Origin of the sequence: Streptomyces diacarni, assembly GCF_003323715.1 — a bacterium.
Classification (GTDB): Bacteria; Actinomycetota; Actinomycetes; order Streptomycetales; family Streptomycetaceae; genus Streptomyces; species Streptomyces diacarni.
The window spans coordinates 115,344-171,718 of the sequence record NZ_QOIN01000061.1 but is presented as its reverse complement, the minus strand read 5'-3'; the positions used below and the strand labels follow the sequence as shown (position 1 = coordinate 171,718).

Sequence of the window (56,375 nt, the reverse complement as noted above, 5' to 3'; positions counted from 1 at the left end):
TCGCTGGCCCTGACCTCGTTCGTGACCGGCATCACCGAACCGATCGAGTTCACCTTCATGTTCATCGCGCCCGTCCTGTACGTGGTCCACGCGCTGCTGACGGCCGTGTCGATGGCGGTGACCTGGGTGTTCGGGGTGCACCACGGCTTCAGCTTCTCCGCGGGCTTCATCGACTACGCCATCAACTGGAGCCTGGCGAGCAAACCCTGGCTGATCATCCCGATCGGCCTGTGCTTCGCGGCGATCTACTACGCCCTCTTCCGCTTCCTCATCGTGAAGCTGGACATCAAGACGCCGGGGCGCGAGCCGGACGAAGAGGTCGAGGACCTCACCAAGTAGCCGCCCGACGGGCCGTACCGCACACAGCGGTGCGGCCCGTCGCATTCGGCGCGACCCCGCCCGGCCCCCCGGGGCAGCGGGCAGAGGCGGCGGCCCTCACAGTTCGTAGACGGCCCCCGGGCGTGCCATCTCCACGGGCCCGTCGAAGGCGGTCTTCGCGTCCCGCAGGTTGACCTGCGGATCCGTCCACGGCGGCACATGGGTGAGCACCAGCTGCGAGACACCGGCCCCGGTGGCGACCTGCCCCGCCTGCCTGCCGTTGAGGTGGAGACCCGGGATCTGCTCCTTGCCGTCCGTGAAGGAGGCCTCGCACAAGAAGAGGTCCGCGCCTCGCGCGGCACGCTCCAGGTTCGGACACGGCCCCGTGTCCCCGGAGTAGGTCAGGACCTTGCCGCTCGCCACGTGCTCGACCCGGAAGGCGTACGCCTCCACCGGGTGGTCGACCAGTTCGCTGCTGACCCGGAAGGGCCCCGCCTCGAACGTGCCGCCCGCCGTCAGCTCGTGGAAGGCGAAGACCTCGCTCATCGACGAGTCGGACGGGGTGTCGGCGTAGGCGGTGGTGAGCCGCTGCTCGGTGCCGGGCGGGCCGTGCACCGGGATCGGGCCGCAACGGCCGCCCTCGTGGCGGTAGTAGCGGGCGACGAAGTAGCCGCACATGTCGATGCAGTGGTCGGCGTGGAGGTGGCTGAGCGCGATGGCGTCGAGGTCGTAGAGGCCGCAGTGGCGTTGGAGCTCACCGAGTGCGCCGTTGCCCATGTCCAGGAGCAGCCGGAAGCCGTCGTCCTCGACGAGATAGCTCGAACAGGCCGACTCCGTTGACGGAAACGACCCGGAACAGCCGACGACGGTGAGCTTCATGGAGTGGGAACCTCCGTTGACGGCATGCGGGAGAAGTCCCCGTGTCGTGGACGAGGGGAATTCCGAGCGTAAGCCGCGCGGGTCCCGGTGCGTCCTCGGTGAGGCGTCGGTGTGGGCGGAATCACCAGCCCGGGGTAGCGTCGGTCCCCGGCGGCTGACGGTACGAACGCAGCGGAGCGCGGTCCGGCGGCATCCGCCACACGGCGAAGAGCGACGCACACATGGGCGACGAGCGACGGGGCGAAGGGAGGCACGGCGTGGACACCACCTGGTGGCTGGCGCTCGGCGTCGTGATGCTGCTCGCCTTCGTGGCGGCGCTGGTGGACGGGCGTGGACGCCTCGGTCCCCGGCGCCGGGGTGCCGCCCGCGAGGCCCGCGCCGCCCGCCGGGGCCAGGCGCCCCTTCCCCGCCCCGGGGAGATCTGGCGCACCAGCCTGCCGGACGGCACCGAGCCGCTCTTCCTCGTCCTGACCGTCCGCACGGACGGCGCCCGGCTGGCGCGGTTGACCTCCACGCCGTCGCCGCTGCGCGTCTTGCCCGCCGACGCCGCCGAGGGCCCCGCCTACCTGGAGCCCGGCACGGTCGCCGAGGTCGGGCTCGCCCGGCTGCGAGGCCGCCACGGCGAGGTGGACGCGGACGCCTGGGAGCGGGTCAGGCACCTGGCCGAGTGACCCGGCCCGGGGAACGGAACACCAGCACCCCGAGCCGGCGGCACGCGTGTTCGAACCGGCGGTCCTACGCCCAGAGCTGGCCCTGCACGGTGGCGACCGCCTCCTCGTCCGTGGCGGCGGTGTAGAGGCCCGTCGACAGGTACTTCCAGCCGCCGTCGGCGACGATGAAGACCACGTCCGCGCTCTCGCCCGCGCGCAGCGCCTTGCGGCCCACCCCGATCGCGGCGTGCAGCGCCGCCCCCGTCGAGACGCCCGCGAAGATGCCCTCCTGAGCGAGGAGTTGTCTGGTACGGGTGACCGCGTCCTCGGAGCCGACGGAGAAGCGGGTGGTGAGCACCGACTCGTCGTACAGCTCGGGCACGAAGCCCTCGTCCAGGTTGCGCAGCCCGTAGACCAGGTCGTCGTAGCGCGGCTCGGCGGCGACGATCCGGATGCCGGGACGCTGCTCGCGCAGATAGCGGCCCGCGCCCATCAGCGTGCCCGTGGTGCCCAGGCCGGCGACGAAGTGGGTGACCGACGGCAGGTCGGCGAGGATCTCGGGGCCCGTCGTCGCGTAGTGGGCGCCCGCGTTGTCCGGGTTGCCGTACTGGTAGAGCATCACCCAGTCCGGGTGCTCGGCCGCCAGCTCCTTGGCCACCCGCACCGCCGTGTTCGAGCCGCCCGCCGCCGGGGAGGAGATGATCTCCGCTCCCCACATGGCGAGCAGCTGGCGGCGCTCCTCGCTGGTGTTCTCCGGCATGACGCAGACGATCCGGTAGCCCTTGAGCTTGGCCGCCATCGCCAGCGAGATGCCGGTGTTGCCCGAGGTCGGCTCCAAAATGGTGCAGCCAGGATGCAACCGCCCTTCCTTCTCGGCCTGTTCGACCATGTGCAGGGCGGGGCGGTCCTTCACGGAGCCGGTCGGGTTGCGGTCCTCCAGCTTCGCCCAGATCCGTACGTCCTCGGAGGGCGAGAGCCGGGGCAGCCGGACGAGCGGCGTGTTGCCGACGGCGTCGAGCGGGGAGTCGTAGCGCATCAGCGCATGCCCACAGGGAGCGACCCTCCGGCCACGGCGGGCAGGATGGTGACGCTGTCGCCGTCGCTGAGCTGGGTGGAGATGCCGTTCAGGAAGCGCACGTCCTCGTCGTTGAGGTAGACGTTCACGAAGCGGCGCAGCTCACCGCCGTCCACCAGACGGTCCTGGATCCCGGCGTGCCTGCTCTCCAGGTCGGCGAACAGCTCGCCGACGGTGGCGCCCGTGCCCTCGACCGCCTTCTGGCCGTCGGTGTAGGTGCGGAGGATGGTCGGAATGCGGACCTCGATGGCCATGAGAGTGCTCCTGTCGGAGAGGAAGAGTGGCTTCTGCTGGCTTCTGCTGCGGGCAGGCGGGGGCGCACACGCCGTTACCGCGGGGGCGGGGCGCCGGGCGAACACCGCGCCGCGTGGAGCGCGGGTCAGGCCGGCCGACAGATCGCGCTGGCGAGGCGGCACAGGTCGACGTGCAGGCGCGCCACGAGCAGCATGCCCGGGGTCTTGTCGAAAGCGCTCACGTCGTGGACAACCATGGGCTCATCGTAACGATTCCCGGACGGGAAATCGGATCTCGGTTTCATCATGCGGACGAATCCGTCTCACCATCGTGGGAGACGCGCGCGTCAGTAGCTCTCGACGATCTCCACTTCCTCCTCGGTCACCTCGCCGTCCACGATGCGGAACGAGCGGAAGGAGAACGGACCATCGTCGTTCCCGCACTCGGCGGTGGAGACCAGGACGTAGTGGGCGCCCGGCTCGTTGGCGTAGGAGATGTCCGTCCGCGACGGGTAGGCCTCGGTGGCCGTGTGCGAGTGGTAGATCACCGCCGGCTCCTCGTCGCGGTCGTCCATCTCGCGGTAGAGCTTGAGCAGATCGCCGGAGTCGAACTCGTAGAAGGTGGGCGAGCGGGCCGCGTTCAGCATCGGGATGAACCGCTCGGGGCGGCCCTCACCGACCGGCCCCGCGATCACGCCGCAGGCCTCGTCGGGGTGGTCCTGGCGGGCGTGGGCGACGATCCGGTCGTGCAGCTCCTGCGTGATGGTCAGCATGGGGGCAAGGATATGCACGCCCCCGCACACGCGTCCGGCCCCGCCCGGGACGCGGACCCCGTGCGGCCGCCCTCGGACACGCGAGGGGCCGGACCGTACCGGTGTGCGGTACGGGCCGGCCCCGGGGCGCTGCGGGCTGCGCGGCGCGCCCGACCGGCGGTCGGGCGCGGCGGGCCTCAGTCCTGGCCGGTGGCGGCCTCCGGCGCGAGCGTGCCGGCGCCCGGGACCGCGTCGGCGATCGCGGGGGCCGCTTCCACGCTCCGCGAGGTGCGGTGCGCGTGCGCGGTGTGGCGGGCGTGCAGCAGCCAGTAGGCACCCAGCACCACGGCCCATCCCGCACCGACGTACAGCGAGATCCGCGCCGTCGAGTCGAGCGCGACGATCACCAGCACCATGGTGAGGAAGAGCAGCGCGACCCAGCTGAAGAGGCTGCCGCCCGGCGCGGGGAAGCTGGACTTCGGCAGCCGCCCGGCGACGACCCCGCGCCGGTAGAGCAGGTGGCTGATGAGGATCATCATCCACGTCCAGATACCGCACGCGGTGGCGACCGAGGTGACGTAGGCGAACGCCTTCTCCGGCACCACGTAGTTGAGCACCACGCCGATGCCCATGAGCAGCACCGAGATGGTGATGCCCGCCGCCGGGGAGTGCCGTGCGTTCAGCTTGCCGAAGTACGTCGGCGCCTCCCGGTTCTCCGCCAGGTCACGCAGCATGCGGCCGGTGGAGTACATCCCGGAGTTGCAGGAGGAGAGCGCCGCGGTCAGCACGACGAAGTTGACGATGCCGGCGCCGAGCGGAATGCCGATCTTGCCGAAGGCCGCCACGAAGGGGCTCACGCCGTCGGAGAACTCGGTCCACTTGACCACCGAGAGGATCACGAGCAGCGAGCCGACGTAGAAGATGATGATGCGCCACGGCAGCGTGTTGATCGCCTTGGGCAGCGTCGTCTTGGGGTCCTGGCTCTCGCCCGCCGTGATACCGACCAGCTCGACCGCGATGTAGGCGAACATCACGCCCTGGAGCGTCATCAGGCTGGAGCCGATGCCGGTCGGGAAGAAGCCGTCGTGGGCCCACAGGTTGCTGACGGCCGCGGTGTCGCCGGCCTGAGAGAAGCCCAGGGTGAGCACGCCGAGACCGATCACGATCATTCCGATGATCGCGGTGACCTTGATCATCGAGAACCAGAACTCGACCTCGCCGAAGACCTTCACCGAGATCAGGTTCACCCCGAACAGCACCACCAGGAAGACCAGCGCGCTGACCCACTGCGGAATGTCAGGGAACCAGTAGTGGATGTAGATCGCCGCCGCGGTCAGCTCGGCCATGCCGGTCACGACCCACAGCAGCCAGTACGTCCAGCCCGTCACGAAGCCGAAGAACGGCCCGAGGAACTCGCGGGCGTACTCCGCGAAGCTGCCGGAGACGGGCCGGTACATCAGCAGCTCGCCCAGCGCCCGCATGATGAAGAAGATGACGACGCCCGCCAGGGCGTACATCAGGATGATGCTGGGTCCCGCCTTGGCGATGTTCGCACCGGCCCCCATGAACAGGCCGACACCGATGGCACCGCCGATGGCGATCATCTGGACCTGGCGACTGCCCAGCCCTCGCTGGTAGCCCTCGTCGGAAGGCCCGGCTCCGTCGCCGCTACCGCCCGTGCTTGCGGATCCGGGTTCTCCCCTGCCGTCCGCGACCTGCTCGGAGGTCATGTGGTGCGCCTTTCTCCATACCGACCCGGCCTGTCCGGATCGGGTTCCGATCCCCCCGGATGGAGTTGTGCGTGCCGGCGATCGGCCGGCGTGTGCGCCACTGCGCGGGCAGGGGTGGTGCCCGCGAGACAGCGGATCGTGCAGGTGTACCACGGAGGACTGTCCACGACGAGTGGTACAGACCACAGATAGAAGGGGCAGAGACGGACATCGCACCCGGAAAAATTCCCGCCGTGATCCGTTCGTTAACCGGTCTTTGCTCATCATTTAACGAACACTGGAGCGGGGAAAACCCGGACGAAAAGGGGCAATCCGAAGGGCCTGGGCCTCGGCGCCCGAGGCCGGGAAGAGAAAGCGTTCAGGGCGTCAGTGTCTCGACCAGTGTCTCCTGGAGGCTGCCGAGCCACAGGTACGCCATCACCAACGGCTTGCGCTCGTCGGAGTCGGGCAGCGAGTACAGCTCCTCGTCGCTGTCCTCGGACACCTCCAGACGGGTGCCGAGCGCCAGCCGCAGGTCGTTGAGCGTGCCCAGCCACCGCCGGGACTCCTCCGGGCCGAGCGTCAGCACGGCCCCGCGGTCGCCCGGCGTCAGCGCGTCCAGCGACCGGACGACGGCCAGCCCGTCCTCCCGCTTGCGCGCCCGCAGGTCGTTCTCCGTGTAGCGGCGGAACTCCGCCGAGGCGGACCGGTCGTGCCGGGCCCGCGCGGCCTCGTCGCTGCCCGGCTCCGCATCGGGAGAAGGCCCGGGGCCAGGACCTGGGCCGTAGGCGTCGGGGAAGAGCCGCGCCAGCACCGGATCGGCGGGCGGCTCGCTGGGCCCGTCGGCGAACGACGGCCAGGAGACGCCCTCGATGCCCGCCAGCTCCTCCTCCAGGCTGTCGCCCCTGACGCCCTCACCCGGCGGGGTCTCCGGCCTCGGCGGCTCGGCCGGCTCGGTGCCGGGGCCGATCAGCTCCAGCAGCTGCACCGTCAGGCTCCGCAGGATCGAGATCTCCACCTCGTCCAGCGCGATGGCCGCGCCGCCGGCCTCGGCCGACTCGAACTGCCCCGCCATCAGCGGTCCTGGGTGAGCGTCGCCCACAGCCCGTAGCTGTGCATGGCCTGCACGTCGCGCTCCATCTCCTCGCGGGTACCGCTGGAGACGATGGCGCGCCCCTTGTGGTGGACGTCGAGCATCAGTTTCTTCGCCTTCTCCTTCGAATAGCCGAAGTACGCCTGGAACACGTAGGTCACATAGCTCATGAGATTGACCGGGTCGTTGTGCACGACGGTCACCCAGGGCACATCCGGCTCAGGAACCTCCACGGGCTCCTCGCTGGTCTCCGGGCGCTCGATCTCCATCGGGGTGGCGACACTCACAGGTCCCATGCTGCCACCCGGCACCCACGGGCGCCCAAACGGCGGCCACGGCGACCGTATATCGTCATCCTGACGAAATCCGGGGTACGCTCGCAGCGACCTACCCGAACACACGAGGTGAGCAGCAGTGCTGGAATCCCCCCAGGGACAGCCCCCGCACGAGAACCGGCAGGAACACGCCCGGCGGACGGAGACAGGTCTGCCGGTGTCCGTCCCCTCGACCGCGCTCTTCACCGACCAGTACGAGCTGACGATGCTCCAGGCCGCCCTGCACGCCGGAACCGCCGAGCGCCGCTCCGTCTTCGAGGTCTTCACCCGCAGGCTGCCCGAGGGCCGCCGCTACGGGGTCGTCGCCGGCACCGGACGCGTCCTCGACGCCGTCGAGAACTTCCGCTTCGACGACCAGATGCTCCGCTTCCTCGGCGAGACCCACGTCGTCGACGAGCCCACCCTGGAGTGGCTCGCCGGCTACCGCTTCCGCGGCGACATCCTCGGCTACCCCGAGGGCGAGGCCTACTTCCCCGGCTCGCCGCTGCTGCGCGTCGAAGGCACCTTCGCCGAGTGCGTGCTGCTGGAGACGGTGATCCTCTCCATCCTCAACCACGACTCCGCCGTCGCCGCCGCGGCCTCCCGCATGGCCGCCGCCGCCGGCGGCCGCCCCCTGATCGAGATGGGCGCCCGCCGCACCCACGAACTCGGCGCCGTCGCCGCCTCCCGCTCCGCCTACGTCGGCGGCTTCGACACCACCTCCGACCTCGCCGCCGGATTCCGCTACGGCATCCCCACCGTCGGCACCAGCGCCCACGCCTTCACCCTCCTCCACGACACCGAACGCGACGCCTTCCGCGCCCAGGTCGACTCCCTCGGCAGCGGCACCACGCTGCTCGTCGACACCTACGACGTCGCCGAAGCCGTCCGCACCGCCGTCGACGTGGCCGGACCCGAGCTCGGCGCCGTCCGCATCGACTCCGGCGACCTGCTGCTCGTCGCCCACCGCGTACGCCAGCAGCTCGACGAACTCGGCGCCACCAGGACCAGGATCGTCGTCACCAGCGACCTCGACGAGTACGCCATCGCCTCCCTGGCCGCCGCGCCCGTCGACGCCTACGGCGTCGGCACCCAGCTCGTCACCGGCAGCGGCCATCCCACGGCCTCCATGGTCTACAAGCTGGTCGCCCGCGCCGACAGCGACGACCCCGCTGCCCCGCTGCGGCCCGTGTCCAAACGCTCCCTCGGCGGCAAGACCTCCCTCGGCGGCGCCAAGTGGGCCGCCAGGCCGCTGGACGCCGACGGCGTGGCCGAGGCCGAGATCGTCGGCAGCGGCCCCGTACCCGACGAGCTCGCCGACCACCAGCTCCAGGTCCGGCTCGTCGAGAACGGCACCGTCGTCGGCCGCGAACCGCTCGAAGCCGCACGCGCACGCCACCGGGCCTCCCTCGCACGGCTCCCCATGTCCGCGATGCAGCTCTCCCGCGGAGAACCCGTCCTCCCGGTCGAACACCGCTGAGACGGCCCGTGCGGTACCGCGGTCGCCTCAGCGGCTCCGCTGAGGCGGGCCCCGTGCGGGGTGCCGCCTCCGACGGCCGGGCCTTGGCCGCCGAGACGGCCGTGGGGCAGCACCGGGGCGGCACACGGGCCCGCGGGGGGGCGCGGCCGTGGGACACCGCTGAGACGCCGGTGGGACGCGGCTGAGACGACCGTCGGGCATCGTCGGGACGGGCGGCCGCCGGGGCGGGGCGGGCCGGGCGGGGACGGGGCCCCGTCGCGTACCGCCCTCGCACACGGGCACACGGGCGGCCGCCGCGTCCCAGGCGGCCGGCCGACCGCGCGAAGGGCGCCCGCGCACTGCCGCGGGGGCCCGCGGTTGTCTAGTCTCGAAACCGACGGGCGGCGGCCCGGCACCCCACAGCACCGGCACCTCTCGCCCCCGGGCAACCCGGCCGCCCACCCCGGTCCGTCCCCCACCCAGTCGACCCACCAGCCGAAAGGTGTGCACCATGCACCGGGCACTGATCGTCGTGGATGTCCAGAACGACTTCTGCGAGGGCGGCAGCCTCGCCGTCACCGGCGGCGCCGACGTGGCGGCCGCCATCACCGACCTGATCGGGGACGCGTCCGCCGGCTACCGCCACGTCGTCGCCACCCGGGACACGCACATCGATCCCGGCGACCACTTCTCCGACACCCCCGACTTCGTCCGCTCCTGGCCGCCGCACTGCGTGGCCGGCACCGAGGGCGTCGGCTTCCACCCCAACTTCACCCCCGCCGTCGCCTCAGGGGCCATCGAAGCCGTCTTCGACAAGGGCGCGTACACCGCCGCCTACAGCGGTTTCGAGGGCGCCGACGAGAACGGCCACTCCCTCGCCGCGTGGCTGCGCGAGCGGAACGTCGCCGAGGTCGACATCGTCGGCATCGCCACCGACCACTGCGTACGCGAGACCGCGCTGGACGCCGCCGGCGAGGGCTTCCGCACCCAGGTGCTGCTCGACCTGACGGCGGGCGTCAGCGAGGAGACCGTCCAGCGCGCTCTTGAGGAGCTCCGCGACGCCGGCGTCGAGCTGACCGGCAAACCGGTCGTCACACCGGCGTAGGACCCTTCCCGCGGACCTCGCCCCGGCAAGGGGCTGCCGCTGTTCGCGGTGCGCGGTGCGCGGGTGGGTCGCGGCCGGCCGCGCCGTTCCCCGCGCCCCGTCGGGGCCGCTGCCACGTCTCCCGGCCCCGGCGGGAGGGCCGAGGCCCCATGGGGTGTTCCCAGAGCAGCTCTAGGCCGGGGTCGCCCGCAGGAGGGCGGCGATGGGGCGCCAGGAGTTGTGCGCGTCGTCGGGGACGGCGCGCCACACCAGGCCCTCGGGGTGGTGCAGCACCGCGGTGATCTCGTCCGCGGTGGGTGGCTCGGTGTTGCCCCGCAGGTAGATCGCCCGCAGCCCGAGATTGCGCAGGCGCGTCAGCGCACGGGGCCGGTTGCCCGCGTGCACCAGCACCCTGACCCGCTGCTCCTCGCCGGGTCTGCGCACGGTCGCCTCCCGCACCGTGTGCGGTTCGTCGGCAAACGCCGACCAGCGGCGCGAGGCGGGCAGCAGCCCTGAGCGTCGGGCCGCGCCGCCCCCGTCCGCGCTCCGCGTGCTCGGGGCAGCGGGCGCCGCACCGTGCGGCTCGCGCGGCACCGGAAGCGTCAGCGCAACGATCACGCTGCCGTCCGGCAGCCTGACGAATCCGCCTCCTGACATGATCACCATCTCCCCCGTGAGACTCGTTCGGGTACGTCCTGTCCGGGGCCGCCGAGCAGCAGCCCCACCAGGCATCTAAACGCGATCGCGCGCCGATCGCCAGGGGGTAACGGATGATCATGTTTTGACCTGCAACGATGCAAACAAATTCATTCCTGGGTTGCACGACCGTCGATCATGCGTTCCCGAAACCGCCCATTCTGGATCTTCACGCCTTCTTTACAGCGGGTAATCAGCCCACCCGTGCACCCCTTTTGACCCTCTTTACACCTTTTGCCAGCAGTAGTTGAACCAGCGATCATCTCCCGCACCTCCATTGGCCGGACCGCTGACGACACCCCCGGGCACGGCGGGCAGTTGCGGAAGCGGAACGTCCAACTCCCCATCAGATAACGGGTGCGAACACCGGTACGGAGAACTTCGAGGGGAGCGTGTACCACCCCAGCGCGCGGGAGACCACGACAGGGCCCACGGGTGCCGCCCAAGAGCCCTCACCCGTCCGCCAGTTGGGACGCCGAGGCCGCTGTGCGTCCGTGCGCCCCCCGTGCAACAGGGGCGTGGGTCAGCTCACGCTTGCGGCGCTTTCCGCCAGGGCATCCCGGACCGTAGAGTCGTTCGATGGCGCCCCGTTCGTACCGAGTCAACGAGTAGCGCGCAACGACCCGTTCACGTCCAGACCGTGTCCACTCCCCCCGAGGACGGATCCGCCATGCCGCGTCCGAACCCCGCCCAACTCCTCTACGGCTCGGCCACCGTCATCTGCTCCACCCTCGCCATGCTGCTGCTCTCCCAGGCGCGTTCGGTCGTCTGGACAGCCGTGATCGCCGTCACGGCGCTCGCACTCGGCCTGCTGGTGGCACTGACCGCCCCCTCGGCACACGCCAAGCTCAGGCGACGTGCGGCCGTGGGGCGGATGACGACCCCCTCCCCCGCCCAGCCGGCCCGGCACGGGCGGCCCGACACCGTCACGGCCCCACACACCACCGCCGCCCCCGCGGCGCCCGCTGCCTCCGCGGCGCCCGCGGTCATGGGAGCCCGCCGCTGACACCGGCCGCCGCCGCCCGCCACCTCCGACACGGTCCGGCTCAGTCCGCCGCGACCACGACCGTCCTGGCCGCCTTGTCGTGCAGACACTGCTGGTACGGCTTGTCCCACGTGCAGAACAGCACGTTCACCAGCCAGAACAGGAAGCCGATGCACGGCACCAACGGGGGAATCTGGTAGACGGCGGCCCGCAGCCACCCCGGCGAGCCCGCCGGCACGGCGCCGTTCTGCAGCATCGCGACCCGGACGCGCATCAGCTTCTTGCCGACCGTCTGCCCCGACGTCGTCAGCATCAGCCCCTCGTACACCAGGTAGACGAGGGTGTAGGCCAACTGCGGCCAGTAGGCGTATCCGTCGTACCCGTTGTCGTACGAGTAACCGCCCTCGACCAGTCCGGCGATGATGCCGACGGGGATACCGATGAGGAGCGCGTCGATGATGCGGGCCAGCAGACGCTTGCCCCGGGACGCCAGCGGAGGCATCCCCGCGAGGGGGTCGGCGGCGCCGGCCGGGCCGCCGTACGGGTTGTCGTACGGGCTGCCGTAGCCTTCGGCGCCGCCACCCCCGTAACCTCCACCGCCGCCGTAGCCACCGCCGCCCCCGTAGCCTCCGCCGCCCGGGGGTGGCGGATCCCCGTAGGGGCCGCCGGTATCGCCGGACCCGCCCGGGGGCGGTGGCGGATTGCCGTAAGGGCCGCCGGTGCCGCCCGCGCCGTCCGGCGGCGGGGGTGGAGGCCCCTGGCCCGACGGTTCCCGCCCGGGCGGCTGCTGGGACCCGCCGGGGTCCGAGGGCGGCTGCTGCGGCTGCTGCTTACGGAACGGGTCGTCGTCCGGCTGCTCCGTGCTCATGGCCCGAGTGCACAGCCCCGCGCCGCCGGCCGCATCCCCAGCGAGCCGTTCGGGGGACCAGGCAGGCACGGCAGCGGCCCACCGGGGCCGCGGGCCCGCTAGAGGCGGAGTTCGGCGCTCGTGTCGCCCTTGGCCACGAACGTGCCCGCCACCTTGTCGTGCCAGCACTGCCGCCAGGGGCGGTCGAACAGGCACCACACGACGTTGACCACGCCGATCACCAGGACGCCGAGAGCGCCGTGGACCAGCCACCGCAGCAGCGACTTCGCGAACCCGGGCTTGCCGTACCCCTCGATGTTGACCACGCAGATCCCGAAGAGCTTCTTGCCGAGTGTGCGGCCCCAACGGGCCGTCGGCAGCACCTCGTAGAGGAGCCCGAAGACGACGAGAACACCGAGAACGAGCGCGAGATAGCCGCCGGTGGTGCCGTCCACCAGCCACACCTGCCGGGTCACGCCCGCCTGCTCGACGGCGTCGATCTTGGCCTCGATGTGGTCGACGGCCTTGCCCACGAACGGGAACGCGGCAGCGGCACCCACCGCGAGGGTGAGCACCAGGTCGACGAGCCTGGCACCGAGCCGCCTGCCCAGCGCCGCGGGCCGTGCCTCCTGCTCCGCCATCCGGGAGAACGGGTCGTCGACGGGCGGCCGCCACGGTGTCACGGCGTCGGGCCCTCCCGACGGCGGCTGCGCGGGCAGCCCCGCGACCTGCTGGTGAGCGGCCTGCTGGTGAGCCGGGGAACCCGAGGGCGCGGGCTGCGACCAGGAGGGCGCGACCGCCCCCTGCGCCGCCGCACCGTCCGCCCGTACGGGTGACACCGCCCCGGCCTGCGCGGGCGCGCCGTGGCCAGGTCCCTGCCCCGGAACACCCGACGCCTCCCGCTGCCCCGGCAGGGCAGGCGCAGGCTCCTGTCGGGGCACGAGCCGGCCGGAGGGGTGGGCCTGCGGCTGCGGCTGGGCCTGGGCTTGCGGCTGGGCCTGCCCCTGCCCCTGCCCCTGCCCCTGCCCCTGCCCCTGCGACGGGACCTCGACTCGCGTCGGTGCCGGTTTCTCGGCCGGTGCGGCAGTGGCGGGCGAGGCAGCGGGACCGGCTGTGGTCGCCTGCTGTCCGGCGGCAGGCGGATTCCCGACGCCCTGTCCGGACGCGGCGGGGCCTCCCTGGCCGCCGTGCTCGCTATGCCCCGCCGGAGGGACGTCCGCCGCTGCTGCGCCGCGTGCGGGCGCGCCCTGCTCGCCGGCGTCGGCACGCCCCAAGGCCGAGCCACTCGTGACGGTCGGCCCCGCAGGACCGGGCCGGTCCTGTGCCGGGTTCGCCCGGCCGGGGCCCGCCTGGCCCGGCTCTCCGGGGCGCTGGCCCGGGACGGCTGTGGCGCCGCCCCGCTCCGCGCTGTCGGCTGCGCGGTCCGCGGCGCTGTCCGCTCCGGGGGTGGGGGGCGCGTCGGCTGTGCCGGTGCGGCGGCCGGAGCCGAGCACGTCGGAGCGGCGGAGGCCGACCGTGTGTTCGCGCCCGCCCGACGCTGCGGGGTTCACTCCCTCGGGCGTGGCCGCCGGGACGGGCGCCGTTCCGCCGGAGGGCGCGTCCGTGCCCCAGCCGCCGCGCGGGTCCGCAGGCGGGCCGAACCCCGCCTGCGCGGGTACGTCCGCCCGGCCGCCCGCGGGACCGGCGCCGGGTCCCGCGTCTGCGGGTGCTGCCGCCTCGTCGCTTCCGGTACCGGCGTCGGCGGAGGTACCGGCATCGGCATCGGCATCGGCGTCGAGGAAGACCGGCCCTGTCTCGTCGGACGGCGAGCGGCGCGGCCTGGCGGGCGGCCCCGCGGGTCCCTCCTGGCCTGCCGTGGCAGGCGGCGTGGGGGCGGTGGCGGGAGAGGACGCCACGGGCGGGGGCGCGGGCATGGGTTCGCCCTCGCGCGGCTCCGGGCGACTGGTGCCGGGCACCCACGACGTGCCGTTCCAGTAGCGGATGTACCCGGGGATGGACGGATCCGGGTAGTACCCCGCACGGGGTACCTCACCATGAGCACCGGAGGGCCCCACTGCCTCCAACTCCCCTCACCAACGACACCTTTGACCTGTCCCCGGCGGCGCCCCGTACTGGGCCGACACCGGCGGCGCGGCGGGAACCTCCGCCTGTTCAAGGAGGACAGTAACGAAGAAGACCGCCCGGGGAGGAAGCAGACGGGTGTGAAGCCCGCCTTCGAGCGAACCTCGAACGAGTCCCGGCCGCCCCCGTCACACGCTCGTCACCTGCCGGTACCCGGTGCTGTAGGGCGTCGGTGAGGAATCTTGGGAAAAAAGTCCCGGAACCCGTGTAACGAACCGCGGTGGACGGCCTCTAACCCTGTGTGGGCCTCGGGCAGCGGCCCGCACAGCGACAGAGGAAAGGGCGCAGGCTATGCACACCGTCGTCGAACGTGAAGTCGAGATGAGGCTCGTCCTCGCGCCGGAGCGCAGTGTGGCCGTCCCGGCTCGGCTCAGCTACCGCACGGACGATCCCTTCGCCGTCCACGTGGCGTTCCACATCCACTCCGAGACCCCGGTCCACTGGACGTTCGCCCGGCAACTGCTGGTCGAGGGCGTCGCCGAGCCGTGCGGGGACGGTGACGTGCGGGTGTGGCCGACCAGCGTGGCGGGCCGGAAGGTGGTGTGCATGGCCCTGAGTTCCCCGCACGGGGACGCGTTGCTGGAGGCGCCCTCCCCGGTGCTCACGGCCTGGCTCGAACGGACGCTGCACGCGGTCCCGGTGGGTGACGAGCAGAACGCGATGGGTCTGGACGCCCAGTTGAGCGAGCTGCTGCGGCCATGACGCGGGACACGCGGGACACCGTCCCGCGAAAGAGCACCGCACGGGGCTCTCCCGACGTACCCCCGACACCCGTTCGGGTGGCCCACCACCACCGGCCCGGCGGCTTGCGTCGACGCCGGCCCGGTGGCGTCCGAGGGCACCGGCCCGGTGGCGTCCGAGGGCACGGCCCGGTGGCGTCCCTCGGCGCCGGCCCGCCGGCTTGCGTCAGCACCGGTCCGGGTGTGGTGGTGCGGCGGGTGCCGGGTCGGAGGCGGAGCCTCCGGTGCGGGGTTCGCGCAACAGGAGCGCGGCCAGCGCGCCCAGCAGCATCAGTGCGGCGCCGACGTACAGCGCGCGGTCGGCGCCGTGCGCGAGAGCCCGTGCGGGGTCGGTTCCCGGACGGGCGGTGGAGGTGGCGACGACGACGGTGAGGGAGAGGCCCATGGACGAGCCGATGTAGCGGGCGGTGTTGTTGGCGCCGGAGCCCATGGAGGCGCGGTCGGCGGGGACGCTCTCGACGGCGAGCCGGGGCAGTGCCGCGTTGAGGAGTCCGCTGCCGATGCCGGCGATGAGGAAGCCGGGGACGGTGCGCTGCCACGATCCGGCGGCCGGCGCCCCGAGCATGGTGGAGGCGCCCGCGGCGGAGAGGAGGAACCCGGCGGCGACCTGGTGCCGGGCGGAGAACCGGTCGGGCAGTCGCCGGGCCTGGAGTGCGACAAGGAGTGCGGTGCCGGACCAGAGGAACAGCAGCCATGCGGTGCCCAGTTCGCTCATGCCGACGGACCGCTGAAGGAGCGCGGGGAGGTAGCTGAACATGCCGATGACGCCGAGTCCCGTGAACAGCGCGGCGCTGGTGGCGGCGAGGAACGGGCGCCGGCGGAGGAAGGCCAGGTCGAGGAGGGGTGCGGACGCCTTGGTCTCCGTGAGCGCGAACGCGGCGGTGAGGGCCGCCGCTGCGGCGACCAGTCCGTACACCTGCGGGCGCAGCCACCCGTCCCGGCCGAGGGTGAGTGCGGCGAGCAGGGCGGTCAGGGCGAGGCCGAGCAGCAGGGCGCCTGCCACGTCGGGCTTGCCGGCGCGGGGGTTGCGGGATTCGGTGAGGGCGCGGGCGCTGAAGGCGGTGAGGGCGAGGGCGGCGGCGTAGGCGAGGTAGGAGAGGCGCCAGTCGAGGACGCCCAGTCCGGCGGAGGCCACGGGCCCGAGGGCGATGCCGCCGCTGAGTGCCGCGCCCCAGATGCCGGTGGCGCGCACGCGCGCGGGCCCGGCCGGGTAGGCGTGGGCGAGCAGGCCGAGGCTGCCGGCGATGACGGCGGCGCTCGCGGCGCCCTGGGCGATGCGGGCGAGGGTGAAGGCGAGGGTGCCGGTGGCGAGTGCGCCGAGCGCGGTGGTGACGGTGAGGGCGGCGAGGCCGGTGACGAAGGCGCGTTTGCGTCCGTAGTCGTCGGCGAGGCTGCCCGCGACGAGGAGGAGGGCGGCGAGGCCGAGGGGTGTGCCGTTGAGCAGCCAGGACTGGCCGGCGAGTGTGGTGCCGAAGTCGGCGGTCATGCCGGGGAGGGTGAGCATGGGCGCCGTGTAGTTCATCAGCGCGACGAAGGTGGCGAGGCTGGTGGCTGCCAGGACGGTGCCGGGGGCGGCGTGAGGGCGTGCGCCGGGGTCGGTGCCGGGGCGGCCGTCGTGACGGTTGCCTGGTGACCGTGGGGCGGTCAGCACGGAGAGTTTCTCCGGATCAGTTAGTTCGTTCAATGAACCGGCGAGAGCGCCGAGACGCTACCACAGAAGGTTCTATGAATGAACTGACAGCTTGATAGGCTGGCCGCATGGCGCTGAAAAAGGGCTACGCCGCGCAGGACTGCTCGCTCGCCCGCACTCTCGAACTGGTCGGCGAGCGCTGGACGATGCTGGTGATCCGCGACGCCTTCTACGGCGTCCGGCGCTACAGCGACTTCCTCGCCCACCTCGACATCCCGCGCGCCGTCCTCTCCACCCGGCTGCGGACACTGACCGAGTCCGGAGTGATGGAACGCCGCCGCTACGAGCAGTCCCCGCCCCGCGACGAGTACGTGCTCACGGAGAAGGGCCGCCGGCTGTGGTCGGCGCTGTTCGCCCTGCTCATGTGGGGGCAGGAGTTCACCACCGGAGGCGCCACGGTGCGCAGGCGGTATGTGCACGCCGCCTGCGGGCACGAACTGGAGGCGGGCGGCGGCTGCCAGAGCTGTGAGCGGCCCGCCGTGCCGCCCGAGGACATCGAGGTGCATCCGGGGCCCGCCGCCGAGGGCCCCACCGCCCGCCACGACCCGGTCAGCCGCGCCCTGTCGAAGCCGCACCGACTACTGCAACCGCTGGAGACCTAGATTTTCCGCGGCCCGGTGCACTGATTTCCGCAGCCCCGTGAACTTTTGTCCGGCGCGGTTCATCTCACCTCATGTACCGGCCGGCGCCGTGCGGTTGAGGCGCCGGTGGTCTGCGGGCCGGGTCGGCGCCCCCGTCGCCGATCCGACCCGCTTCACATCCGGCGGCGTACGGCCGCGTAGAACCGTGCACGACCGCGTACGGCGCGGTCGGACGAGAGCCCGAGCGCCCACGCCGACACGGTCTCGCGCTCGGAGCTCAGGGCATACGGCCGGGGCTCACGGCCCACGGCCCACAGCTCGGGCTCGGCAGGGCTCAGAACAGCTTGCCCGGGTTGAGGATGCCGTGCGGGTCGAAGGCGCTCTTGACGGCGCGGTGCAGATCCAGGCTGACCGGGCCCAGCTCCTCGGCCAGCCAGGTCTTCTTCAGCAGGCCGACCCCGTGCTCGCCGGTGATGGTGCCGCCCAGCCGCAGCCCCAGTTCCATGATCTCGTCGAAGGAGATCCGGGCGCGGCGGGACTCGTCCTCGTCGGTGGCGTCGAAGCAGACCGTGGGGTGGGTGTTGCCGTCCCCGGCGTGGGCGCAGACCCCGATGGTCAGGTTGTGCCGTTCGGCGATCTCGGCGGTGCCGGTGAGCAGGTCGGCGAGGCGGGTGCGCGGGACGCAGACGTCGTCGATCATGGAGGTGCCCTTGACGGCCTCCAGCGCGGTCAGCGCGGCGCGCCGAGCCTGGAGCAGCATCTCGGACTCGGCCTGGTCCTCGGCCGGCACCACCTCGCTCGCCCCGGCCGCCGCGCACAGGTCGCCGACCGCGCGCAGCTGCGGCGCGGGGTCAGGCGTGTCGAAGGCCGCGAGCAGCAGGGCTTCGGTGGTTTCGGGGAGCCCCATCTTCGTCATGTCGTTGACGGCCCGCACGGTCGTGCGGTCCATCAGCTCCAGCAGTGCGGGCGTGTGTCCGGCCTCCATGATCCGGCAGACCGCGTCGCAGGCCGCGTCCGTGGAGGGGAACTCGGCGGCGAGCGCGAGTTGCCGGGAGGGCTCGGCCTTCAGGGCGAGGGTGGCGCGTACGACGATGCCCAGGCTGCCCTCCGAGCCGACGAGCAGCCGGGTGAGGTCGTATCCGGCCACGCCCTTGGCGGTGCGGCGCCCGGTGGTCAGCAGCCGGCCGTCGGCGAGGACGACGTCGAGCCCGAGCACGTATTCGGCCGTCACCCCGTACTTGACGCAGCACAGCCCGCCGGATCCGGTGCCGATGTTGCCGCCGATCGTGCACATCTCCCAACTGGAGGGGTCGGGAGGGTAGAAGAGCCCGTGCTCGTTCACGGCCCGGGAGAGCGTGGCGTTGACGACTCCCGGTTCGACGACCGCGATCCGGTCGACCGGGTTGATCTCCAGGATGCGGTCCATCCGTACGAGGGACAGCAGCACGCATCCGTCGGTGGCGTTCGCCGCTCCGGACAGGCCCGTGCGGGCGCCCTGCGGGACGACGGGGACCCGCAGGTCGTTCGCGGTGCGCAGGGTGTGCTGGACCTGCTCGACGGTGCGCGGCACGACCACGGCAGTCGGGGCACCGGCGGGGCAGAAGCTGGCCATGTCGTTCGCGTAGGAGGCGAGGACGTCGGGGTCGGTCAGCAGCGCGTCCTCGGGGAGGCCTTCGGCCAGCCGTTCGATCAGCTCGCTCATGTCCCCAGCCTGGCAGGCAGCGGACGGCACGGGAAGGCCCTGAACCTGCTGACCTGCTGCCCTGCTGCCTTACTGACCTGCTGTTCCTGCTGTTGCGGCCTGGGCGCCGCCCTCCCACCGGGCCGCTGTCGCGGACGGCTGGGAGGGCGGGGCCCAAGCTCCCCTCCTTCAGGTCCTACAGGTCCTACAGGTCCTACAGGTTGCCGCGCCGGTCCTGCTCCCGCTCGATGGCTTCGAACAGCGCCTTGAAGTTGCCCTTGCCGAAGCCCATGGAGCCGTGCCGCTCGATCATTTCGAAGAAGACGGTCGGACGGTCCTGGACCGGCTTGGTGAAGATCTGCAGCAGGTAGCCGTCCTCGTCGCGGTCGACGAGGATCTTCAGCTCGCGCAGGGTCTCCACGGGCACGCGGGTCTCGCCCGCCCACTCCCCCAGCGTGTCGTAGTACGCGTCGGGGGTGTCGAGGAACTGGACGCCCGCTGCCCGCATGGCCCGCACCGAGGAGACGATGTCGTTCGTGGCGAGCGCGATGTGCTGGACGCCCGCGCCGCCGTAGAACTCCAGGTACTCGTCGATCTGGGACTTCTTCTGGGCGACGGCGGGCTCGTTGATGGGGAACTTGACCTTGAGCGTGCCGTCGGCGACGACCTTCGACATGAGCGCGGAGTACTCGGTGGCGATGTCGTCGCCGACGAACTCCTTCATGTTCGTGAAGCCCATGACCTTGTTGTAGAAGCCGACCCACTCGTTCATCCGGCCGAGCTCGACGTTGCCGACACAGTGGTCGACGGCCTGGAAAACCCTCTTCTCGGACGGGGCGACCATCGGAGCCATGGCGGTGAAGCCGGGCAGGTAGGGGCCGTCGTAGCCGGTGCGCTCGACGAGGGTGTGGCGGGTCTCGCCGTAGGTGGCGATGGCGGCGCGGACGACGGTGCCGTGCTCGTCCTTGGTCTCGTACGGCTCCTCGATGCCGCGGGCGCCGTGTTCGACGGCGTACGCGTACGCGGCGCGGGCGTCGGGGACCTTGATGGCCAGGTCGATGACGCCGTCCCCGTGGGCGGCGACGTGCTCGGCGAGGAAGCGGCCCCAGTCGGTGGTGGGGCGGATGACGGAGGTGAAGACGAACCGGGCCGAGCCGGACTCCAGCACGTAACTGGCCGTCTCGCGGCTGCCGTTCTCGGGGCCCGAGTAGGCGACGGTCCGCATGCCGAAAGCGGTCGAGTAGTAGTGGGCCGCCTGCTTGGCGTTGCCGACGGCGAAGACGACCGCGTCCATCCCCTTGACCGGGAAGGGGTCTGCCTGCCGTGCGGTCTGCGGGGCTGCTGCGCTGGTGGGTGTTCCCGGGGATGCAGTCATGGCGGAAGCGTCCCGCCGGTCCGCAAGGTGCGCAATAGTTTGCGTTTTCACTGGGCATCTTGTTCAGCAGAACCCGGGTTCGGGCGGACGATGTGCGCAATCTGTGCACCGTCGCTCCGCCCCCACGCTCACGCCGCAGGGAGAGGACGCCATGGGCATCGACCGGCTGGACGCGCGCATGCTGGAACTGCTCGCCGAGGAACCCAGGATCGGAGTGCTGGAGCTGTCCCGGCGGCTCGGTGTGGCCCGCGGGACGGCGCAGGCGCGGCTCGACCGGTTGACGTCGGGCGGGGTCATCCGCGGCTTCGGCCCCGAGGTCGACCCGGCCGCCCTCGGCTATCCGGTCACCGCGTTCGCCACCCTGGAGATCAAGCAGGGCCAGGGCGCCGACGTGCGGGCGCATCTGGCGACGGTGCCCGAGGTGCTGGAGCTGCACACCACGACCGGCAGCGGTGACATGCTCTGCCGGCTGGTCGCCCGCTCGAACGCCGACCTGCAACGGGTGATCGACCTGGTCGTCGGCATCCAGGGCATCGTCCGCGCCTCCACCGCCATCGTCATGGAGAACCCGGTACCCCCACGCATCGTCCCCCTCGTCCGCCAGGCCGCCGACGACAGCGAACAGCGGTGAGGAGGCCCGTACCGGCCGGAACGGGTGCGCTCACCATCCGCGGGCCGGTACGGAGCGGGAGGCGTTCCCGGCGCTGTAGAAGGACGGATCGAGTCGGCCGGTCAGGGCGAGGAAGGTGACGAACGCTCCGGTGGCGATCCAGCCGGGCCAGCCCGCCACCCCCATGTGCAGGGGGTCCAGCGCTGCCTGCGGATCAGCGAACCGTTCGACCATGTCGACGCTCACCGAACTCACGAACGCGTGGCCGATGACGGCGGGGACGACCGAGCCGGAGCGCAGGCGCAGCCAGGTGAAGACCGGCAGGATGAGGACGCAACTCGTCACCATGGCGGGCACCGACACGTACCAGGGGTGGCCGGGGTACTGGCCGCCCATCAGCAGCGTGGGCATGTGCCACAGGGCGAAGGCCGTACCGGTGAGGGCGTAGGCCCGGATCAGGCCGCGGCGGTCGCCGTCCCCGGCGAGGCGCGGGAAAAGGTAGCCCTGCCAGCCCAGTTCCTCGCCGAAGAACAGCGGCAGCGACACCAGCATGTTCAGCACGGCTCCGGCCGCCCACGCGTCGAAGCCGCTCCAGTGCATCCCACCGAACGGGTAGCGGCCGGTGGCCGCGCCGAGGGTGAGAGCAGCCGTGGTGAGGCCCGCGGGGACGGCGAAGGCCACGAGGCATGCCCGCACGGCACGCCCCCAGGGCTTCGGCCACCGCAGGGCGAGGGTGTCCCGCACCCGCCCGCTGCGCTCGACGTGGCGGACGACGAGGAGTGCGGCCAGGGCGGGTGCCAGCATCGCGGCCGCGATACACGCCTCCTCCAGCGCGCCGGTCTCCTCGCGTGCGTCGCCACGCCGGTAAGCGGTGGCCAGAAGCGGCGACATGGCCACCCACATGCCGACGTAGGCGACGCCGAGGTAGACCAGCAGGCCGCGTCGCCGGACAACGGGCGGTAAGGACCCGGTTGAGAGCGTCATGACGCAGAGGCTATGGAGCAGCGCGCCGGTGAAGAATCCGGCTGACACGCCTGTCAGAGGTGGACGTAGCACCCCGTCCGCGTGAGGTCCCGCCTCCTGGACAGGGCCCTGGACGGCCGCTACCTGCCCGCCCTCAGCAGCGCGGGATCTTCCCATCCGTGCGGATCTCCTCGAGCGCGTCGAGCGCGCCGTCCAGTGTGCTCACCGGTACCAGCCGCAGCCCCGAGGGCAGCTGGGCGCTCGCCTCGCCGCACTGCGACTTGGGCACCAGGAACCAGGTGGCTCCGTCGCGCCGTGCGGCCTGGGTCTTGAGCGGGATGCCGCCGACCGGGCCGACCTCGCCCTTCCCGTCGATGGTGCCCGTGCCGGCGATGGTGCGGCCACCGGTGAGCCCGCCGCTGCCGGTACCGTCACCGTCCAGTTTGTCGACGATGCCGAGCGCGAAGAACAGGCCGGCGCTGGGTCCGCCCACATCGCCGAGGCGCAGCGTGACATCGACGTCGTCCGGGGACACGTGCAGCTGCCGCAGGGCGGCCGTGACGGCCTTGTCCTGGGAGTTCTTCATCTCCTGGGCGATGCGCCGCTCGGCGTCCCGGGTGTCGCCGCCGCCGGGGTAGACGGCCTCGCGGGGCATCACGGCCCGGTCCTCGCGGAACCAGGAGCGCACCACGTCCGGAAGGCGCACGGTGGCCTCGGGCTGGGTCGCGGCGATGGTCACCGACAGCAGCCGCCCTTTGTCCTTGCCGTCCCTGCCGTCCCTGCCGTCTTCGGACCGCGGCCGGGTGCCCTCGACGGAGATGACGGGCTTGCCGCCGCGCTTGCCGAGCACGTTCGCGGTCTCTCCGGGCTGGGCGAGCGAGTACGGCAGCGGTGCGCACAGCGCCACGACGAACAGCAGGACGACGGGCAGCGCGCACAGCGCGAGGACGCGGCCGCGGGTCAGCCGCGGGCGCGGCCCGCCGGGGCCCTGGGTGCGGGTGCTGGATTCGGACACCCCCGCAATCTACCGACCCCGGCAGGCACCGAACGCGCGCGGGGCCGCACCGCGCCCTTCCCCGCCGGTACGGCGCCGCACGGGGGGAAGGACACGGTCCAGGGCTCCGCACAGCGCGGCGGCTCCCCGCAGCGGCTCAGCGCAGTGCGTCCGCGACCTGGTTGGCGGCGCGGACGACGCGGTGTCCGATGCGTTCGGGGACCGTCTCGGAGAGCATGACCACGCCCACGCTGCCTTCGATGCCGCTGACCCCGACGACCGGGGCTGCGGCGCCGCTGGCGCCCGCCTCCAGTTCGCCGTGGGTGAGGACGAATCCGGGCTCCCGTTCGTCGTCGGGTCTGCGCCCGTCGAGGATCGCCCGGCCCGCGGCTCCCTTGTCGAGGGGGTGGCGGAAGCCGGTGCGGTAGGCCACGTGGTAGTCCGTCCAGCTCGGCTCGACGACCGCGACCGCCAGCGCCTCGGTGCCGTCCACCAGGGTGAGGTGCGCGGTGGCGCCGACCTCCTCGGCGAGCGCACGGAGCGCGGGCAGCGCCGCTTCCCTGACCAGGGGGTGGACCTGCCGTCCGAGGCGGAGCACTCCGAGTCCGACGCGGGCCCTGCCGCCCAGGTCGCGGCGGACCAGGGCGTGTTGTTCCAGGGTGGCGAGCAGCCGGTAGACGACCGTGCGGTTGACGCCGAGCTTGTTGGACAGCTCGGTGACGGTGAGGCCGTGGTCGGTGTCGGCCAGTAATGTGAGGACACGCAGCCCTCGGTCGAGCGTCTGAGAGGTCTCCGCGGTCACGACGCCCCCCTCCCTCGGGTGAGTGACGGCAGCCGCGGATGCCGACGCGTGAGGGGTCGCCTCCCCGGCCTCCGGCCTGGGTCGGCACCCCGAGCGCAGCGCTGGAGGCCGCCGGTCGCGGTGGCACTTGCAAGAGCTGGTGCGTCACAAGCTGGGCAAGCTGAGTGTCAACGAGATAACCGGCCGCCCGTGGCGGCACCGCCACGGGTCGTGTGTCCGGGGAATGTAGCGAGGTGCACCGCTGACCGGAAGAGTCTGTCCAGAATCCGGTCTTCGGGTGCCCGTGTTCGCCGTGAACATCCCGAGAAATCCGCCCTCGCGGCGTGCGGCAACGGGCCCGCGCCGGGGTGCGGATACGGGCTTTCCGCAGGGTGAGCGGGCCCGCTCGGGCACCGCGCGCTACTTCATGCGTGTCGCCCACTCGCGGACCTTGGCGATGCGGGCCTCGATCTGCCCGGCCGTCGCCTCCGCGCTGGGCGGCCCGCCGCAGACGCGGCGCAGCTCGGTGTGGACGACACCGTGCGGCTTGCCGCTCTGGTGGACGTAGGCGCCGACGAGGGTGTTGAGCTGTTTCCGCTTCTCCAGCAGATCCTTGTGGGTGACGACGGGGCGCTGCTCCGCGGGCTTCTCCAGCAGGTCGGCCTCGCTGTCCGGCTTCTTCCTGCTGTGTGCGATCTGCCGCGCCTGCCGTTTCTGGAGCAGCATCTGCACTTGGTCGGGCTCCAGCAGTCCGGGGATGCCGAGGTAGTCCTGTTCCTCCTCGCTGCCCGGGTGCGCCTGCATGCCGAACTCGGCGCCGTCGTACATCACCCGGTCGAAGACGGCGTCGGACTCCAGCGCCTCGAAGGGCAGCTGGTCCTGTTCCCCCGTGTCCTCGTCTTTTTCCTGCTCGGCCTCCTTGAGCAGGTCGGCTTCTTCGGCGTAGGGGTCGTCCTCGGTGTCTTTCTTGGGCTTGTCGAGGACGTGGTCGCGCTCGACCTCCATCTCGTTGGCGAAGGTCAGCAGCGTGGGGATCGTCGGCAGGAAGACCGAGGCGGTCTCGCCGCGCCGCCGGGAGCGGACGAAGCGGCCGACGGCTTGCGCGAAGAACAGCGGGGTGGAGACGGTCGTCGCGTACACGCCGACCGCGAGGCGCGGCACGTCGACGCCCTCGGAGACCATGCGGACGGCGACCATCCACCGCGTCTCGCCGTGCCGGAAGTCCTCGATGCGCTGCGAAGCCCCGGTGTCGTCGGACAGGACGACGGTGGGCGAGGTGCCGGTGATCTCGCGCAGCAGTTTGGCGTAGGCGCGGGCCTGGTCCTGGTCGGAGGCGATGACGAGGCCGCCGGCGTCGGGCACCGCTTTGCGGACCTCGCTCAGCCGGTGGTCGGCCGCGCGCAGCACGGCGGGCATCCACTCCCCGCGCGGGTCGAGCGCGGTGCGCCACGCCTGGGAGATCGCGTCCTTGGTCATCGGCTCGCCGAGCCGCGCCTCGATCTCGTCCCCGGCCTTGGTGCGCCAGCGCATATTGCCGCTGTAGGAGAGGAAGATGACGGGCCGCACGACGCCGTTGGCGAGCGCGTCACCGTAGCCGTAGGTGTAGTCGGCCACCGAGCGGCGCACCCCGTCGCCGTCCTCGGCGTACTCGACGAAGGGGATCGGGTTGGTGTCCGAGCGGAAGGGGGTGCCGGTCAGTGTCAGCCGCCGGGTCGCCGGTTCGAACGCCTCCAGGCACGCCTCGCCCCAGGAGCGGCTGTCACCGGCGTGGTGGATCTCGTCGAGGATGACGAGGGTCTTGCGCTGTTCGACGCGGTTGCGGTGCAGCATGGGCCGCACGCCGACGCCCGCGTAGGTGACGGCGACCCCGTGGTACTCCTTGCTCAGCGGCCCCGCGCTGTAGTCGGGGTCCAGCTTGATGCCCACGCGCGCCGCCGCCTCGGCCCACTGCTTCTTCAGGTGCTCGGTCGGCGCGACGACGGTCACCTGCTGCACCACGTGGTGGTGCAGCAGCCAGGAGGCGAGCGTCAGGGCGAACGTGGTCTTGCCCGCGCCCGGGGTCGCGACCGCCAGGAAGTCGCGCGGCTGCCGTTCCAGGTACGCGTCCATCGCCGCCTGCTGCCAGGCCCGCAGCTTGTTGGCCGTGCCCCAGGGGGCCCGGCCGGGGAAGGCGGGTGACAGGTGCGTGTTGTTGCTGGGGGTGGTGGGGGTGGTAGTCACGGTCTCCGGGGCGACGGGTGCGGGTACGGGCGGCACGGCGGCCGCCGGTTCTGCGGCCGGCGGGGCATGGCCGTCCGCAACCCTACCGGGGGCGCGGGGTGTCCTGGCCGGCTGCCGGGGGCTGTGACCAACGTCCCGCCAGCCACACCCCGGGGCCCTCCGCCAGACAGCGCCGGAGCGCTGCCCCGCTGCTGGGCACCATGGCCTCGGGGAGCGCGTCGGTGGGCACCCAGCGGACCGCCGCGTGCTTGTCGGGCTCCCGGTTGCATGGTTCGCCGCGCCAGCGGTGCGCCTCGAAGACGACGACGAGGTAGCCGTTCGGCGCCTCCACGCCCCACGGCCCGTGGACGACGTGGGCGAGGCTCAGGTCCTCGGGCGCCACCGTGAGCCCGGTCTCCTCCCACAGCTCGCGCACGGCGGTGCGGGTCACCGGTTCGCCCGGTTCGCTCTTGCCGGTGGGCAGGTCCCACAGGCCCTGCCCGAACTTCGCGGCGGGGCCGCGTTCGAGCAGGAGGACGCGTCCGGCGGCACGGTCGTGCACGACGACGGCCGCGGCGAGCATCGTCATGGCTCCCAGGGCGGGTTCGAGGCCTTCGGGTTGGGCGGGGAGTGCCACAGGGGTGTCCTTTCGACCGGTGTCCGGTGCCCAGTGTCCGGCGTCCGCGTGCGGCGTGCCGCGTCCGGGCGCGAGCGGTTCTGTGCGGTTCCGAGAGGAGTTGATGAAGGAGGTGCAACCCTGCGGCCGCCTCGTGTGTCTCCTGTATGAACGACCATCGCACCGGTCCCGGCCCGTCCCCGCAGGCAACACCCGTCTACTGCGCCGGGGGTTCGGAGCGTCCGACCACAGGAGGACAAGTGCTCCACCGCAACAAAGCCACCGCCACGGCCACCGTCGCCCGCGTCATCGGGGTGACGGCCGCGCTGCTGGCAGGCTCCACCGCCGTGGCGGTGCCGGCCTACGCGGCGCCCGCCGCGGCGGCCGACGGCAGCGCCGCGGCCGCGTCCGGGGCCGCCGCGCCGAAGGCGGACTTCGACGGGGACGGATACGCGGACACCGTCAGCGGCGCCCCGAAGGCGACCGTCGCGGGCAAGCAGTACGCGGGCTACCTCACCGTCACCTACGGCTCGGCCGAGGGCACGAGCACCACGAAGCGGCAGCTCTTCAGCGCAGGCAGCGAGGCCGTGCCCGGCAGCGCGGAGGACTACGGGAACTTCGGCGGCCAGACCGCGGCCCGGGACTTCGACGGGGACGGGGTCACCGACCTGGCCGTCGCAGGCGGCGGGGGCGCCGTCATTCTGTGGGGCGAGAAGGGCAAGGGTCTGACCAGCGGCAGCAAGGTCTCCGCCGACGGCGGCGCCCAGCTGGCCGCCGGCGACTTCGACGGCGACGGGAAGCCGGACCTGGCCCTGGCGGGCGGCCAGTTCGACGACACGGTGGAGGTGCTCTACGGCGGCTTCACCCGCGAGGGCAAGCCCGCCAGGACCGGCCAGGTGAAGACCGGCCACACCTTCGCGCCCACCTCGCTGACGGCGGGGGACGTCACCGGGGACGGCGCGGACGACCTGGTCACCACGCACGCGTTCGAGGAGATGTCCGAGTCCAGCGAGTTCTACACAGGCTCCGAGGACGGCCTGGTCGACAAGGCGCAGGACGTGGACGACGCGGAGACCGCCGTGATCGCCGACGTGAACAAGGACGGCTTCGGCGACCTGGTGATCCGTACCGTCCCCGGCGGCGTCGTGGAGGACCTGCCGCACGACCACGGCACCGTCAAGGTCCTCTACGGCTCCGCGCAGGGCCCGAGCACCGAGAAGACCACCACTCTCACGCAGAACAGCCCGGGCGTGCCCGGCGCCAACGAGGAGGGCGACGAGTTCGGCAAGGCGCTGGCCGCGGGCGACGTCAACGGTGACGGGTACGCGGACATCGCCGTCGGCGTGCCCGGTGAGGACATCGGCAGCGGCGCGGCGGGCAAGGACACCGGCGCGGTGGTCCAGCTGCTGGGCGGCGAGGACGGTCTGACGGGCGCCGGCGCGAAGAACTGGGACCAGGGCACGGCGGGCGTGCCCGGTGCCGTGGAGGCCGGGGACCGCTTCGGCGCGGCGCTGGGCTTCGGCGACACCGACAACGACGGCCGTGACGACCTCGCGGTCGGCGCCCCGGGCGAGGACGGCGACGCCTCGGCCACCGACGCGGGCGCGGTGTGGGTGCTGCGGGGTGCCGACGGCGGTCTGACGGCCGACGGCGTCGTCTCCTACGGCCCCAAGACCCTCGGCGGCCCCGAGAAGGGCTCCGGGCTGGGCTCCGCCTTCTCCCGCTGACCACCTGCTGACCACCTGCTGACCGTGGACACCGGTGCCGGGGTCCGGCCTCCTGGAGGTCGGGCCCCGGTTTTCCGTGCGGTCAACTTGCCGTGGTGCGGGGGTTGCTGAGGCGGCGTCACCCTCCGGGTGGAGTCGCGGCGACGCACCGCGAAGTCGTTGTCATGTCCTAACCACGTCGGTACTGTGACGGGCTCAGGCGCCTCAGCTCCATCCCCCCACAACAGGAGCAGCCATGTCCCCTCAGTCCCCTCAACCCCCTCGGTCCCCTCACACTCATGTCCGACGGCGCGGCAGGCTGAGCGCCGCCGCCCTCTCCGTCGCCGCCGCGGCGGCCCTGCTGGTCACCGGGGTCGGCGGCCAGTCCGCCAGCGCCGGACCCGCCGACGGCAACGGTCCTGGACCCTCCATGAACGAGTCGTTCAGCGACGCCGCCGAGGAGTACGGCGTCCCGCGCGACCTGCTGGCCGCCGTCGGATACGGCGAGACGCACTTCGACGGCCACGACGGCAAGCCCAGCCAGGCGGGCGGATACGGCGTGATGCACCTGGTCAGCAACCCCACCAGACACACGTTGGAGAAGGCCGCGCAGCTCACCGGCGAGCCCGTCTCCGAGCTGCGCGAGGACACCGACGCCAACATCCACGGCGGTGCCGCCGTGCTGCGCGCCTACGCCGACAAGCTGGGCATGAACGCCGCGGAACGCCACGACGTGAACGCCTGGTACCCGGCCGTCGCCCGCTACGGCGGCGCCTCGGGCACGACCGCGAAGCTGTACGCCGACACCGTCTACGACCTGCTGGAAGACGGCGTGCGCGGCACGGGCCGGGGCGGCGAGAAGATCACGGTGGCCGGGCGCGACGTCCACCCCGACAAGGGCGGGATGAGCGCCTCCTCCCCCGCCGCCGAGAGCCCCGACTACCCCGACGCCACCTGGACCCCCGCCGACCCCGCCAACTACCGCGCGGGCCGCGCCGAGAAGCTCGACAAGATCGTCATCCACGTGACCCAGGGCTCCTACGCGGGCTCCATCAGCTGGTTCCAGAACCCCGAGGCCAAGGTCAGCGCCCACTACGTCGTACGCTCCTCCGACGGCGACGTCACCCAGATGGTGCGCGACGCGGACACCGCCTACCACGCCAGGAGCGCCAACGCCTCCTCGCTGGGCATCGAGCACGAGGGATACGTCGACGACCCGTCCTGGTTCACCGACGCCATGTACCGCTCCTCCGCGAAGCTGACCCGCCACCTCGCCGACGAGCACGGCATCCCGCTGGACCGGGAGCACATCATCGGCCACAGCGAGGCGCCCGGCAACGACCACACCGACCCGGGCGAACACTGGGACTGGGACGCCTACATGAAACTGGTCAAGGGCTGACCCGTGCGGGACCCGGCGCGAGCCGGGTCCCGCCCCGCTCCCGCGTGGCGCCCGGCACCCGGGCACCGTCCTGGTGAGACCTCGTGCCTAGGACCGAAGAACGAGCGGGCGCCGACCCACGGGTAGGTGTCGGGCCGCGGGTCCGGCACCTACCGTGGGGCACATGTCAGCGTCCGAGACCCCGCAGGCCGCAGGCCCGGCCGCCCTCCGCAAGGAGTCCGTGCTCAGCGCCGCGCACCGGCCGTTGACGCTCGGCATCGTCTCCGTCGTCCTCCTCATCGCCTTCGAGGCGACCGCCGTGGGGACGGCGATGCCGCTGGCCGCCGACGAACTGGACGGCATCTCCCTGTACGCGTACGCGTTCTCCGCGTTCTTCACGACCTCCATCGTCGGCATGGTCACCTCGGGGCAGTGGTGCGACCGGCGCGGGCCGCTGCCGCCGCTGGCCACCGGCATCGCGCTGTTCGCCGCCGGGCTGGTGTTCTCCGGTACGGCCGCCGCCATGTGGATCTTCGTGCTGGGCCGCGCCGTGCAGGGCGTCGGCGGCGGACTCGTGATCGTCGCGCTCTACGTGACCGTCAGCCGCGCCTACCCCGAGCACCTGCGCCCCACCGTGATGGCCTCCTTCGCCGCCTCCTGGGTGGTGCCCTCCATCGTCGGCCCGCTGATCTCGGGAACCGTCACCGAGCACCTCGGCTGGCGCTGGGTGTTCCTGGGCATTCCGGCGCTCGTCGTGGTGCCGCTGCTGGTGATGCTGCCACCGCTGCGGCGCCGGGCCTCGGGGCCGCCCGAGGGCGCCGCGGCGCGTCAGAACGCCGGGGCCGACAAGCCCGTCGACGGTGACGCGCGGCGCATCCGGCTCGCCCTCGCCGTCGCGCTGGGCGCGGGGCTGCTCCAGTACGCCGGCCAGGACCGCAGTTGGATCGCCGCGGTGCCCGCCGCCGCGGGCATCGCCCTGCTCGTGCCCTCGCTGCGGGTGCTGCTGCCCCGCGGGACCGCCCGCGCGGCGCGGGGTCTGCCCGCCGTCATCCTGCTGCGCGGCGTGGCCGCGGGGTCCTACGTCGTCGCCGAGAGTTTCGTCCCCCTGATGCTGGTCACCCAGCGCGGCCTGTCCGTGACGATGGCGGGGCTCACCCTCGCCGCCGGCGGCGCCCTGTGGGCCCTGGGCTCCTTCGCCCAGTCACGGCCCGGCATGGAACCCCACCGGCGGCGGCTCGTACGGCTCGGCATGGCCCTGGTCGTCGTCGGCATCGGCTACACACCGCTCGTGCTCGTCCACTCGGTGCCCGTGTGGTCCCTCGCCGTCGCGATGGGGGTGGGCTGCTTCGGCATGGGGCTGACGATCTCCTCGCTGAGCGTGCTGATGCTGCGTCTTTCCGCCCCCGAGGAGGCCGGCCGCAACTCCGCCGCGCTCCAGCTCTCCGACGGCCTGTCCAACGTGCTGCTGCTCGCGGTGACCGGCGCCCTCTTCGCGGCGCTCGGCGGCGGCTCCGTCACCGTCGGCGCGTCAGGGCCGCACGGGGGCTCGAAGGCGGCGACGGCCGGTGAGCCCGCCGCGTTCGCCGCCGTGTACGCCGTCTCGGCGCTCGTCGCCCTGGCCGGGGTGTGGGTGGCGGGACGGCTCCGCCCCCGCGAGGCCGCCGCCGCTCCCGCCGCCGGTGGCGGGAGCGAGGGAAGCGGCGGCAGCGGTGCCCAGCCGCGCCAGCCGGTGTCCGAGGCGCGGCCGTCCGACGGCGCGGCCGCACCGGCGGCCGTTCCTCTGGAGCCGAACGGCTGATCCAAAAGCCGGGAACCCGGCCAGAACCCCGCACCCAAATTCCGCTTATGGTTCGGTCATGTTCGACTCGCGGCACATCCAGACCTTCCACGAAGTCGTGCGCGCGGGCTCCTACTCCGCCGCCGCCCGCGCCCTCGGCTACACGCAGCCCGCGATCACCCAGCAGATGAAGGCGCTGGAGCGGTCCGTGGGCACCCCGCTCTTCCTCCGCGTCGGCCGGACGATGCGGCTCACCGAAGCCGGCGAGACGCTCGCCCGGCACTCCGAGGTGATCCTGGAGAGCATCAGCACGGCCCGGCAGCAGATGGAGTCCCTCACCCGGCTGCGCGCCGGCAAGGTCACCGTCTGCTCCTTCCCCAGCGCGGGCGCCACGCTCGTCCCCGAGGCCCTCGCCTCGCTGGCCGCCGAGCACCCCGGCATACGCGTCGAGTTGCGGGAGGAGGAGCCCCCCGAGTCGCTGCTGCGCGTGGTGCGCGGCGAGTGCGACATCACCCTGGCCTTCACCTACCCCGGGCTGCGCGAACAGGTGCCCGAAGAGCTCGTCGAGATCCCCCTCCTGGAGGACCAGCTCACCGTCCTGCTCCCCACCTGGCACCCCCTGGCCCGGCGCCGCGCCGTCAAACTCGACGCACTGGCCGACGAGCGGTGGATCGCGGGATGCCTCCGCTGCCGGACCAACTTCCTGCACGAGTGCGCCGAACTCGGCTTCGCGCCGAAGATCGCGTTCACCACCGACGACAACCTCGTGGTGCAGAGCCTGGTCGCCGAAGGCCTGGGCATCGCCATGGTGCCGGGGCTCGTCCTCTCCTTCCTCGTCCACGAGAAGGTCACGGGACGCGCCCTGGACCCCGCCTCCCGGCGCCAGGTCTCCGCCTACGTGCTGCGCGAACACCTCCGCGTCCCGGCGACCGCACGCGTACTGGACGCCCTCCGCCGCGCGGCGGACCGGCGCGTGGGCTGCTGAGCCCCGGCGCCCGGGCCCGCGCTCCCCGCCTCCCCATCCATAAGCACCGCTGAGGGAGACCCCAACGAACCGTCGTTGGACGCCGGGAAGGCCCGGCACGACGCTGCCCGTATGACAGCGACGACGACCGAGACACCCACCCCCACGACGGAGCGCCTGCGCGCCCTCATCGCGGACGTGCGCGAGGCCGTCGGCCGGGGGCTGCCGCCGGACGTGACCGCCTACCTGGTCGGGGAGAAACTCGCACCCCACCTCGGTGCCGAGCATCTGCTGACGCCCGCCCAGTGCGAGCCCGACCCCGCGCACTACCGCCAGCACGTGCTGCACGCCGAACGCGACGGCAGCTTCTCGCTCGTCGCCCTCGTGTGGCTGCCGGGGCAGGGCACCGCCGTCCACGACCACGTCTCCTGGTGCGTGACCGGCGTCCACCAGGGCGAGGAGCACGAACGCCGCTACCGGCTGCTGCCCGCCGAGGCCGCGGGCGGCAGCGCCCGCCTCGTCGCCACCGAGGACGTCGTCAACCCGCTCGGTTCCGTGTGCGGGTTCGCGCCGCCCGGCGACATCCACCGGGTGTGGAACGGCTGCGACGGGCCCGCCGTCTCCCTGCACGTCTACGGCGCGGACATCTCGCGGCTCGGCAGCAGCGTCCGCCGCGTCTACGACCTGCCGGCCGACGCCTGATGGCCCTGCTGGGCCACCGCGCCGACACGGGCGCCTCTCCGGCGTCAGCGGGGCCGGGAGGCTCAGCGGGCTCGCCCGGGTCGCGCTCTCCCGAATCCGCGCCCCCGGCCCGGACGCCCAGCAAGCTGCCGGGGCTCGCCCTGGCAGCCCTCGGCGTCGCCGCCGCCTCCGCCGTGCACCTGATGCTGCCCGCCGTGCCGATGCTCACCGCGGCGGTGGTCCTCGGCATCGCCGCCGCCCACCTCCCCGGCGTACGCGGGCTCGTGCGCGGCGCCGCGCGGCCGGGACTCACCCTCGCGGGCAAGCGCCTGATGCGGCTCGGCATCGTCCTGCTCGGCCTGGAGCTGAGCCTCGGCGACGTACTCGGCCTCGGCTGGGCGACCGTCGCCATGGTCCTGTGTGTCGTCGCCGCCACCTTCGCCGGTACGGTCTGGCTCGGCCGCAGGCTCGGCCTGCGCGGCGACCAGCCCGTCCTCGTCGCGACCGGCTACTCGATCTGCGGCGCCTCGGCCATCGGCGCGGTCAGCGACGTACGCGGCAGCGAGGAGGAGGACGTCGCCACCTCGGTCGCCCTCGTCACCCTGTGCGGCACCCTCGCCATCGCCGTCCTGCCTCTGCTCCACGCCCCTCTCGGCCTGGACGCGGGGCAGTTCGGGCGCTGGGTCGGCGCCGGAGTCCACGACGTCGGGCAGGTCGTCGCCACCGCGCAGACGGCGGGGCCAGCGGCGCTGGGCCAGGCCGTCCTCGTCAAGCTCCTCCGCGTCATGATGCTGGCCCCGCTCGTCGCCGCCATGGCGCTCGCCCTGCGCCGGCGTAGGAAGACACCCGCCGGGGCGAAACGGCCGCCGCTCGTGCCGCTGTTCGTCGTCGGCTTCCTCGCCCTGGTGGCGCTGCGCACCATCGGGTGGCTCCCCGACGCCGCCGTCGACGGCGCGGGACGGGCCAGGGAAGTCCTGCTGGCCGCCGCCCTGTTCGGGCTCGGCAGCGCGGTGCACCTGCCGACGCTGGCCAGGACCGGGGGCAGGGTGGCCGCCCTCGGGCTCTGCTCCTGGATCGTCGTCGCGGGCGCCTCCTACGGCGGGGTCCTGCTCACCACCTGACCCCTGCGGGTCCGGGCCCGTGGGCGGGTGACGCGAGTCACCCGCCCACGGCGGCCTGGGGCCGGATGGGCAGGCGGTTGACCGGCCGGCCCGTGGCGGCCCGCACCGCCGAGGCCACCGCCGCCGGGGCCGTGACGACCGGCACGGTCGAGGCGGCCTTCGCGCCGAACGGCGCGACGACGTCGCGCTCCTCGACCAGCTTCACGATCCGGATGTCGGGTGCGTCCAACGCCGTGGGCAGTGCGTACGCCGTGAAGTCGGGGTGCCGCACCTGCCCCTTGGCGACGCGCAGGTGCTCGGTGAGCGCCGCGCCGACGCCCTGGGTGATCCCGGCCTCCAGCCTGGCGCGCAGCTGCCGCGGGTTGAGGACGGCGCCGACGTCCTGGGCGAGCGCGACCTCCACCACCCGCACGGAGCCGAGTTCGATGTCGACGTCGACGACGGCCCGTACCGCGGCGAAGGCGAGGCCGACGAACGCGTCTCCCTGCCCCCACGCGTCCAGCGGTTCGGTCGGGTGGGGGCGGCACTGGGCGGTGGCCCACAGTTCCTTGCCCTCCAGCACCTCCGCGACCGTCGTGGACAGGACACCGTCGTAGGAGGTGATCTTCCCGTCCGCGACGCTCAGCAGTTCCGTGGACATGCCGAACTTGGCGGCGAGGGGCTGGAGCAGTTGCGTGCGCACCATCTTGGCCGCCCGCTCGACGGCTCCGCCCGACACCCAGGTGTGCCGTCCACGGCCGCTCGCACCGGACGGGGGCTGGTCGGTGTCGACGGAGGCCACGTGGACCTCGTCGATACCGAGGACGTCCTGCACGATCTGCCGGGCCAGCGTGTCGAAGCCCTGCCCGGCCTCGACGGCGGCGCACATCACCGTGGCGACGGGCCCGTTGACCTTCACCGTCGCCGTGGAGACCTCGTCGGTCCCCTCCGCGCCGAGCAGGTGCACCATGCCGAGCGCGTAGCCGACGCCGCGCCGGACGGCCGAGGGGTCGCCCGCTCCCTCGGGCCCGCCGGGCAGCAGCCAGTCCTCCTCGGGCGCGTCCTTGGGCAGCGGCGGCAGCGGCGCCTCGCGTACGGCGTCGAGCAGTTCGCCCACAGGCGCGGGGCAGGTCACCGTCTGGCCCGTCGGCAGCAGGTCGCCGGTGGCCAGCGCGTTGCGGGCCCGCACGTCGGCCGGGTCGAGCCCCAGCCGTTCGGCGAGCTTGTCCATCTGCCCCTCGTAGGCGGCGCACACCTGGAGTGAGCCCTCGCCGCGTACATGCCCTGAGGGCGGATTGTTGGTGCGCACCACCCAGCCGTCGATCACCGCGTGCGGCACGACGTACGGGCCGCACGCGAAGGAGACGGCGGTGGCCAGCGCGTCCGCCGAGGTGTCGGCGTACGCGCCGCCGTCGAGCAGGATCTGCGCCTCGACCTTCACCAGTTTCCCCTCGCTGTCCGCGTGGTGGCGGTAGCGCAGGAGGGTGGGGTGGCGGTGGGTGTGGCTGAGGAAGGACTCCTCGCGGTTCAGGGCGATCTTCACCGGGCAGCCCGTGCGCATCGCCAGCAGCCCCAGCGGCACGTGGAGCCCGGCGTCCTCGCGGTCGCCCATGGCCCCCGGGACGCCGGTCACCACGATCTTGACCTGCTCCGGCGGCAGCCCGAAGCAGGCGGCGGCCAGGTCGCGGTCGGTGTGCGGGTCGGTGGTGGCGGTGTAGATCTCCACGCCGCCGTCCGGGCGGGGCACCGCGAGCGCCGCCTCGGCGCCGATCGGCGCCGGGTCCTGGCGGCCGACCCGGTAGAGCCCTTCCACGACGACGTCGCCGCTCACCTCCGGGTCGCCGTAGCGCAGCGGGATGTGGCGCAGCAGGTTGCCGTCCGGGTGCAGCGGTTCCGCCTCGAACGCCTTCTCCGGGTCGGTGACGGGCTCCAGCACCTCGTACTCGACGGCGATGGCGGCGGCGGCCAGCCGCGCGGTGTCCGGATGGTCGGCGGCGACGGCGGCGATGGGCTCGCCGTGGTAGCGCACCACGTCCCGGGCGAACGCCGGCTGGTCGGCGATCTTGCGCCCGTGCGCGGCGTCGCCGGTGACGTCCGCGTGCGTGACCACCGCCTGGACGCCGGGCATCCTGGCGGCTTCCTCCGTGTCGATCGCCACGATGCGCGCGTGCGGGTGGGGCGAGCGGTGCACCGCGGCCCACAGCAGCCCGTCGGCCCACAGGTCGGCCGCGTACGGGAAGGTGCCCTGCGCCTTGGCGTAGGAGTCGGTGGGCAGCACGGAGGCGCCCAAGCCGTGCGGCTCGGGCTCCGAACGCGCGCTCGGGGGCAGGGGTGTTCCCTGCGGGGGCGTCGCCGTCGCGGCGCCGGCGCCCGCGCCCTGACCGGCGCCGGTGTGGCCGTCAGCCGTCTGAGTCATACCGCCGCCTTCCTGTGCCCTTTCCCAGCGTGCGGATCCCACGCCGCCTCACGAGTCGCCGCCGCCGTTCGCGGAGTGTCCGGGGTTTTCGGGGTATTCGGGGTGTCCGGGGTGCCGGTTCTGGTGCGGGATCTGCGCCGCCGGATCGTACCCGTAGCCCGCGACCTGCGGTGGGCCGTAGGCGTCGTACCCGTACCCGCCCTGCTGTCCCGGCTCGGGAGCGAGGGGGACCCCGTGGACCCCGTCGCCGTAGGTGCCGTGCTCGTACGGCGGGCCCTGCTCGTAGGGGCCTTGCTCGTGCGGGCCCTGCTCATGCGGGCCCTGCTCGTAGGAGCCGTGCTGTTGTTCGTACGCGCCCTGGCCCCAGGCGTCCTGCCCGTAGGAGCCGCCCTGGTGGGAGCCGTTCTGGTGGGAGGCCGGGTCGTCGTGCTGGTGACCGTAGGCGCCCTGGCCGTACGCCGCCTGCCCGAACGCGTCCTGCCCGTACGCGGTCTGCGGGTGCCGTCCGTGCGGGTCGTGGGCCGGCGCCGCGGTCCCCTCGCGGGACGCCGCGTGCGCCGCCTCCGCCTCGGCTGCCTCGCGCTCCGCCTTGGCCGCGCGCTGTTCGACGACCGTGTGGACCGCGTCCAGCACCCCGCGGTAGCCCGAGCACCGGCACAGGTTGCCGCTGATCGCCTTGCGGGTCTCCAGGTCGGTCGGCGCGTGGTTGCCCTCCAGCAGATCGTGCACCGTCATCGCGAGCCCCGGCACGCAGAAACCGCACTGCACGGAACCGCTCTCGGCGAGCGCGCACTGCACGTCGGAGGGCCCGCCGTCGGCCGACAGCCCTTCGACGGTCCGCACCTCGCTGCCCGCCGCCGTCGCGGCGGGCACCAGGCACGCGGCCACCAGCCGCCCGTCCACCTGCACCGAGCAGGCACCGCACTCGCCCTGCGCGCAGCCGTCCTTGGCCCCGGCCAGACCCAGCCTCTCGCGCAGCACGTACAGCAGCGACTCACCGATCCACGCGCTGGCGACGGGCCGGTCCACGCCGTTGACGTGCAGGGCGTAGGAGACGTGCGGGTGCTCGTCCTCCGTTTCGACGGCCTCGGGCACGGCGTCCACGACAGCCTCGGGCACGGCGTCCACGACAGCCTCGGCCCCGGCCTGGCCCCCGTCCTCGCCCGCACCGCCGTCACCGCCGCCGTCCGCACCTTCGACCTCGGCGGCCGTTTCGGCCCTTTCAGCCGTTTCGGTCGTTTCAGCCGTTTCGGTCGTTTGAGCCGTTTCGGTCGTTTCAGCCGCGGTGGTCGGGCCTTCGGGCTCCGGCGCCTCACCGGCTCCGAGCCGCCCGACGTCCCCGAACTCTTCGCTCTCTCCGCCGTCCGCGCGGGGCTCGGGGGCTTCGCCTGTCCCCGGAGCGGCACCGTCGGCGGTCTCCCCGCCGGACTCCTGCCCCTCCGTACCGGCGGTCGAGGACGGGGGCGCGACCGGCTGCGCGACCACCGGTTCAGGCGCCTGCCCGGGTGCTGCCTGCTGCTCGGGGGCGGCCTCGCCCAGCGGCGTCACCTCCGCGTCGGTACGGCTCTCCGGCTCGGCGGGCGGCGCCGGCGGCTCGGTCGCGACGATCTGCGCGGGGGGACCGTCGGTCCCGGCCGCCGTCTCGGCGCTGTCGGGTCCTGCCTGCGCGGGAAGGGTCGGCGAGAGGCCGGGCACGGCGGTGGACGCGGAGCCGTTGTCGCCGAGGTGACCCGGTGCGCTGTCTTCCGGCACGCCGGGGACCGGGGACGGGCCCCGCTCGCTCGACGGGGCGCTCGGGAACGCGTAGTGCGACGCCGGGCGCACGGGCACCTGCTCGCCCTCCCGCGGCAAGCCGGGAACAGCGGTTGCGGCGGTGCCGGTCGGACCGGCGGGCTCCTGGAACGGCATGGGCCCAGGACCCGGCTCGCCCCAGTGCGGGGCCGGCGCGGGCGACGAGGGCACCCACGAGCGCTCTCCGGCGCCCAGATCCGCGGCAGCGGCCTCGGCCGGCGGCGGCGAGGCGGGTGGAGCGGCCGAGGCCGATGGAGACGGAGTCGGAGAGGGGGCGGAGGACGAGGCGCCGGGGGCGCTCGCCGCGGGGGTGTCCTGTGCCCTCTCCTCGCGGGCGACACCCGTGCCGAGGGGGCGGCGGCCGGTACGGGCCTCGTGCGAACCGGCGAGCGCGGCGGCCGCTGAGCCGCCCGGGACGTGGCCCGCGCCGTGGCTCTCACCGTCGTACACGGGCTCGCCGCCGTACGCGGGCTCGCCGCCGAACACGGACTCGTGCCCGGCGCCGTGCTGGCCCGGACCCTGCCGGCCCGCGCCCTGTGGCCCGGGCATCTGGCCCTGGTAGCCGGACTCGGGCCCGGCGAACGGCAGCACCCAGTGCCCCGCGGCGGCGGGGTCGGTGCCGACCGCGGGCGGCAGCGGCACACCGGCGGCGCCACCCGCCGCCACATCGGCCGAGGCCTGCGCCAGGTCGATGGCGGGCGGGGTGTAGCCGCCCTGGCCCGTGCCGGGAGCGGCCAGCGGTACGTCGTCCTGGAAACCGCCGGGCGGCAGTTGCACGAACGCGGTCGCGTCGGCGTCGTACTCGCCGCCGCCCCAACTGCGCGGTACGTGCTGCCCGTACGCCGGGTCGGCGGGCTGCGCCCCGTACGGGTCGTACGGGGCGTTTCCGCCCTGTGCCACATACGGTTCTTCGCCCCAGGCGCCGGTACCGTTGCCGCCCTCGTCTGCGTCCGTGTGCGCGTTCACGTGTCGTCCGTGCGGGTCCGCACCCGCGTGCGGTCCCGCGCCCCCGTTCCCGTTGTCCTGTGGTGTACCGCTCATGCGAGAGCCCTCCCGAGTCCCCGGCGGGCCAGTGTCGCCACCGTACGCCGCAAGTGCAGCGCGGCGGGCGGAAGCTGGGGCACCGCGCCCGCGGCCCCCTCCTCCCCCTCCTCCGGTGGCGGATCGGGGATGCAGGCCATCGCCACGTACTCCCCGAAGGCGTTCAACGCCTCGGGAGCCAGAGCACGGCGGCCGTCCCAGTCGATGAGCGAGGCGATCCAGCTCTCCGCCTCCAGCGGACGCAGCGGCATCGGCGCCACCGCGCCCACGGCGCAGCGCACGTTGCGCCGCATCGGGTCGAGCACGACGGCGACGGAGGCCAGCGCGCGGCTCGGCCCGGTGCGGCTGGTGGCCTTCAGGAACGTCTGCGGGGCGTGCAGCAGCGGCACCTTCACGTAGCCGACGACCTCGCTGGGCTGGAGCATCTCCATCCCTGCCAGCAGGTGGCTGACCGGCAGTTCGCGGCGGGCGCCCTCGGGGCCCGCGATGGACAGGGTCGCCTCCAGGGCCGCCAGCACGGGCAGCGCGTCGCCGGTGGGGGAGGCGCTGACGATGTTGCCGCCCAGCGTTCCCGCGTTCCGGATCTGCGGCGGCCCCGCGGCGCGCGCGGCCGCGGCCAGCGCCGGGATCAGCGCGGCGAAGTCGGGGCGGCCCATCCGGGCGTGGGTGAGGCCGGCGCCGAGCACCGCGTGCCCGTCCTGGTACGACCAGCCGCGGATCTCGCTGATCCGGCCAAGTCCGACGAGCGCGGCCGGGCGCAGCTGGCCCGAGTTGACCTCGCACATCAGATCCGTGCCGCCCGCGACGGGGACGGCGGCAGGGACCGTCGACAGCGCCGAGACGGCCTCGTCCAGGGTGGTCGGCAGCATGACAGGGGGCACAGCCTGCGCGGCTCGGCCGCCGCCTGGTGCATGCCGTACGTGCGTGCTCAACCTGCTGCCCCTTCCCCGACCTACCGGGCTTCCCGGCTGCACTGCCGTACGGTACGTGCTCACAGCCCGGACGAGGCAACTCTGGCATATCTCGGCCCGTGGCCGACACGAGGGCCAGCAATGGGCCCTTTCGCGCGGTAGGAGCCCACTTCTCCCTCTTCTCCCTTTCCACCCTGCTCCGTCCGCAACCACGGATTGCGGTCACGGACGGGAGCGGCCTCGGCGGCACGGGGAGAACGAGCGGGGCGAAGCCCCGTAAACCCGTAGAAGGGACGGCTTTTCAGACGAGCCGGGGGTCAGTCGAGCAGGAGGTCAGTCGAGGGGGCGGCCGGGGATGCCGGGCCGCTGCTGCCAGGGGCGGGGGCCGTCCAGGGGGCGGTACTCGACGCCGGCGGCGTCCAGACGCGGAAGGTGTGCTCCCACGAGCCTCTCGACGAAGTCGTCGTAGGAGCCGCCGGATCCGCTCCACGCGACCTCCGCGAGCGCGGCGAGCCGTGGGAAGACCTGATAGTCGACGCGCTGCGTACTCTCAGCGCACTCCGTCCACATGTTGGCCTGTATGCCCAGTACCCGCTCGCCGCGCCCCGCCGCGGCGAGCCGCTGAGGCACGGGGGAGAACGCGTACACGTCGCGCAGGGTGGCCACGCGCCCCAGCGGCACGGGCTCGTCGGGTCCGGGCGCCTGCCGCCGGTCGAGGTACAACTCGTGCTCGGGGCACATCACCACATCGTGTCCGGCCTCGGCGGCCGCGGCGCCGCCGTCGGTGCCCCGCCAGGAGGAGACGACGGCGCCGGGGGTGAGGCCGGGCCCCTCCAGGGTTCCGCCGTCGAGGATCTCGTCCCAGCCGACGAGCCGCCTTCCGCGTGCGGCGAGCCACCGGTCGAAGTGGCGCACCATCCAGGCCTGGAGCGCGTCCTCGTCGCGCAGGCCCTCCTGGGCGATGCGGGCCTGCGCGACGGCCGAGGCCCGCCACTCCTCCTTGGGGGTCTCGTCGCCGCCGATGTGGATGTAGGGGGAGGGGAAGACGTCGAGGACTTCGTCGAGTACGTGTTCGTAGAAGCGCAGCACGTCGTCCGTGGGGGCGAGGAGGTGGGGGCTGACGCCCCAGTCGGTCCACACACCGAGCGCGGCGGTGTCGACGACGTCCGTGCTGCCCAGGTCGGGGTAGGCGGCGATGGCCGCCTGGGAGTGGCCCGGGAGTTCGATCTCGGGGACGACGGTGATGTGGCGCTCCGCCGCGTAGGCGACGATCTCGCGCAGGTCGTCCTGGGTGTAGTAGCCGCCGTGGCGGCGTTCGTCCCACAGCGGGGAGGCGCGGTGTCCGACGCGGGTGCGGGGCCGCCAGGCGCCCGCCCCGGTGAGCTGGGGGTAGCGGCGGATGTCCATGCGCCAGCCCTGGTCGTCGGTGAGGTGGAAGTGGAAGACGTTGAGCTTGTGCGCGGCGAGCTGGTCGAGGAGGCGCAGCACGCCGTCCTTGGGCGTGAAGTGCCGGGCCACGTCGAGCATCATGCCGCGCCAGCCGAAGCGTGGCGCGTCCTCGATGTGGCAGCACGGCACGTGCCACTCCCGCCCGGGACGGCCCGCACGGCGGAAGGCCGCGGGCGGCAGGAGTTGGCGGAGTGTCTGGGCACCCCAGAAGATCCCGGCGGCGTCACCGCCCTCGATCAGGACACGGGTGGGGGTGACGTCGAGGCGGTAGCCCTCGGCGTCCAGCCCGTCGTCGATACGCAGTTCGACGGTGGTCCCGGCCCCCGCCCCGGCCACACCGTCCCCTTCGCGGAACGGCAGCACGGTGTGGCCGCGCAGCCATCGCGCGACACCGTGTGCGGCGGGCTCGGCGACGAGTGCCGTGTCGGTGTCCCAGACGAAGGGCGGCCCGTCGGCTTCCTGTACCTCGCGGGCGCGCGGCACGAGTGAAACCAAGCCAGTGCCCGGCATTTCGGTCCTCCTATTTCACGGCGCCACCGAGGCCCGAGACCAGGCGCCGGTGTACGCAGACGAAAAAGACGAGTACGGGCAGCGTCATGACCGTGGAAGCGGCCATCACCCCGCCCCAGTCGGGTGTCTCGGTGTCGAAGAAGACCAGCAGCGCCATGGGCAGAGTGGAGTTCTCCGTGGCGCTGATGATGAACGACTTGGCGAAGAGGAAGTCGTTCCAGGTGGAGATGAAGGAGAAGACGCTCGTGGCGACGAGGCCGGGAAAGACGAGGGGGAAGAGGATCTGCCACAGGAAACGTGTCCGGCTCGCGCCGTCGATGAACGCCTGTTCCTCCAGCGCCTCGGGGACGGCCTTGACGAAGCCGCGCAGCATCCAGATGGCGAAGGGGAGGGAGAAGGCCAGATGGGGCAGGATCAGGGAGAACAGCGAGTTGAGCGCTCCCACATCCCGCATGAGGAAGAACAGGGGAATGGTCAGCGCCTCGACCGGCACCATCTGCGCGGCCAGGAAGAGCACGAGCAGCGTCGTGCGCAGCCGGAAGCGGAAGCGGGTGACGGCGGTCGCGGCGAGGAAGGCGATGAGCGCCGAGGCGAGGACGACGGCGCCCGCCACCAGCAGGCTGTTGAGGAAGTAGCGCCCGAACTCCTGCTGCTCGAAGACGCGCCGGAAGGAGTCGAGGGTGGGCGTGAGCGTCCAGGGAACGGGCCGGTCCGAGCGGATCTCGCCGGCCGGTTTGAACGCGGAGAGAACCATCCAGTAGAGCGGGAAGGCGACGAGGAGTGCGATGAGCACGGCGGCGCATTCGGCCGCCAGTCGCCAGGGTTTCCGTATCCGGCGGCGGATGCGGTGGGCGGGCGCGGTGGTGCGAGCCGGAGCGTCGGCGTTGGCGGGGGCGTCGGCGTGAGCAAGGTCGTCGGCGGGGACGTTGGCGGGGGCGGGGGTGCTCATATCTCCTCCCCGTTTCTGCGGAGCAGTTTCAGGTAGAGCAGCGTGACCGACAGCAGAATGAGCAGCATGACGACGCCGATCGCAGAGCCGAGGCTGTACTGGGAGGACGCGAAAGCCTTCTGGTAGGCGTAGACGTTCAGGACGAGGTTCTGTTTCGCGATGCCGCCACCGCCGGTCATCACGTAGATCTGGGTGAACACCTTGAAGTCCCAGATGATCGACTGGATGGTCACCACGATCAGGATCGGCCGCAGCAGGGGCGCCAGCACGCTGCGCCAGGTGCGCCACACGCTCGCCCCGTCGAGGGTGGCGGCCTCGACCACCTCGGTGGGTACGGCGCGGATTCCGGCGTACGTCGTCACCATCACCAGGGGGAACGAGCACCACACGACCTCGAAGAAGACGAGAGCGAACGCGCTGAGGCGTCCGTACGTCCAGGCGAAGTCGCCCAGCCCCAGCACGCGGTTGACGGGGCCGAAGTCCGGGTCGAAGAGGAACACCCACACGGTGGATCCGGTGATGGCGGGGGTCGCCCAGGCGCCGAGTGCGGCGAGCATCAGCAGCAGCCGCGGCAGCGCCCGCACGCGCGTCAGCAGGACCGCGAGCGCGCACCCCACGGTCATGGTGCCCAGCACGCAGGCGGCGGCGAAGACGACGGTCGCCAGCAGGACGTTCCAGAACTGGGGGTCGCTCAGCAGTTCGGCGTAGTTGCCGAATCCCCGGAAGCTCGTGGGCTCGCCGCCGCTGACCTGCGCCTGGGTGTAGTCGAGGAACGAGATGAGCCCGAGCTGGTAGACGGGGTAGACCAGCAGCCCCGCCAGGACGACCAGGGCCGGCGCGAGGTAGAGCCAGGGCGTCCAGCCGCCGCGCCGGGCGCCGCCGGTGGGACCCCGGCCCCCCGAGCGGGCGGGGCGGGGCCCCGGGGGGCCGCCGGCGTGCGCGGGGCCCGGCGTGCGGCGGGGCCGGGACTTCGCCCCGTCGGTGGCGACGCTCACTCGGCGAACGCCTCGTCCATCTTCTCCGCGGCACCGGCGGCGGCGCCGTCCACGTCGTCCTTGCCGCTGACGACCCGCTGGAACATCTCCGGCAGGATCAGCGAGGAGTCGATCGTGCCCCAGGCGGGGCTCGCCGGCACGAACTCGGTCCCTGCGTCGAGCGTGCGCACGAACGGCTTGACGAACGGCTCGCGCGCGGCGACCTTTCGGCGGGTGTCGCTGAAGGTCGGCAGGAAGCCCATCGCCTCGAACAACTGCTCCTGCGTACGCTTGCCCGCCAGTTGCTCGGCCAGCTGTACCGCGAGCGTGCGGTGGTCCGTGCTCTTGAGGACGCCGATGTTGTTGCCGCCCGCGAACGCGGGGGCGATAGCGCCCTTCTCGACGCCGGGCAGCGGGACGACCCCGTACTTCCCCTGGACCTTGCCGTTCTCCATGGCCTGGCGGTTGAAGTCGCCGCCGATGGCCATGCCCGCCTTGCCGCCCGCGAAGGCCTCGACCGTCTCGTTGCCGCCCATCTTGGCGCACTTGCCCGCGGGGCAGTTGTCGTCACCGAAGAGGGAGGTGTAGGCCTTGATGCCCTTCTTGGCGGGCGCGGCGTCGAGCGCGGAGGTGAACGAGCCGCCCTTCTCCCGCGCCAGCTCGCCGCCGTGCGCCCAGATGAACGGCATCGCGCCGTAGGTGTAGGCACCGCCGACCGCGATGCCGTACATGTCCTTGTGCGCGGCGCGGATCTTCTTCGCCGCGGCGGCGAGTCCGTCCAGCGTCCTGGGCGGCTCCAGGTTCAGTTCGTCGAAGACATCGGTGCGGTAGTAGAGGGCCCTGACGCCGACGAAGAGCGGCAGCCCGTACTGCTTGCCCTCGACGGTGACGGACTTCTTGGCGGTGGGATCCAGATCGCGGGCGGCGTCCCAGGAACCGAACTCGTCGCTGATGTCGGCCAGTCCACCGTCGGCCACATAGCCGGCGGTGTCGGTGTTGCCGTACTCGATGACGTCGGGGGCGGAGTCGGGGTCGTTGAACGCCCCCTTGATCTTCTCGGCCCGGCTGTCGATGGGGATGTACTGGACGTCGACCTCGACGCCGTCGTGCTGCTTCTCGAACCGGTCGGCGACCTTGTCGACGACCTTCTCCTTGGGTTCGTTGCCGACCTCGCGGAAGAGCCACACCCGCACGGTGCCGCTCTTGTCGTCCTGTCCGCCGCCGCCCGAGGAGGTGGAGGGTGCGCACCCCGCGAGTCCCGCGGCCAGTCCCATGGCCAGGAGCGAGACTCCGGCGGCCCTGACGCTCTTGACGCCCTTGACGCACTTGTCGGCTTCGGCTTTCACGGCGAGACCCCCAGCACTGGTATTGCACTCTACGCAACGACTGTTTCGCACTGCACAACCTGCACGTGAGCCGTGAGGCTACGAGCCCGGTGCGGGCAGGGCAATAGGTCTGAACCAATTAGTCCTGGCTCGGCCGGGGCCGGTCGGGTCGGGGGAGGGACCGAGGTATGAGTGAGAGCGGCGGGCCGCTGGTTCTGGACACGGCACGGCGCCGGGCGGGGGCGACCAGGAGATCGTCCGCTTCGGCCACGACCCGCGGGGCAACCTCGCCGAGGTCACCGGTTCAACCGGTGACGCATGGCGCTTCGGGTACGACGAGGCCGCACGGATCGTCTCCTGAACGGACGCCAACGACTCGCACGACGCGTACGCCTACGACACACAGGACCGCCGCGTGTGGCAGTCCGGCGCCGAAGGCCACATGCACGACACCTTCGACCACAGCCCGCCCGACCCGGCGACCGGCCACCGCGTGACGAAGGTGACCAACTCCCCCGGTCACCGCACCACTACACCTGGGACGCCGAAGACCGCCCGACCCGGGTCACCACCCCGGGCGGCACGCAGTGGCACCAGCACTCCAGCAACCGGTCGATGAGAATCAGTGGACAATCGAATGGAAGGGCGATGCGCTCCCCGTCAGGGGCGATGAGTGAGCACCCTGCGGACCGCCTCGGTGCGCCCGGCACGATCTTGACTGACCGTGCGTTGACCTGAGCGTCACAGAGGGTCAGAATGCATGGCAGTCCCGACCTCCTCACCGCCCTACGGAGGACACCGCCCCATGGCCCTGCGGTCTCCGCGTCTGCCGACCCCGCCGTCCAATCCGTACGGGGCGCACCCGGGGGCCGGGTGGGCGCCGCCGCCCGGGCCGGCGGACGCGCAGCGTGCGGCAGCCGCCAGGAAGCGGATCCTCATCGGGGCGGTCGTCGCCTTCCTGGCACTCGTCTACGTCGTACCCCTCTGCAGCCGGCTGTTCTGACAGCCCTATGGCGCGAGGCACGGCGTCGACGTACGACGCCGCAGCACGGCGAAACGCACGCGGGAAGCGGCGAAGTGGGACACGACTGCGAGGTTGCGAGGTCATCTGATGTGGAAGCGGGGGGCGGCCGGGGAGGTCGCAGGACCGGACGTGGCCAACGCCGCGGGCGGAGGAGGGGCCGCCGGGGCGGCAACCGCCCACCCCGCGTCCCCGGACCACCCGGGGACCCGGGCGGCGGCGTGGCGGGAGATCCCCAGCGACGTGGAACGACGACTGTACGAGGCGAAGTCGCGGCACGACTGGGCCGCCTATCTGGACGTGCTGGCCGGCGAGTCGCTGTACCACGCGGCCCCGCGCGGCTGGCTGGAGGCGCATCCGGGGCGGGTCGCCATCACCCCGGTGTGGCGTCCCGAGATCCGTGCCTGGTGCACCCCCGTCTACACGGAGGCCATGCTTCCGGCGCCGATCGACAACCCTGTCTTCTTCTCGCAGAGCCTGGGGTGGTTCGCCCGCGGCTGGGAGGCGACCGACCCCCCGTGGCTGGCGGTCAATCCGGGCTCGCCCTGTGAGGCGTATTTCCCGTCGGGGCCGGGTTTCCGCGCACTGTGGCAGCGCCACGCGGACAACGTCAGGGACGCGTGCGCCCCTCCGCACGAGACGCTGCGCACTTTGTGGGTCGGCGGACCGCGCACCGGCGCGGTCGCGCGGGGACTGGCGTGCGGGGCGTTGATGTCCGTGAAGAACGGCAGGTACTGGAACGCCCTCGGTCACGGTCACGGCTACACCGACGAACGGCGTCTTCTGGACCGCTGGTGGGGCGTCACGACGCGGGAGACGTGGCAGCGCCACCAGGAGGACCTGCTCACGGCGGAGATGAGCAGCCCCGTGTGGGAGTTCACCTTAGGGGTGCGGCACAGTCTGGCGCAGGACTTCGGCGGCCACGTGGAGACCGGTCACTGGCGGCTGGCCACCGAACGGGTGCTGCGCAGCCGGGTGTCCACCGCTCGCGTCGAACTCTCCCCAGAGGGGGTCACCCGTACGGAGGGCCCGTCGGAGGAGGAGATGGAGGCGCAGGTCGCGGGCGTCAAACGGCTCATCGGGCGCATCACCAGGTATGAGGCGCGCTTCCGCGCCGACGGGCTGCTGCCCGAGGGGCGGTTCGTCCGTTCGGTGGCCGCCTGGGACTACGGCCGCGCCTCCAACATGGCCCGCTTCGGGTTGGGCGCACGCTTTTGCACCCTGGCCGAGGCGGAGGAGGCCGTGCTGCGCGCGGGGCGTGTGAGCACCGCCGCGTACCGCTCGTGGGAGGACTTCTCCGCGGGGTACGCGCTCGGCCGCTGCCTGCACTTCGACGACGAGGAGTTCGGTCCCTTCTACGAGGAGACGCTGACCGGACACCGCCTCCTCACGACGGAGCCGGAGAGCCCCTGGCTGACCATCCCGTTCCGCTCAGAGGGGGACTGATCGAGGGGACTGGCTCCAGGGGCTGGCGGCTTGGGAATCCGGGCGGCCGCTCAGCAGTACGGCGCCTGCCCCGTGAGGGAGGCCGCCACCTGCTGGAAGACCCCGAAGAGGCGGAAGAGGCCGGGTAGTTCGCCCCGCACCAGGACCGTACGGTCGTCCGTCCGCGTCACCCCGGGTACGCCCTCCAGCTGCTGGGCCACGGAGGCCGACTGCCAGCGCACGGCGAGGGCGTGCTCCGTCGTGTCGGGCACCATGCGCGTACGGGACGCGGCGTCGCGCACCCCCTCGGCGGTCGCCTCCTCGATGGCGGCCCGCGCTTCCTGAGCGGGGCGCAGCCGGGCGGCGAACCGGTCGCGGGCGTACTTCACCGGTGCCGTGCGCACGTGCGCGTCCCACTCCTTCACCTCCTCGCAGGCCACGTCGCAGCCCGAGAGCGCCACCACGGGCACACCGATCGCGGTGGCTGCCGCGTACGAGAAGCCGATCTCCCCCATCGCGCGTGTCCCGTCCAGCCACATGTCCTCGATCTCGTGTCCCATGTAGCTGTGGCTGAGCACTCCCAGCGAGCCCGCCCGCGCGTGGTAGCCGACGCATACGACGGCGTCGAACGAGGCGTCCAGGTCCTGGATCATCCCCATCGGCTTCGGTTTGCCGCGTACCAGGGAGGCCGCCGGATGCAGGTCCTCCACGAGCAGGTTCCGCATCGTGCTGTGCGTGTCGTTGACGAGGACCTCGCCCGCACCGCCGGCCAGTGCGCCTCGCACGGCCGCGTTGACGTCCTGCGTCATCATCACGCGCCCGCGCTCGTAGTCCCGGCCGCCCATCTGTACGTCGTCGGCGCCCACCAGACCGGTCACGCCTTCCATGTCGGCGCTGACGTACACCCTCATGTCCCGTGTCTCAGCCATCCGCCGAGTCTCCCAGCACGGCCCCAGCCGCCGCGGCCGTAACCCCGCGTCCGGCGAAGGCCGCGCGAGAATGCGGCCATGCGGACGCACCCACCGGCCCCTGCACCCGGCCGCCCCCTGCTCCTCTTCGACGGGGACTGCGGCTTCTGCACCACCGCGGTGCGCTTCGGCGAACGGCGGGTACGGCCCCGCTGCACGAGCCTGCCGTGGCAGTGCGCCGAGCCGGCCGAACTCGCCGCGCTCGGCGTCACCCCCGCACGCGCCGCGCGTGAGGTGCTGTGGGTGACACCGGCCGGGACGGTGCACGGGGGCGCACAGGCCGTCGCGAAAGCCCTGCTGAGCGCGGGCGGCGCCTGGCCGGTGGTGGGCGCCTCGCTGACACTGCCGCCGCTTCGGTGGGCGGCGGCCGGCCTCTACCGCCTCGTCGCCGCGAACCGGCACCGCCTGCCCGGCGGCACCGCCGCCTGCGCGGCGGGCGAGGCGGGCCACTCGGGCCACTCCCCCACCCGCCACACCCCGCAGGGCACCCCCTGAACCGTCGCTAGGCTCATCCCATGACGACACCCGCACCGCCGCCGCCACCGCACCCCCAGCCGCAGCCGGCCCCGGGGCCGCAGCCGGGGCCGACTCCGGCTGCGGCCCCGGCGCTACGGGCCATCGAGTGGGACGGCACGACTTGGGACGACCCGTCCGCGGACCAACTCCACGACCTGCTGGCCGACATGAACCTGCGGTTCCGGTTCGTCGTCGTCGAGCGGCCCGGAAAGGAGCCCGCGGGCCACCACTACATGCAGGTCCACCTCAACGACGACTTCAGCTACCAGGTCGAATACCGCGAGGGCGGCCCCGAACACCACTTCCAGGCCCACGTACCCGCCCAACCGGAAATGCTCCGCCCGCAGCCGGTGGCAGGCATCCTCCAGGCGTGGGCGTTCGAGAGGCCCGGCTGGCGCGAAGCTCTCGACTGGACCCCCTGGAACGGCTCCCCGAACTGAACGCTCGGCCGACCCGGGAGCCGGGCTCCCGGTCGGCGGCGGAACCGGCCGCGGGCCGTCCCCTCGCCCTCAGTTGATGGACTGGATCTCCTGGACGGTCACGTTCCGCGTGTCGCCGAACCGGCCGTCCGGCAGCTCGTCGTCACCGGCCCCGCCGGTGCCCTCCCACGAGGCGTCCCACGTGAGCGTCGCCTTCAACGGGTAACCGCCGCCGTCCTGCGTCGCCCGCAGATACGTCACCCCGCACGGCGGCGTCTTCTTCCCCGAACCCTTCTCGTACGGGCTCCCGATCCCACCGTCCTCACCCACCGGGCACTCCCCCGAACCCGGATGCAGCCTCGCGTCCTCCGTCCCCGCGGACAGCGCCAACGACTCCGGCTTCACCGTCGTCGTCGCCGAAATCTTCGCGCCCCCGCCCAGATCGACGGACGCCGTCACCGACAACGGCCGGTACGTGCCCTTGTCCAGCCACACCCACGTCGGCAGATTCACCGTCTGCCGGTCCTTCGGATTCAGCTCAACCTCAGTGTCCGGAACCTGGATCCGCTCGTACGCCAGAGCGGACAGAATCTTCGGACTGATCGCGTTCTCCACCTCCGGCTGCTCACCGTTCTTCACCCAGAACGGCAACTCCGTACACGACTGCGCCTTCGCCGCGTCCGGCTCATTCGGATTAGGCACCGCCGCCCAAAAACTCCCCTCCCCCTGCTTGTCCAGGTTGAAGTCCTCGTACTTCCCCTCCGTATAGCGTTCCCAGATCGCCGAATCCGTCTCCTGCTTGTTCCCTCCATTATTCGGTGACCGACCCGTCACCGAGAACGGAGAGTCCTCAAGTTTCGCCTTCAATTCCTTCGGTGAATAGGTAGGGGCATACCAGCACGGCGGCGGTGACCAATTGCTCCCCGCCGGAACGGACAGGTTGCCGCCCCCACCGGAGCCGTCGCCGGAACCAGAGCCCGAGTAGGTGATGACTCTCTTGCCTGACGCCGCCGCTGAAGCCTGCTTGTCGGTGAACCCTGCACCAACGTCCAGGTACGGTTCATCTCTCGCCTGCGAGGAGGGTGCTCCCAGAGCGAGGAAAGCCAGGCAGGCTCCCGTGATCACGGAGACTCTCGGAGTCAGCCTTTGCATTTCTCAACCGCCTCCCCCTCGAACAGGAACGTCCGCGCTTTCCATGCTCGCTGCTTCTGCTTCGGCTTCTGCATCACGAGCGTCAAACGGGTGTAGTCCTTGTCACTCGCTTCGGTGCGGCGAGTCTTACCGGTCTTGATTTCCTTGCTGAAGAAGTCGGACTGATCGACACAGAAGGCCACTTCGATCAAATTCCCTTTGACCATATCCCCGACTTCTTCGTTGTAAATGCGCTCCTTACCGGTCACCGTGAGCCCTTCCTTCACGTCCGCCTTAATTTTCGCCGTGGCGAACTCCGCAGCCGTCTGCAAGGGGATCGTGTGCCGCAGGAGAACCGGGTCCTTGGGATCCTGTTCGACGGTGCCGTGATTAAGCGCCCGCATATAATCCGCAGCGCCGTCAAGAGCAGCAGCCTTATTGTCGTCAGCCGGTTTCTCCCAAGCGAAGACCATGTCGATGTCGTCGGGAAGCTCGATGTCGGAGGTGCGGAAGTCCGCGGTGTCGCCCTCGGCGGGGGCGCCGCTCTTACTCGGGCTCGCGGACTTGTCCGCCGAGCCCCCGGCTCCGTCGATCTTGTCGTCCTTGGAACCGTCTCCCCCTCCCCCACACCCGGCGAGCAGGAACACTGCGGCTGCGGTGGCGGCGGCCATCGGGTGGGCAGGACGGGCGAGTCGCACGGCGGGCTCCTGAGCGTCAGGTGACTGTCGTGCACCTGACGGTAGCAAGCGTGAGCAGCTGATCGCTCGGTGTATGGGCATGCCTCAGCCCAATCCCCGTACGAACTGGGTGGGTTCACCTCACGCACCCGCGCACTCGGTTCCCGTGCCCGCTCAGGGCACCGCCAACTTCCGCACGGCCCGCGAGGCCCGCCGCTTCCGGCTCCGGTGATCAGTGCCGGTTCGCGGTGACCGGCGCCTCGGTCTGTGCGGGTGTGGCGTTCCGGGTGGCCGGCGTGCCGCGTTGGGATGAGGTCGCACGGGTACGCGGAATCGCGAGGGTGAGCAGGAGGCCGGCGACCGTGGCGAGTACCGCGACCACGTAGGTCATGCGGAAGCCGCCCTCCGTCGGCAGCTGCGTCGAGCCGAGCCGCATGGTCATGTTGGCCAGGATGGCTGCCATGACCGCGCTGGCGGTGGAGGTGCCGATGGAGCGCATGAGCGCGTTGATCCCGTTGGCGGACGCCGTCTCGGTGACGGGGACGGCGTCCATGATCAATGCGGGCATGGCGGCGTAGGCGATGCCGACGCCCGCGCTGATGATCATTGAGGTGAGGACGATCTGCCACACCTGCCCCATCAGCAGCAGGCCGGCGCCGTAGCCGATGCCGATGACGGCGATTCCTGTGAGCAGGGAGGTGCGTGCGCCGTATCGGGCGGTGATGCGGGCGGAGACGGGTGAGAGGGCCATCATGACCAGACCGCCCGGTGCCAGGGCGAGGCCGGCGGCCAGGATGGACTGGCCCAGCCCGTAGCCGGTGGCCTCGGGCGACTGGAGCAGCTGGGGCAGGGTCAGCGACATGGCGTACATGGCGAATCCGACCAGGACGGACGCCAGGTTGGTGAACAGCACCGGTCGGCGCACGGTGACCCGGAGATCCACCAGGGGCTGGGGCACGCGCGTCTCGTACCAGCCCCACAGGACCAGAACGACGACGCCCGCCGCGAACAGGCCCAGTGTCGTGCCGCTTGCCCAGCCCCAGTCGCCGCCCTTGGTGACCGGAAGCAGCGCGAGCACCAGGCCGCCGGCGAGACCGACCGCCCCTGGAGCGTCGAACCGTCCCGGGGACAGGTTCGGGGACTCGGACAGCAGCCAGGTCACCAGCAGCAGGCAGACGACGCCGAGGGCGGCGGAGAGCCAGAACAGGACGTGCCAGTCCGCGTTTTGGACGAGGGCGGCCGACACCGGCAGACCGATCGCGCCGCCGACGCCGAGCGTGGCGCTGACCAGGGAGACGGCGCCGCCCACTCGGGCTGCCGGGAGCTCGTCGCGCAGGACGCTGATACCGACGGGTATGACGCCGGTGGCCAGGCCCTGCAACGCGCGTCCCACGATCACGGGAACCAGGCTGTCGGAGACGGCGCAGACGAGGGAGCCCACGATGAGCGCGAGCAGGCTGACGATGACGACCCGCCGTTTGCCGTACATGTCGCCGAGTCGGCCCGCGATCGGGGTGACCACGGCCGCCGCGAGGAGCGTGGCGGTGACCACCCACGACGCGTTGGAGGCCGAGGCGTCGAGCAGGTGCGGCAGTTGCGGGATGATCGGTACGACCAGTGTCTGCATGAGCGACACGACGATGCCGCTGAGGGCGATCACGGCGGTGATCGTGCCCGGCCCCCGCGTGCGGGCGGAACGGGTGGACAAGAGAGCTCTCCTCGAGGGGGTCTGCGGTCCGCTGGCGCGGACGGCGAGTGAACGGCGCGGTTATCCGGGCTTCGGCGCGCCCGCGGGTGGGGGAGTGCCGAGAGCGGTTTGGGGGCCGGTGAGCAGTTCGCGGCGCAGGCGCAGGATCTGTTTCGGGGCGTTCCAGCCGAGGACGGCGCACACGCGTCCGTTCGTCCGGTAGACCCCCGTGAAGCGATCGTGTTCCGTGTCGGCCTCATGCGTCTCGAACTCCGCCTCGGGCGTGATGAGCCCGTGTACGACGATCTTGTGCGGTCCCTGGTCCGTCCAGAAGAACGGCACCCAGTCCAGCTCTCGGTGCCCGCCCAGCAGGTCCGCCGCGACCACGCGGGCCTGGTCCCCCGCGTGCATCCGGTGTTCCAGGCGTAGGTGCCGGCCGTGCGGCGGGCAGTACCAGGCCGCGACGTCGCCGCAGGCGTGGACGCCCGGTGCGGCGCGGCCCACCGCGTCGCACCGGATACCGTCCGCCAGGTCGAGCCCCGTCGTGCCGCACCAGCCCACGTCCGGCGCCGAGCCGATCGCGGTGAGTACGGTATCGGCGGGCAGCCGGGTGCCGTTGTCCAGCAGGACCCGGAGGTCTCCGCTTCCGGGCGGGCCATCGCCCTGGCGTACCGCCTCGACGGCTGTGCCGGTCAGCACCGTGGCGCCGGCCGCGGCGAGCCGCTCCCCCGTGAGGGAACCGACCTGCTCGCCGAGCCCTGGCAACACGGTGGGCGTCGGGGTCACCAGGGTGACCTCGCACCCCATGGACAGCGCCGTCCATGCCGTCTCGGTGCCGAGGAATCCGCCGCCGACCACGACCAGGCGCCGGCCCGGACGCAAGCGTCCGGTCAGGGAGTGCGCGTCTTCGAGCGTCTTCAGCGTCACGGCACCGGCGTGCTCGGCGATGCCGGGAAGCGTGCGAGGCGTGACACCCGTGGCGATGACCAGGTCGGTGTACGGGAGTCGCCGTCCGTCGTCCAGGCTGACGGTGCGGGCGGCGAGGTCGGCGCCGGTCGCCCGGCGCCCCCGGTGCACGGTGGCGCCGAGCCGGTCGAGCGTGTCCGGTCCGGCCAGCCAGAGCTGTTCGGCGTCCGCAGCGCCGGTGAGGAAGCGCTTGGACAGCGGCGGCCTGTCGTAGGGCGGGTGGTTCTCCGCGCCGACGAGGGTGAGGGCCTCGTCGTAGCCCAGGTGCCGCAGCTCCTGGGCTACGCCCAGGCCGGCGGCGCCGGTTCCGACGACGACGATGTGCCGGCTCACCGGCCGTCCGTCGCGATGGCCGCTGCGGGGCACACGCGGGCGGCCTCCTGAACGCGGGGGCGCTCGTCTTCCGGCGTCTCCTCGGTAAGCAGGACGGCGACCCCGTCCTCGTCGCGTTGGTCGAACACGTCGGGGGCGACCAGGACGCACTGGCCGGCGCCGACGCACTTGCCTTCATCAATGGTGATCTTCATGCGTGGGCCTCCTACCAGGCAACGGTGAAAGAGTTGAGTCCGTGGATACGGCTGTGCTGCTTGAGGTCGTACGGGCCGGAATCCTCGGCTTCACGCAGGGTGGGCACCCGCGTGAACAGGGTGCGGAAGGTCAGCAGCAGTTCCAGGCGGGCCAGCGCCTGGCCGAGGCACTGGTGCGTGCCGTGGCTGAAGGCGAGGTGCCCACGTGCGGGACGCCGCACGTCGAAGACGTCCGGGTCCTCGAAGGCCGCGGAGTCGCGGTTGGCCGAGGGCAGGGAGATGAGCACACCGTCTCCGGGACGGAGGGGGCAGTCGCCGACCGTCATCTCCTCCCTGACGGCGAACTGCCGCGGGTGGTGGGCGACGGACAGGTACCGCAGCAGTTCCTCGATCGCCTCTGCCTGCGCCGCCTCGTCACCGGCGAGGAACAACTCCCGCTGGGCGGGATGGCGCAGGAACAGCGCGGTGCCCAGGCCGATCATGTTGCCCGTGGTCTCGAAGCCCGCGACGAGCAGGGTCATGGCGATGGTGACCAGTTCCGGCCGGTCGATCGTGCCGGGCAGCACGAGGTCGCGGGCGAGCTGTGAGAGCACGTCGTCGCCGTCGGCTTCGCTGATCCGCTCGCCCACCAGCGCGTCCAGGTACGCGGCCAGCTCGCCCAGGGCGACGCGCACCTCGTCCGGGTCCGAGTCGCCGGCCAGCGCACGGGAGGCGGCGTCCTCGAAGAAGGCGTGGTCCGCGTAGGGCACGCCCAGCAGCAGGCAGATGACCCGGGCCGGTATGGGCCGGGCCACCAGCTTCACCAGGTCGGCGGGCGAGCCCTCCGCCAGCAGCTCGTCGACAGCCTCGTCGACCGTCCGCTGGATGTCCTCGCGCAGGGCGTGCACCCGCTTGACCGTGAAGTGCCGAGCCAGCCGGCGTCGCTGCGTCAGGTGGTCGGGGTCGTCAGTACGGATCAGACTTTCGTTCCTGTCGTCCCGCTGCTGCACGTCACTGGGGCTGAACAGGGGGAAGCCCGGGCTGTCGAACCGGGCGGAGAGGCCCGTGCTCGACAGGATGGTCTTGGCGTCCTCGTATCGGGTGATCAGCCGCGGCTCGGCGCCTTCCAGCGCCTGGACCCTCGGCAGCCCCGGGATGGCACGGAGCCGGCTGAACTCGGCTGGCGGGCTGAAGGGGCATCCGCGCGCCGTCGGATAGGCGAGGGCGGCTTGCCCCTCGGACGGATCTGCGCTCACGCGTTACTCCTTTGTTCGTGGGGGGGAGGCAGAGCAGCGCACACACTTGTTGTTCACCATGCATGCATTGTTCACCCTACACATGCATTGCATTGTGCACAAACGCCCTCATGCGCAGACCGCTGAGAGTGCGAAGGCAAGCAGGCAGGAGGCGTACGCGATGATGGGGCCATGTCGACGTGTCGGTGCGGGAAGGACAGGGTCATGGACGAAGAAGAGCGCCGGCTCATCGACCTCGAACGGGAGCTGACCCTCCTGTGCCGGCACTTCGTCGCCTCACGCGGGCCCCGCTCGGGCCAGACCCTGGAACGTTCCGCCTACGTGCTGCTCACCCGCCTGGAAGCCGGTGATCCGCTCACGCTCAAAGAACTGGCCCACACCTT

At 72.3% G+C, this 56,375-nt stretch carries 51 protein-coding genes and 1 pseudogene (2 of these 52 cut by a window edge); 19 read left to right on the top strand and 33 right to left on the bottom strand.

Annotated elements, in window-relative coordinates; all coding sequences use genetic code 11:
* Positions 1-339, top strand: partial view of a PTS transporter subunit EIIC gene (locus DTL70_RS29380; RefSeq protein ID WP_114025027.1) — the final stretch only. 906 nt of this gene lie to the left of the window's left edge; 339 of the gene's 1,245 nt are visible here — the last part of the coding sequence; its start codon lies off the left edge, out of view; it ends in the stop codon at positions 337-339.
* Between the two features lie 96 nt (positions 340-435).
* Here the strand turns inward: DTL70_RS29380 and DTL70_RS29375 are convergent, their stop codons facing one another.
* On the bottom strand, positions 436-1,197 hold the full coding sequence (locus tag DTL70_RS29375; RefSeq protein WP_114025026.1) for an MBL fold metallo-hydrolase: 762 nt from the start codon (positions 1,195-1,197) through the stop codon (positions 436-438).
* A 257-nt stretch (positions 1,198-1,454) separates the two neighbouring features.
* On the opposite strand from DTL70_RS29375, the gene DTL70_RS29370 reads away from it, so the two are divergent.
* Entirely contained in the window at positions 1,455-1,868 is a 414-nt protein-coding gene (locus DTL70_RS29370) for a type II toxin-antitoxin system PemK/MazF family toxin (protein ID WP_114025025.1), read from the top strand.
* A gap of 64 nt (positions 1,869-1,932) precedes the next feature.
* Here DTL70_RS29370 and DTL70_RS29365 read toward each other — a convergent pair whose 3' ends face one another.
* The 7 genes from DTL70_RS29365 to clpS all read right to left on the bottom strand — a co-directional run bounded on the left by DTL70_RS29365 (position 1,933) and on the right by clpS (position 7,005).
* Positions 1,933-2,883 carry a PLP-dependent cysteine synthase family protein gene (locus DTL70_RS29365; protein WP_114025024.1) on the bottom strand — a complete coding sequence of 317 codons (951 nt, stop codon included), beginning with the start codon at positions 2,881-2,883 and terminating at the stop codon, positions 1,933-1,935.
* Positions 2,883-3,176 (bottom strand): MoaD/ThiS family protein, encoded by a 294-nt coding sequence (locus DTL70_RS29360; RefSeq protein ID WP_114025023.1) that lies wholly within the window; start codon positions 3,174-3,176, stop codon positions 2,883-2,885. The genes DTL70_RS29365 and DTL70_RS29360 overlap by 1 nt, the downstream gene beginning before the upstream one ends.
* A 125-nt stretch (positions 3,177-3,301) precedes the next feature.
* Positions 3,302-3,412 (bottom strand): putative leader peptide, encoded by a 111-nt coding sequence (locus DTL70_RS35015; RefSeq protein WP_341483251.1) that lies wholly within the window; start codon positions 3,410-3,412, stop codon positions 3,302-3,304.
* 90 nt (positions 3,413-3,502) lie between these two features.
* The gene (locus DTL70_RS29355) at positions 3,503-3,928 is read right to left on the bottom strand and encodes a M67 family metallopeptidase (protein WP_114025022.1); all 426 of its coding nucleotides are present in this window, start codon (positions 3,926-3,928) and stop codon (positions 3,503-3,505) included.
* Between the two features lie 176 nt (positions 3,929-4,104).
* Positions 4,105-5,637, bottom strand: coding sequence for an amino acid permease (locus DTL70_RS29350; RefSeq protein WP_114025021.1), 1,533 nt, complete (start codon positions 5,635-5,637; stop codon positions 4,105-4,107).
* Between the two features lie 358 nt (positions 5,638-5,995).
* Positions 5,996-6,691 carry a DUF2017 domain-containing protein gene (locus DTL70_RS29345; RefSeq protein ID WP_114025020.1) on the bottom strand — a complete coding sequence of 232 codons (696 nt, stop codon included), beginning with the start codon at positions 6,689-6,691 and terminating at the stop codon, positions 5,996-5,998.
* On the bottom strand, positions 6,691-7,005 hold the full coding sequence (clpS, locus tag DTL70_RS29340; RefSeq protein WP_114013741.1) for an ATP-dependent Clp protease adapter ClpS: 315 nt from the start codon (positions 7,003-7,005) through the stop codon (positions 6,691-6,693). The genes DTL70_RS29345 and clpS overlap by 1 nt, the downstream gene beginning before the upstream one ends.
* A gap of 118 nt (positions 7,006-7,123) precedes the next feature.
* Between clpS and DTL70_RS29335 the strand changes: the two genes are divergently transcribed.
* Both DTL70_RS29335 and DTL70_RS29330 read left to right on the top strand, forming a co-directional pair.
* Positions 7,124-8,503 carry a nicotinate phosphoribosyltransferase gene (locus DTL70_RS29335; protein ID WP_425470421.1) on the top strand — a complete coding sequence of 460 codons (1,380 nt, stop codon included), beginning with the start codon at positions 7,124-7,126 and terminating at the stop codon, positions 8,501-8,503.
* A 490-nt stretch (positions 8,504-8,993) separates the two neighbouring features.
* Entirely contained in the window at positions 8,994-9,587 is a 594-nt protein-coding gene (locus DTL70_RS29330) for a nicotinamidase (RefSeq protein ID WP_114025019.1), read from the top strand.
* Between the two features lie 171 nt (positions 9,588-9,758).
* On the opposite strand, the gene DTL70_RS34580 is transcribed toward DTL70_RS29330, so the two are convergent.
* The gene (locus tag DTL70_RS34580; protein WP_242757514.1) at positions 9,759-10,025 is read right to left on the bottom strand and encodes a hypothetical protein; all 267 of its coding nucleotides are present in this window, start codon (positions 10,023-10,025) and stop codon (positions 9,759-9,761) included.
* Between the two features lie 907 nt (positions 10,026-10,932).
* On the opposite strand from DTL70_RS34580, the gene DTL70_RS29320 reads away from it, so the two are divergent.
* Positions 10,933-11,268, top strand: a complete 336-nt coding sequence (locus tag DTL70_RS29320; RefSeq protein ID WP_114025017.1) for a hypothetical protein — start codon at positions 10,933-10,935, stop codon at positions 11,266-11,268.
* A gap of 40 nt (positions 11,269-11,308) precedes the next feature.
* On the opposite strand, the gene DTL70_RS29315 is transcribed toward DTL70_RS29320, so the two are convergent.
* The gene (locus DTL70_RS29315) at positions 11,309-12,115 is read right to left on the bottom strand and encodes an RDD family protein (protein WP_114025016.1); all 807 of its coding nucleotides are present in this window, start codon (positions 12,113-12,115) and stop codon (positions 11,309-11,311) included.
* A gap of 98 nt (positions 12,116-12,213) precedes the next feature.
* Entirely contained in the window at positions 12,214-14,148 is a 1,935-nt protein-coding gene (locus DTL70_RS29310) for an RDD family protein (RefSeq protein WP_181861129.1), read from the bottom strand.
* A gap of 358 nt (positions 14,149-14,506) precedes the next feature.
* Between DTL70_RS29310 and DTL70_RS29305 the strand changes: the two genes are divergently transcribed.
* A complete protein-coding gene (locus tag DTL70_RS29305; protein ID WP_114025014.1) occupies positions 14,507-14,917 on the top strand; it encodes an SsgA family sporulation/cell division regulator in 411 nt (136 codons plus the stop codon).
* Between the two features lie 204 nt (positions 14,918-15,121).
* Here DTL70_RS29305 and DTL70_RS29300 read toward each other — a convergent pair whose 3' ends face one another.
* Positions 15,122-16,606, bottom strand: a complete 1,485-nt coding sequence (locus tag DTL70_RS29300) for an MFS transporter (protein ID WP_425470420.1) — start codon at positions 16,604-16,606, stop codon at positions 15,122-15,124.
* Between the two features lie 107 nt (positions 16,607-16,713).
* Between DTL70_RS29300 and DTL70_RS29295 the strand changes: the two genes are divergently transcribed.
* Positions 16,714-17,247 (top strand): winged helix-turn-helix transcriptional regulator, encoded by a 534-nt coding sequence (locus DTL70_RS29295; protein WP_114025013.1) that lies wholly within the window; start codon positions 16,714-16,716, stop codon positions 17,245-17,247.
* 313 nt (positions 17,248-17,560) lie between these two features.
* On the opposite strand, the gene DTL70_RS29290 is transcribed toward DTL70_RS29295, so the two are convergent.
* Positions 17,561-18,928 carry an FAD-binding oxidoreductase gene (locus tag DTL70_RS29290; RefSeq protein WP_114025012.1) on the bottom strand — a complete coding sequence of 456 codons (1,368 nt, stop codon included), beginning with the start codon at positions 18,926-18,928 and terminating at the stop codon, positions 17,561-17,563.
* A 193-nt stretch (positions 18,929-19,121) separates the two neighbouring features.
* Entirely contained in the window at positions 19,122-20,282 is a 1,161-nt protein-coding gene (gene hppD / locus DTL70_RS29285; protein WP_114025011.1) for a 4-hydroxyphenylpyruvate dioxygenase, read from the bottom strand.
* A gap of 151 nt (positions 20,283-20,433) precedes the next feature.
* On the opposite strand from hppD, the gene DTL70_RS29280 reads away from it, so the two are divergent.
* A complete protein-coding gene (locus tag DTL70_RS29280) occupies positions 20,434-20,913 on the top strand; it encodes an Lrp/AsnC family transcriptional regulator (protein WP_114025010.1) in 480 nt (159 codons plus the stop codon).
* Between the two features lie 30 nt (positions 20,914-20,943).
* On the opposite strand, the gene DTL70_RS29275 is transcribed toward DTL70_RS29280, so the two are convergent.
* From DTL70_RS29275 to DTL70_RS29255, 5 genes are all read right to left on the bottom strand, one after another.
* Entirely contained in the window at positions 20,944-21,876 is a 933-nt protein-coding gene (locus DTL70_RS29275; RefSeq protein WP_220183669.1) for a CPBP family intramembrane glutamic endopeptidase, read from the bottom strand.
* Positions 21,877-22,009: 133 nt separating this feature from the next.
* Positions 22,010-22,870, bottom strand: coding sequence for a S16 family serine protease (locus DTL70_RS29270; RefSeq protein WP_114025009.1), 861 nt, complete (start codon positions 22,868-22,870; stop codon positions 22,010-22,012).
* 136 nt (positions 22,871-23,006) lie between these two features.
* The gene (locus DTL70_RS29265) at positions 23,007-23,651 is read right to left on the bottom strand and encodes an IclR family transcriptional regulator (protein WP_114025008.1); all 645 of its coding nucleotides are present in this window, start codon (positions 23,649-23,651) and stop codon (positions 23,007-23,009) included.
* Positions 23,652-24,050: 399 nt separating this feature from the next.
* On the bottom strand, positions 24,051-25,850 hold the full coding sequence (locus tag DTL70_RS29260; RefSeq protein WP_114025048.1) for a DEAD/DEAH box helicase: 1,800 nt from the start codon (positions 25,848-25,850) through the stop codon (positions 24,051-24,053).
* A gap of 82 nt (positions 25,851-25,932) precedes the next feature.
* A complete protein-coding gene (locus tag DTL70_RS29255; protein ID WP_114025047.1) occupies positions 25,933-26,418 on the bottom strand; it encodes an NUDIX domain-containing protein in 486 nt (161 codons plus the stop codon).
* Positions 26,419-26,705: 287 nt separating this feature from the next.
* On the opposite strand from DTL70_RS29255, the gene DTL70_RS29250 reads away from it, so the two are divergent.
* The 6 genes and pseudogenes from DTL70_RS29250 to DTL70_RS29225 all read left to right on the top strand — a co-directional run bounded on the left by DTL70_RS29250 (position 26,706) and on the right by DTL70_RS29225 (position 34,075).
* Positions 26,706-28,172, top strand: coding sequence for an FG-GAP-like repeat-containing protein (locus DTL70_RS29250; protein WP_245979969.1), 1,467 nt, complete (start codon positions 26,706-26,708; stop codon positions 28,170-28,172).
* A 235-nt stretch (positions 28,173-28,407) separates the two neighbouring features.
* Positions 28,408-29,550 (top strand): annotated as a pseudogene (locus DTL70_RS29245) (N-acetylmuramoyl-L-alanine amidase); the annotation flags it as partial.
* Between the two features lie 166 nt (positions 29,551-29,716).
* Positions 29,717-31,330, top strand: a complete 1,614-nt coding sequence (locus tag DTL70_RS29240; RefSeq protein ID WP_114025005.1) for an MFS transporter — start codon at positions 29,717-29,719, stop codon at positions 31,328-31,330.
* Positions 31,331-31,388: 58 nt separating this feature from the next.
* Complete coding sequence (locus DTL70_RS29235) at positions 31,389-32,294, top strand: LysR family transcriptional regulator (protein WP_114025004.1); 906 nt, start codon at positions 31,389-31,391, stop codon at positions 32,292-32,294.
* Positions 32,295-32,405: 111 nt separating this feature from the next.
* Positions 32,406-32,975 carry a cysteine dioxygenase family protein gene (locus DTL70_RS29230; protein WP_114025046.1) on the top strand — a complete coding sequence of 190 codons (570 nt, stop codon included), beginning with the start codon at positions 32,406-32,408 and terminating at the stop codon, positions 32,973-32,975.
* A complete protein-coding gene (locus tag DTL70_RS29225; RefSeq protein WP_114025003.1) occupies positions 32,975-34,075 on the top strand; it encodes a YeiH family protein in 1,101 nt (366 codons plus the stop codon). Before DTL70_RS29230 ends, DTL70_RS29225 begins: the two co-directional genes overlap by 1 nt.
* 37 nt (positions 34,076-34,112) lie before the next feature.
* Here the strand turns inward: DTL70_RS29225 and DTL70_RS29220 are convergent, their stop codons facing one another.
* From DTL70_RS29220 to DTL70_RS29190, 7 genes are all read right to left on the bottom strand, one after another.
* On the bottom strand, positions 34,113-36,470 hold the full coding sequence (locus DTL70_RS29220) for a xanthine dehydrogenase family protein molybdopterin-binding subunit (RefSeq protein WP_114025002.1): 2,358 nt from the start codon (positions 36,468-36,470) through the stop codon (positions 34,113-34,115).
* Between the two features lie 48 nt (positions 36,471-36,518).
* Positions 36,519-39,302, bottom strand: coding sequence for a 2Fe-2S iron-sulfur cluster-binding protein (locus DTL70_RS34575; protein WP_245979965.1), 2,784 nt, complete (start codon positions 39,300-39,302; stop codon positions 36,519-36,521).
* The gene (locus DTL70_RS29210) at positions 39,299-40,171 is read right to left on the bottom strand and encodes an FAD binding domain-containing protein (RefSeq protein ID WP_114025001.1); all 873 of its coding nucleotides are present in this window, start codon (positions 40,169-40,171) and stop codon (positions 39,299-39,301) included. The genes DTL70_RS34575 and DTL70_RS29210 overlap by 4 nt, the downstream gene beginning before the upstream one ends.
* Positions 40,172-40,546: 375 nt before the next feature.
* Positions 40,547-42,172 carry a beta-N-acetylhexosaminidase gene (locus DTL70_RS29205; RefSeq protein WP_114025000.1) on the bottom strand — a complete coding sequence of 542 codons (1,626 nt, stop codon included), beginning with the start codon at positions 42,170-42,172 and terminating at the stop codon, positions 40,547-40,549.
* A 10-nt stretch (positions 42,173-42,182) separates the two neighbouring features.
* On the bottom strand, positions 42,183-43,121 hold the full coding sequence (locus DTL70_RS29200; protein ID WP_245979962.1) for a carbohydrate ABC transporter permease: 939 nt from the start codon (positions 43,119-43,121) through the stop codon (positions 42,183-42,185).
* Complete coding sequence (locus tag DTL70_RS29195; protein WP_114024999.1) at positions 43,118-44,116, bottom strand: carbohydrate ABC transporter permease; 999 nt, start codon at positions 44,114-44,116, stop codon at positions 43,118-43,120. Before DTL70_RS29195 ends, DTL70_RS29200 begins: the two co-directional genes overlap by 4 nt.
* On the bottom strand, positions 44,113-45,369 hold the full coding sequence (locus DTL70_RS29190; RefSeq protein WP_114025044.1) for an extracellular solute-binding protein: 1,257 nt from the start codon (positions 45,367-45,369) through the stop codon (positions 44,113-44,115). Before DTL70_RS29190 ends, DTL70_RS29195 begins: the two co-directional genes overlap by 4 nt.
* An 811-nt stretch (positions 45,370-46,180) precedes the next feature.
* On the opposite strand from DTL70_RS29190, the gene DTL70_RS29175 reads away from it, so the two are divergent.
* Together DTL70_RS29175 and DTL70_RS29170 are read left to right on the top strand one after the other, a co-directional pair.
* Positions 46,181-46,423, top strand: coding sequence for a hypothetical protein (locus DTL70_RS29175; protein ID WP_147266833.1), 243 nt, complete (start codon positions 46,181-46,183; stop codon positions 46,421-46,423).
* A gap of 108 nt (positions 46,424-46,531) precedes the next feature.
* Complete coding sequence (locus DTL70_RS29170; protein ID WP_114024996.1) at positions 46,532-47,887, top strand: DUF1266 domain-containing protein; 1,356 nt, start codon at positions 46,532-46,534, stop codon at positions 47,885-47,887.
* Between the two features lie 50 nt (positions 47,888-47,937).
* Here DTL70_RS29170 and DTL70_RS29165 read toward each other — a convergent pair whose 3' ends face one another.
* Positions 47,938-48,777 (bottom strand): M55 family metallopeptidase, encoded by an 840-nt coding sequence (locus DTL70_RS29165; protein ID WP_114025042.1) that lies wholly within the window; start codon positions 48,775-48,777, stop codon positions 47,938-47,940.
* A gap of 96 nt (positions 48,778-48,873) precedes the next feature.
* Here DTL70_RS29165 and DTL70_RS29160 point away from each other — a divergent pair, with 96 nt between their 5' ends.
* The gene (locus DTL70_RS29160; RefSeq protein ID WP_114024995.1) at positions 48,874-49,329 is read left to right on the top strand and encodes a thiol-disulfide oxidoreductase DCC family protein; all 456 of its coding nucleotides are present in this window, start codon (positions 48,874-48,876) and stop codon (positions 49,327-49,329) included.
* 20 nt (positions 49,330-49,349) lie between these two features.
* Positions 49,350-49,790: a hypothetical protein gene (locus DTL70_RS29150; protein WP_245979954.1), complete on the top strand. Its 441-nt coding sequence runs from the start codon at positions 49,350-49,352 to the stop codon at positions 49,788-49,790.
* 69 nt (positions 49,791-49,859) lie between these two features.
* Here DTL70_RS29150 and DTL70_RS29145 read toward each other — a convergent pair whose 3' ends face one another.
* The 6 genes from DTL70_RS29145 to DTL70_RS29120 form a co-directional block, all read right to left on the bottom strand.
* Entirely contained in the window at positions 49,860-50,894 is a 1,035-nt protein-coding gene (locus DTL70_RS29145) for a hypothetical protein (RefSeq protein ID WP_245979952.1), read from the bottom strand.
* 14 nt (positions 50,895-50,908) lie between these two features.
* Positions 50,909-51,598 carry a hypothetical protein gene (locus DTL70_RS29140; RefSeq protein WP_114024993.1) on the bottom strand — a complete coding sequence of 230 codons (690 nt, stop codon included), beginning with the start codon at positions 51,596-51,598 and terminating at the stop codon, positions 50,909-50,911.
* 211 nt (positions 51,599-51,809) lie between these two features.
* Complete coding sequence (locus tag DTL70_RS29135) at positions 51,810-53,285, bottom strand: MFS transporter (RefSeq protein ID WP_114024992.1); 1,476 nt, start codon at positions 53,283-53,285, stop codon at positions 51,810-51,812.
* Positions 53,286-53,345: 60 nt separating this feature from the next.
* Positions 53,346-54,563 carry an NAD(P)/FAD-dependent oxidoreductase gene (locus DTL70_RS29130; RefSeq protein ID WP_181861128.1) on the bottom strand — a complete coding sequence of 406 codons (1,218 nt, stop codon included), beginning with the start codon at positions 54,561-54,563 and terminating at the stop codon, positions 53,346-53,348.
* Positions 54,560-54,757: a ferredoxin gene (locus DTL70_RS29125; RefSeq protein ID WP_114024990.1), complete on the bottom strand. Its 198-nt coding sequence runs from the start codon at positions 54,755-54,757 to the stop codon at positions 54,560-54,562. The genes DTL70_RS29130 and DTL70_RS29125 overlap by 4 nt, the downstream gene beginning before the upstream one ends.
* Before the next feature lie 11 nt (positions 54,758-54,768).
* Positions 54,769-55,992 carry a cytochrome P450 gene (locus tag DTL70_RS29120; protein WP_114024989.1) on the bottom strand — a complete coding sequence of 408 codons (1,224 nt, stop codon included), beginning with the start codon at positions 55,990-55,992 and terminating at the stop codon, positions 54,769-54,771.
* Between the two features lie 204 nt (positions 55,993-56,196).
* Between DTL70_RS29120 and DTL70_RS29115 the strand changes: the two genes are divergently transcribed.
* On the top strand, positions 56,197-56,375 hold the start of the coding sequence (locus DTL70_RS29115; protein ID WP_114024988.1) for a MarR family winged helix-turn-helix transcriptional regulator. Its footprint extends 319 nt past the window's final position; 179 of the gene's 498 nt are visible here — the first part of the coding sequence; its start codon is at positions 56,197-56,199; its stop codon lies beyond the right edge, outside the window.

What these genes read in the sequence shown, in the direction of transcription:
- DTL70_RS29170 (WP_114024996.1), top strand. Translation starts at nt 46,532, where the DNA reads ATGTGGAAGCGGGGGGCGGCCGGGGAGGTCGCAGGACCGGACGTGGCC.
- DTL70_RS29355 (WP_114025022.1), bottom strand. Translation starts at nt 3,928, where the DNA reads ATGCTGACCATCACGCAGGAGCTGCACGACCGGATCGTCGCCCACGCC.
- DTL70_RS29200 (WP_245979962.1), bottom strand. Translation starts at nt 43,121, where the DNA reads ATGAGCACCCCCGCCCCCGCCAACGTCCCCGCCGACGACCTTGCTCAC.
- DTL70_RS29125 (WP_114024990.1), bottom strand. Translation starts at nt 54,757, where the DNA reads ATGAAGATCACCATTGATGAAGGCAAGTGCGTCGGCGCCGGCCAGTGC.
- DTL70_RS29290 (WP_114025012.1), bottom strand. Translation starts at nt 18,928, where the DNA reads ATGAGCGAGCTGATCGAACGGCTGGCCGAAGGCCTCCCCGAGGACGCG.
- DTL70_RS29295 (WP_114025013.1), top strand. Translation starts at nt 16,714, where the DNA reads ATGGCGCTGAAAAAGGGCTACGCCGCGCAGGACTGCTCGCTCGCCCGC.
- DTL70_RS29205 (WP_114025000.1), bottom strand. Translation starts at nt 42,172, where the DNA reads ATGCCGGGCACTGGCTTGGTTTCACTCGTGCCGCGCGCCCGCGAGGTA.
- hppD (WP_114025011.1), bottom strand. Translation starts at nt 20,282, where the DNA reads ATGACTGCATCCCCGGGAACACCCACCAGCGCAGCAGCCCCGCAGACC.
- DTL70_RS29275 (WP_220183669.1), bottom strand. Translation starts at nt 21,876, where the DNA reads ATGACGCTCTCAACCGGGTCCTTACCGCCCGTTGTCCGGCGACGCGGC.
- DTL70_RS29165 (WP_114025042.1), bottom strand. Translation starts at nt 48,777, where the DNA reads ATGAGGGTGTACGTCAGCGCCGACATGGAAGGCGTGACCGGTCTGGTG.
- DTL70_RS29175 (WP_147266833.1), top strand. Translation starts at nt 46,181, where the DNA reads ATGGCAGTCCCGACCTCCTCACCGCCCTACGGAGGACACCGCCCCATG.
- DTL70_RS29190 (WP_114025044.1), bottom strand. Translation starts at nt 45,369, where the DNA reads ATGGGACTGGCCGCGGGACTCGCGGGGTGCGCACCCTCCACCTCCTCG.
- DTL70_RS29220 (WP_114025002.1), bottom strand. Translation starts at nt 36,470, where the DNA reads ATGACTCAGACGGCTGACGGCCACACCGGCGCCGGTCAGGGCGCGGGC.
- DTL70_RS29330 (WP_114025019.1), top strand. Translation starts at nt 8,994, where the DNA reads ATGCACCGGGCACTGATCGTCGTGGATGTCCAGAACGACTTCTGCGAG.
- DTL70_RS29225 (WP_114025003.1), top strand. Translation starts at nt 32,975, where the DNA reads ATGGCCCTGCTGGGCCACCGCGCCGACACGGGCGCCTCTCCGGCGTCA.
- DTL70_RS29160 (WP_114024995.1), top strand. Translation starts at nt 48,874, where the DNA reads ATGCGGACGCACCCACCGGCCCCTGCACCCGGCCGCCCCCTGCTCCTC.
- DTL70_RS29365 (WP_114025024.1), bottom strand. Translation starts at nt 2,883, where the DNA reads ATGCGCTACGACTCCCCGCTCGACGCCGTCGGCAACACGCCGCTCGTC.
- DTL70_RS29320 (WP_114025017.1), top strand. Translation starts at nt 10,933, where the DNA reads ATGCCGCGTCCGAACCCCGCCCAACTCCTCTACGGCTCGGCCACCGTC.
- DTL70_RS35015 (WP_341483251.1), bottom strand. Translation starts at nt 3,412, where the DNA reads ATGGTTGTCCACGACGTGAGCGCTTTCGACAAGACCCCGGGCATGCTG.
- clpS (WP_114013741.1), bottom strand. Translation starts at nt 7,005, where the DNA reads ATGGGACCTGTGAGTGTCGCCACCCCGATGGAGATCGAGCGCCCGGAG.
- DTL70_RS29280 (WP_114025010.1), top strand. Translation starts at nt 20,434, where the DNA reads ATGGGCATCGACCGGCTGGACGCGCGCATGCTGGAACTGCTCGCCGAG.
- DTL70_RS29305 (WP_114025014.1), top strand. Translation starts at nt 14,507, where the DNA reads ATGCACACCGTCGTCGAACGTGAAGTCGAGATGAGGCTCGTCCTCGCG.
- DTL70_RS29345 (WP_114025020.1), bottom strand. Translation starts at nt 6,691, where the DNA reads ATGGCGGGGCAGTTCGAGTCGGCCGAGGCCGGCGGCGCGGCCATCGCG.
- DTL70_RS29230 (WP_114025046.1), top strand. Translation starts at nt 32,406, where the DNA reads ATGACAGCGACGACGACCGAGACACCCACCCCCACGACGGAGCGCCTG.
- DTL70_RS29375 (WP_114025026.1), bottom strand. Translation starts at nt 1,197, where the DNA reads ATGAAGCTCACCGTCGTCGGCTGTTCCGGGTCGTTTCCGTCAACGGAG.
- DTL70_RS34575 (WP_245979965.1), bottom strand. Translation starts at nt 39,302, where the DNA reads ATGAGCGGTACACCACAGGACAACGGGAACGGGGGCGCGGGACCGCAC.
- DTL70_RS29150 (WP_245979954.1), top strand. Translation starts at nt 49,350, where the DNA reads ATGACGACACCCGCACCGCCGCCGCCACCGCACCCCCAGCCGCAGCCG.
- DTL70_RS29255 (WP_114025047.1), bottom strand. Translation starts at nt 26,418, where the DNA reads ATGACGATGCTCGCCGCGGCCGTCGTCGTGCACGACCGTGCCGCCGGA.
- DTL70_RS29350 (WP_114025021.1), bottom strand. Translation starts at nt 5,637, where the DNA reads ATGACCTCCGAGCAGGTCGCGGACGGCAGGGGAGAACCCGGATCCGCA.
- DTL70_RS29235 (WP_114025004.1), top strand. Translation starts at nt 31,389, where the DNA reads ATGTTCGACTCGCGGCACATCCAGACCTTCCACGAAGTCGTGCGCGCG.
- DTL70_RS29315 (WP_114025016.1), bottom strand. Translation starts at nt 12,115, where the DNA reads ATGAGCACGGAGCAGCCGGACGACGACCCGTTCCGTAAGCAGCAGCCG.
- DTL70_RS29240 (WP_114025005.1), top strand. Translation starts at nt 29,717, where the DNA reads ATGTCAGCGTCCGAGACCCCGCAGGCCGCAGGCCCGGCCGCCCTCCGC.
- DTL70_RS29210 (WP_114025001.1), bottom strand. Translation starts at nt 40,171, where the DNA reads ATGCTGCCGACCACCCTGGACGAGGCCGTCTCGGCGCTGTCGACGGTC.
- DTL70_RS29360 (WP_114025023.1), bottom strand. Translation starts at nt 3,176, where the DNA reads ATGGCCATCGAGGTCCGCATTCCGACCATCCTCCGCACCTACACCGAC.